Origin of the sequence: Gynuella sp., from assembly GCF_050297175.1 — a bacterium.
Taxonomy (GTDB): Bacteria; Pseudomonadota; Gammaproteobacteria; order Pseudomonadales; family Natronospirillaceae; genus Gynuella.
The window spans coordinates 1-57,671 of record NZ_JBNKSF010000036.1 but is presented as its reverse complement, the minus strand read 5'-3'; the positions used below and the strand labels follow the sequence as shown (position 1 = coordinate 57,671).

The following is a 57,671-nucleotide window of genomic DNA, read 5'->3' as shown; positions in this document are numbered from 1 at the left end:
CCTATTCCGATGGGGTTTGGTGAAGCAAATCAACAGAAACAGGTCGTTGTGATTGAAACGAAATCGAACGATATAGGTATAACGGAAATTTCTGTTCCATGTTTTCAGCCTTTGGTTCGAGTCGTGGGGACGCAGCAGGATATTGTGAATCGCCTTCAGCAGTTGGTAAGAGAAGAGAGTAACGCCTGGTTGGAAATCGAATATACCGGGCAGGAGGTGATTGGGAATTTACGTGAAGTCGTGGATGACATTTTGACCGATTCTCTGATGGAGGTTCGCAGAATTAAAAACCGTCGCATGGTCGACAAGGTTATGCAGACGGTAGCTGAAGAAGAAACGCTAGATGATCTGAATGAAGGAGATGTTTTTGTCCGTTGTCTGGATGCTCATGATGTTCCTGAAGAGCAAAGACCGGTATTAATGACCTGCTATCAGGAAATTGTCCAATCTCTGCACGATGCAGACAAGCAGGCAGAGTAGGGCCGCTGACATGAAAATACTGGAACTCAGATTTCAAAACCTTAACTCCCTTTATGGTGAATGGAGGATCGACTTTACCGATCCGGAATATGTATCCAACGGCATTTTTGCGCTCGTTGGTCCAACCGGTGCTGGAAAGTCCACGATTCTGGATGCCATTTGTCTGGCGTTGTATGGTCGAACTCCCAGGCTTGGCAATATTACCAAGAGTGCCAATGGCATCATGTCGCGACAAACCTCTGAATGTTACGCCGAAGTGGTGTTCGAAACTCAGACCGGGGTGTTTCGTTGTAAATGGACACAGCGCCGGGCACGACGTAAAGCAGATGGTGCATTGCAGACACCGGAGCATCAAATTGCCAATGCCGATAGTGGTCAGTTGTTGGAGACAAAAAAAAGTCAGGTGGCTGCTGTTATTGAAGCCCACACCGGCATGGATTTCGATCGGTTTACCCGCTCCATTCTGTTGGCACAGGGCGGTTTTGATACGTTCCTGAAAGCAGATGTTGAGCAAAAGTCGAAAATTCTGGAACAGATTACCGGCACTGGCATCTATACGGATATTTCCCGCATGACCCATGAACGTCAACGACAGGAACAGGAAAAACTGACGCTCTTACAGGCGGAAACCAAAGGCATTGTCATGTTGGCACCGGAACAGGAAGTAGAGATTCGGCGGGATCTGCATGATCAGCAGCAACAGGTCAGTATCGTAAACCGACAGTTAACTGAAGCCCGTCAGGCTATTGACTGGTGGCAGGGGATCGAAACACTGCGCCAGGAGTTACGGCGCCTGGCAGGTGAACAGCAACAATTAAAGGTGCAGATTGAGACCTTTGTGCCGCAACAGGAGCGACTGAATCGAGCCATAAAGGCTGCTACTTTAGACGGACAATATGCCACTCTGATTGCTGAGCGCAGAAAGCAGGCAGATGATCAGGCGGCCCTATCGAGCCTGCAGAAGCAGATGCCAGAATTGGAAAAGATGGTAAAAAATCGGGAAGAGGCATGGCATGCCGCCGAACAGAATACGGTAGCCGCCAGAACCCGTTTGAACGAAGCAACGCCGTTGCTGAACCAGGTTCGGGCACTGGATCAGAGCCTGAAAGACAAAGCAAATAACCTCGCTGAAGCCGATGAGGCGATCAGGGGAATGCTGGCTGATATCAATGTCCTTGAACAGCAACGTACGGAGTATCAGCAGGGCTACGATCAGACCGTCCAGCAGCAGCAGCGGATTGAGCAATATTGCGCTGACCATCGTCGCGATGAGTCGCTGGTCAATGGGCTGGCCGGCATTGAGATGCAGTTTGCGGATCTGCTCAAGCAGCGAGCAGAATTGCAGCGGCTTCGTGAACAGCAGCAACAGGCCAGGGAGCAAGTGGAAAAATACGGACGGACGCAGGCGCAGTGCCAGCAGCAGGATGACCTCTCGGCTCAGAAGCTGAAAGAAGCACAGGCAGCCTTGCAGACAGGAAAAGAAAAGCGCGATCAGCTTTTGGCCGGACGCCTGCTGCGAGAGCACCGGGCTGAAAGAGACGCATTACAAACGCAATTAATACTACAGAATCGCATTGCCGTTTTGGAAGAGCATCGGCAGTCATTGGAAGATGGTAAACCCTGTCCGCTTTGTGGTGCGACAGCGCATCCTTATGCTAAGGGCAATCTTCCTTTTGGTAACGATACCGAGAAACGTATTGCCGGATTGCAAAACCTAATCACTCAAGTGGAAGCGCACGAAGAGATCCTCGAACAGCTGGATCAGAGGGTGCAGCAGGTCGCTATCGAACGGCGACAGGCTGAGCAGGCTTTGGTGGATGCTCGTCACTATCTATCTTCGGCTGAAAAAAGCCTGGCTGAAATCACCGACCGATTGAGCCGGATGCAGGCCGGATACGATACCCAGAGCCAGATTGTTGTAGCGCCATTGCAGGCTTATGGCGTGACAGAGCTGGGAGACGATGTCGCTGAGCTGTTGCAGTCTCTGCGCCAACGGGCCGAGTACTGGCAGCAGCATATCAAGGAGAAAAACAGACTCGAAAATGTCATGACTGGGTTAAAAGGTGAGCTTAAGTCCATTGATGTTTTGATGGCCTCGCAGCATCAGACCTTGCAAGGGCAGCAACAAAAGCGCGATGCACTTAAACAACAGTCTCACGATATCCAGACTCAGCGCCAGCAGTTGTTCGGCGATAAACAGACCGATGCTGAGCAGATATGCCTGCAACAAGCGATTGATCAGGCCATTGTTGAAGAAAAGAACCTCGGAACTGAGCGGCATGATCTGCAGCGACAGTTGACAGAAGCCAATACCCGTATCAACTCCCTGAGTCAGACGATGGACAAACGAAAGGTGGAAATACAAGAAGCGGAAGCCTCGCTGTTACAGGCATTGCGCGAAGCCGGTTTTATGAATGAGGATGAGCTCGCAGCTGCCCGTTGCAGTATTGACGAGCGAGAGGCATTAACGCAGCAGGCAGAACAGTTGCAAAAACATCAGACTCAGCTGACGGATCGAAAGCAGGACCGGGAAGCGCGACTGGCGGCAGAACAGGCCAAACAATTGACTGAACAGACTCCTGAACAATTGCAGTCCCGGATACAGGAGCTGGATGAAAGTGGGCAACAACTAAACGAGCAATTAGCCTCTCTGACTCACCAGCTTCGCAGTCATGCTGAGGCTCAAGAGCGGTTTAAAGCCGTGCAGGTGGCTATTCAGGCGCAAACAACTGAATGTGAGCGCTGGAATCAATTGCACAACCTTATCGGTTCCGCCGATGGCAAAAAATATCGGAATTTTGCCCAGGGACTGACATTTGAGCTGCTGGTTTCCCATGCCAATCGTCAGCTCGAAAAGATGACCGATCGATATTTATTGCTGCGGGATAGCGAGCAACCGCTGGAGCTTAATGTGCTGGATAATTATCAGGCTGGTGAGGTTCGTTCTACCCGCAATCTTTCCGGGGGTGAAAGTTTTATTGTCAGTTTGGCCCTGGCACTTGGGTTGTCCATGATGGCCAGTCGTAAGGTAAGGGTGGACTCCATGTTTCTGGATGAAGGATTTGGGACACTGGATGAAGATACCCTGGATACGGCACTAGAAACGCTTTCCAGTGTGCAGCAGGGAGGGAAACTTATCGGAGTAATCTCTCACGTTCCGGCGCTGAAAGAACGCATTGGCACCCAAATTCAGGTTTTTCCTTTGTCCGGAGGCAAGAGCGCACTGAATGGCCCAGGGTGTGAACGGTTGCAGCTGTCCCATTGACCAAGCGCGATACCGGGTTGAAGAATTTTTGAATTCAGATAAGACAGCCTTCCCGAGGAAGGCTGTCAAATGCTTTGGCCGGACGGATCAGTCTGGTTCATAACCGAGATTCGGTGCCAGCCAACGTTCGAGTATTTTAACCTCCATACCTTTACGTTCGGCCAAATCACGAACCTGGTCACGATCAATTTTGCCGACTCCGAAATACTTTGATTCCGGATGACTGAAGTACCACCCTGATACCGCTGCAGCCGGTGTCATGGCAAAGCTTCCAGTCAATTCCACACCCGTATGTTCAGTGGCATTGAGCAGACTGAACAGCGCTGCTTTTTCGGTGTGATCCGGACAGGCCGGGTAACCCGGAGCCGGGCGGATGCCCTGATAGCGTTCCTTGATCAGTTCTTCGCTACTGAATTGTTGAGGGTTATAACCCCAATATTCCGTACGTACCCGCTCATGCATCCTTTCCGCAAATGCTTCTGCGAAACGATCAGCCAGTGCTTTGACCATAATGGCGTTGTAGTCATCGTGCTGCTGTTCATATTGCTTCGCCAGAGCTTCGGCACCAATGCCGGCCGTCACAACAAAACCACCAATATAATCGGGTTTGCTGTGGTCCGGAGCGATAAAATCGGCCAGAGAATACGCTGGCTGACCTTCAGCCTTAGTCTGTTGCTGACGCAGATGATGCAAGGTGGTCATAACTTCATCACGTGATTCATCACGATAAATCACCACATCATCGGCGCCGCTGCGATTGGCTGGCCACAGACCAATAACTGCGCGGGCCTTGATCAGTTTCTGTTCCACCAGTTGCTTAAGCATCGCCTGGGCATCATGGAACAACTTGGTTGCCTCTTCGCCGACCACTTTATCGGTCAGAATTTTCGGATATTTGCCGTGTAATTCCCAGGTCATAAAGAACGGGGTCCAGTCGATGTAGTCCACCAGTTCTGCCAATGGATAATCGTCAAACACATGAATCCCGGGCTGATTGGGTACTGGCGGAGTATATTCCTGCCAGTTCAGTGCCAGGGCATTGTCTTTGGCCTGGTTATAGGGCAGTAATGATTTAGCCTTACGATTCTTATTACGTTCCCGCACTGTTTCATATTCTTTGCGGCGTTCATCGAGATAAATCGGCTTGAGCTCAGCACTGGAAAGGGATGTGGCTACAGACACCGCACGTGAGGCATCCGTCACGTATACGACACCGTCATTTTGATATTGCGGCTCAATTTTTACCGCCGTATGGGCCTTGGACGTGGTGGCCCCCCCAATCATCAATGGTACTTTAAAGTCCAGTCGTTGCATCTCTTTGGCAACGTGCACCATTTCGTCGAGAGAGGGTGTAATAAGACCACTGAGACCAATAATGTCGACATTTTTTTCCTTGGCCACCTGCAGGATTTTTTCCGCTGGTACCATGACGCCGAGATCAATGACTTCAAAATTATTGCACTGCAACACTACGCCAACGATATTTTTACCGATGTCGTGAACATCGCCTTTAACCGTTGCCATTAGCACTTTTCCTTTGGCTTTGGCATCGCTGGATTTCTCCGCTTCAATAAACGGAATCAAATGAGCCACTGCCTGTTTCATGACCCGGGCGGATTTCACTACCTGGGGCAGAAACATTTTTCCGGAACCGAATAAATCGCCCACTACGTTCATGCCATCCATTAGAGGTCCTTCAATGACTTCAATCGGATGGTTGACCTGCAGCCGGCATTCTTCTGTATCTTCAAGTATATGGCTGGTAATCCCCTTAACCAGTGCGTGCTCTATACGCTTGGTGACGGGCAGGCTGCGCCATTCCAAGTCTTCTTTTTTGGCAGCGGTGCCATCGCCGCGATACTGTTCTGCGATTTCCAGCAGTCGGTCCGTCGAATCCGGGCGGCGGTTCAGTACTACATCTTCCACACGTTCTTTTAACTCGGCGGGAATATCGTCGTATACCACTAGCTGACCGGCATTGACGATGCCCATATTCATGCCGGCTTTAACCGCGTGGTATAGGAATACTGAGTGAATGGCCTCGCGGACCGGGTTATTACCCCGGAACGAAAACGAGACGTTGGAAACTCCTCCGCTAATGGATGCATGGGGGAGGTTCTGGCGGATATAGCGGGTGGCTTCGATGAAATCAACGGCGTAATTGTTGTGTTCTTCAATACCGGTTGCGACCGCAAAAATGTTTGGGTCGAAGATGATATCTTGTGGAGGGAAACCGATATTGACGAGGGTATTGTAGCTGCGGGTACAGATATCGATTTTGCGTTCGATGGTATCGGCCTGACCCGTTTCATCAAACGCCATAACCACAACGGCCGCGCCATACTTCATACATTCACGGGCATGATGCAGAAATGCTTCTTCGCCTTCCTTTAATGAAATGGAGTTGACGATGGATTTGCCTTGAATGCATTTTAGACCGGCTTCGATCACTTCCCATTTGGATGAGTCCACCATGATGGGCACTTTAGCAATATCCGGCTCGGAGGCGATCAGATTACAGAACTTTTCCATCGCGGCTCTGGAATCGAGCATTCCCTCATCCATATTGATGTCGATGACCTGGGCACCGTTCTCCACCTGATCACGGGCGACATCGAGCGCTTCATCAAACTGTTCTTCCACGATCAGGCGTTTGAATTTGGCAGAACCTGTCACGTTGGTGCGCTCGCCGACGTTCACAAATAATGTCTGCTCGCTGAACTTGAATGGTTCCAGCCCCGATAACTCCAGGGAAATCTCTGGCGTGGCTATGACCCGTGGTGGGAAATCCTGTACTGCTTCAGCAATTGCCTTGATGTGCGCAGGTGTTGTACCACAGCAGCCGCCAACAATATTCAGAAAGCCACTCTGAGCAAATTCACGGATGACTTTAGCCATTTCCTCCGGTGTTTCATCATATTCCCCAAATTCGTTGGGTAACCCTGCATTGGGGTGAGCGGAAACGTGAGTGTTGACGTTGGTGGCCAGGACCTCCACATATGGCCGTAATTCCTGGGCACCTAATGCGCAGTTCAGTCCCACGCTGACTGGATTGGCATGCTGGACTGAATACCAGAACGCCTCGGTCATCTGCCCGGACAGTGTTCTTCCTGAGGCGTCGGTAATGGTTCCCGAAATCATGATTGGCAGTTCAATCTGGCGTTGTTCAAACACTGTCTTGATCGCATAAATCGCTGCTTTGGCGTTCAACGTATCAAAGGAGGTCTCGATCATCAGAAGATCGGCGTCACCATCAATGAGGCCGTTTGTGGCTTCGCTATAGAGTTTGACCATTTCATCGAAACTGGCGTTTCGTGCAGCCGGATTGTTGACATCTGGGGAAATAGACAGAGTCTTGCCGGTAGGCCCCAGAACACCAACTGCCCAGCGCGGCTTTTCGGGAGTTTTATCGGTGTATTCGTCACAGATTGAGCGAGCCAGCAGGGCGCTGGCTTTGTTAAGTTCGTAAGCGTGTTCCTGCATACCATAGTCGCTTTGTGAAGCGGTATTGGCATTGAAGGTATTAGTCTCGATAATATCAGAACCTGCTTCCAGGTAGGCTTTGTAGATACCACGAATAACCTGGGGTTGGGTGATTGAGAGCAGGTCGTTGTTGCCTTTGAGATCGCTGGGGTGGTCGGCGAACCGCTCGCCACGGTAATCTTTCTCTTCCAGGCGGTAACTTTGAATCATGGAGCCCATGGCACCATCCAAAATGAGGATCCGCTGTTTTAGAGCTTGATAAAACTGTTCAATACGCTGCTGGCGTTTGTTTTGACTCATGAGAATGGTGTCTCTTTGATTTATATTGGGCAATAGTGTGAAAGTATATCAAAAAAAATTGATATAGATCCCCCGGTAGTATGAAATTTATTATTTGGCAGCTTGAAATCCTGTCATATAATCCTGATTATTTTAGTCTGTTATTTTGTTGTTCTGAGTTATGTTTTAGAATAACGTCACATTTCAATAAGTGAGTTTTTATGAGTATCGATATCCGAATCAGTGAGGCTGCCCAAGGTTATCTAGCTGAGTTATTGGCCAAGCAGAACGTTGAAGGTATTGCGGTCAGGATGTTTGTCACCCAGCCGGGAACCCGCTATGCGGAGACTTGTCTGGCTTATTGCAAGCCGGGCGAAGAAAAGCCTTCAGACGAGAAACTGGTATTGGAACAAATCTCCGTTTATCTCGATGAGCCCAGCCTGCCATATCTGGAAGAGGCGGTGGTAGACTTTCAGCAGGAGAAAATGGGCGGACAGCTGACGATCAAAGCCCCCAATGCCAAGATGCCGAAAGTGACATCTGACAGTCCCTTAAGTGAGCAGATTAAATACATCCTCTATACCGAAATCAATCCTGGCCTGGCGGCGCATGGTGGTGAGGTCTCACTGGAGGAGCTGACGGAGGATAATGTCGCTATTTTGCGTTTTGGTGGTGGCTGTCAGGGATGTTCGGCGGTGGATATGACCCTCAAAGATGGAGTCGAAAAAACCCTGCTTGAACGTTTACCGGGTTTGAAAGGTGTGCGGGATGTGACCGATCATACCGTCACCGAAAACGCTTACTACCAGTAAATGGTCTGCCAGGCCGTTATTCGCGGCCTTATCCGTTCTTTTTATACAAAGCCTTCAGTGTGTTGTAGGCTTCAAGCACTGGTTTTAGTTTTTCTGCATCTCCGCCTTTATCAGGATGATGCTGATTGGCCAGTGACCGGAATCGCTGTTTAATGTCCTCCCAATTGCATGGATAGCTCAGTCCTAATACCTTGAAGGCATCTTCTCCAGCCCAATGAGCCTTGGCATTGCGCCAGAAGCTTTTAATAAGATCATCGACATTTTCCCGACTGGTTGAGTCAAAGTTACTGAAGTCGAGATAATACTCTTTAGCATGGTTGAAATCTGTTATGTCCTGCTGGTGCAGAGTACCGTTGAAAGGATAAAGGCAGATATTGATTGGGCCGATGATCAGGTGGCCATTCTGATTAAGCCATAAAATGTCCTGTAGCTGATACAGAGCATTAAACAGGATGAAATGGGTTTGAAACAGTACCAGCGAGTCGGCCAGATTTTTTTTTGGAAAAACGCCTTCAAACTCTGTATCCAGATAATTGATCAGTTCAATCTCTTTCATGCCGCCGGGATGAGCGCGTAAAGCGGTTTCGATGGCAACCAGCAGGTTGGGGTGCAATGGGTTTTTAATGGTCTGTGCTGTCATACCGTTTGTCCGTTGTTCTGTTCATCAATGCTTTGTAGCCAGATTTCCGGCACCAGAAATTGACGCTGCCCATTGCGAATGATCATGATCGGATATTCTTTACCGTCTTCGACAGGATAATCCGTTTCCATGGCAATGGGGTCAAGCCAGTGGGATTTATCCAGATAACTCCCACTATATGGCCATTTGGCTGCTAATTCCCAGTTGGCAGTTTGGATAGCCGGGTTTATATAGTCCGGCAGGTGGCATTGCCCTTCATGACCAAACAGCCAGCCTTTAACATGCATGGCACTGGCCAGGTTTTGTGAAATTCCGTAATGATCCAACTGTGTGCGTGCTGCCGGGTGCTCATGAAGTCTCAGTTGATGGTTTTTCAGGCGCAGATATTTTTGCATCAGCGTATCGCGGATATCGGGGCCGTACCATCCCCAGGAAGTCTGAAGATAAAATTTAACTGCGGTCTCTATATGCCAGACTTGGCCGTCTGTCAGGTGCATGACAATAAAATCGAGTTCGCCAACCGTTCTGTTGGTATCTTGGATCTGAATATTTCGACCCAGTAATTGCCACTCAGGGTGATCTATCAGGTAATGTTCAAGCAGTTGCTCAAAACGAAATCCCAGTCGTCGGGGAAAGTCCGGTTCGTCGGATCCCGACTGATCCAGGTTCTGTAGCCACTCTATACTCCAGGCATCCGGGCGAAACGGGGAGGGGTAGTACGCAAAAAGATCAGGGCTGAACAGGGACCACGCCAGTTGTCGTGTCCAGGATTGGTGTAATTGGGGAATCAATTGTCCCACATCTGACTTTACGCATTTCATTACGGTATGATGCCATGAAAGTACACTTGGTTAGAGCTAATTTATGTCTCATTTTTCGTGCGTCGGTATTCTGGGTCGTTTGGGTAATGATAATGTCTTGAATACCCTGAGGAACCTGATTCAATTGCTGAGTGACCGGCAGATTCCCTTTAAAGTTGAAGATTTATTAAAGAACACTCTGAGAAACGAAGATGTGGATTATGCCACCAGAGCAGAACTAGGCGCTTTTGCCGATTTGATTATTGTTGTCGGAGGCGATGGAACGTTACTTGGCGCCGCGCGTGATATGGCGATTTATGATTTGCCGGTGCTCGGGATTAACCGTGGGCGTCTGGGGTTTCTGACGGATATCATGCCGGACCAGATGGAACTGGTGGTCAGTGATGTATTCTCTGGTAATTTTATTGAAGAACAGCGTTTTCTGCTGGAAGTCAAAGTGTGCAGAGATGGTGAGTGGGTGGGTAGCTCTGCCGCCATGAATGACATTGTGCTTCATCCCGGTCAGTCTATCCGTATGATAGAGTTTGAACTCTTGATTGACGGTCAGTTTGTCTATAGTCAGCGCTCCGATGGGCTCATCGTTTCCACTCCAACAGGTTCCACGGCTTATGCTTTGTCCGCTGGTGGTCCGCTCATGCATCCCAAGCTGAATGCTATCGTGCTGGTGCCTATGTTTCCGCATACGTTGACCAGTCGACCACTGGTGGTTGATGGTGATGCCGCAGTATGTGTTCGCATTGGCTATGAAAATGATCTGGCACCGCAGGTCAGTTGCGATGCTCAGAATCATCTGGTGACTCTGCAGGGTGATGAGTTGCATATCAGCAAGATGTCCCATAGCCTCAGACTGTTGCATCCAAAGAACTACGATTACTACGAAATCTGCCGGACCAAGCTGGGATGGGGCAGCCGTTTGGGGAACGATGGCTGATAATCACTTTATCCGGGGTTTATGTTAGCATCGCGCAAAATCAAAACAGGTTAAAACCCCCGATGGATTACAATACTCTCATCAATCAGATGACCCCCGAAATCTACCAAAATCTTAAAAGCAGCCTGGAACTGAGCAAATGGCCAAACGGGCAGCGGATGTCCGAACAGCAGAAAGAAGCCTGCATGGAGGCGATTATTGCTTATGAATACCGGTTTAAGAATGAGCAGGAGCGCACCGGCTATATAGAGAAGGGTAAAAAGGTCACTCCGCAGGGTGTTCAGGAGAGTCCTATCAATTTGATTGATATTCTCCAGGAGGGGTCATGAACGGCGATCTTTTTGTGTCAGAAGAGATGGTCAGTCGTGGAGAGTTCGTGCTCGACAAAATGGAAACCCGACTTGCACAGGATAACCTGGTGCACTATGAGTTGGTATCAGGCGATCGTCGTGTTGCCTTGAGTGATTGCTTGGGAAAATCTGTTGAAATCAATTTTAGTGGCAGGATTTTATGCTGTTACTGTGGCCAGGCAACCAACAAAAGCTTCGGTCAGGGGTATTGTTATAAGCATTTTATGGCGCTGGCACAATGTGATGCCTGTATGATGAGCCCCGAAAAGTGCCATATTGCCCAGGGCACCTGCCGTGAACCGGAATGGGCTGAAAATGTCTGTCTGCAGCCGCATTATGTGTATCTTGCCAATGCCTCTGACCTCAAAGTTGGGATTACCCGGGCAGGTCAGTTGCCGACCCGGTGGATCGATCAGGGAGCGGTACAGGCTACACCGATTGCCCGAGTGTCCAGTCGTTATTTGTCCGGTTTGGTGGAGGTAACTTTTAAACAGAAGGTTGCTGATAAAACCAATTGGCGGGCGATGTTGAAAGGGGACAATGCAAGCATTGATTTGCATGCCCGTCGTGATGAATTGTTTGCTGAATTAAAGCCCCAGCTTGATGAACTTATTCTGCAACATGGCCGACAGCATATTCAATTGATTCATCACAGTGAAGTGCAGGAAATTCGTTATCCGGTACAACGTTATCCGGAAAAGATTAGTAGCTTTAATCTGGATAAGCAGCCTCTGGTTGCTGGTATTCTGCAAGGTATTAAAGGTCAATATCTGATTTTTGATACAGGTGTTATGAATGTCCGCCGGCATACCGGCTATCAGATTGAATTGAGAATTCAGGCCTAAATTGAGGTTGTTTAATGAGCCAAACTGAACCACAAACCATTTATTTGAAAGATTATCAGGTTCCTGACCACCTGGTGGATGAGATATTCATGAATGTGAATATCGAACAGTCCTTTACGATTGTTGAGGCCTCACTGAAAATCAGACGGAATCCTGAATCCGATAATGACAACGCGCCGTTGTGCCTGTATGGCGCTGATCTTGAAACCCTGAAAATAGCCATTGATGGCCGTGAGCTTTCAGCCGCAGAGTATCACATCGAAGAAGAAAAACTGTTGATCAGTGATCTACCTGATTCATTTGAAATCTTGACTCAAGTAAAAATCTATCCTGACAGGAATACCAGTCTGGAAGGCTTTTATTTGTCCGGTAGTATGTTATGTACTCAGTGTGAAGCCGAAGGTTTTCGCAAAATTACCTGGTATCCTGACCGTCCTGATGTGATGGCGGTATTTACGACTCGATTGGAAGCCGACAAGAAACAGTTCCCAGTATTGCTGGCCAATGGTAATCCAACGGAAAAAGGTGATCTTGATAATGGTCGGCACTTTGCCACTTGGCATGATCCGTTCAAAAAGCCCAGCTATCTGTTTGCCATGGTGGCCGGGGACCTGGTGAAGAGCGAGAGTCAGTTTACCACTTGCTCCGGCCGGGTAATCGACATTCATGTGTTTGTTGAACAACACAATGCTGCAAAAACAGATTTTGCCCATGGTGCGCTACATCGTTCCATGCGTTGGGATGAAGAACGTTTCGGTCGTGAATATGATCTGGATCTGTTCATGATCGTGGCTTCTGACTTCTTTAATATGGGCGCCATGGAAAACAAAGGTTTGAATATCTTCAATTCCTCAGCTGTTCTGGCAAATGAAAAAACCACGACAGATGAAGCATTTGAACGCATTGAATCGATTATCGGCCATGAGTATTTCCATAACTGGTCTGGTAATCGGGTGACCTGTCGGGACTGGTTTCAGTTAAGTCTGAAAGAAGGATTCACCGTTTTCCGTGATGCGGAGTTCACTGCCGATCTACACTCCCGCGCCGTCAAGCGGGTAGATGACGTGACGGTATTGAAGACTCTCCAGTTTGCTCAGGATGCTGGTGCCATGGCGCATCCGGTCCGACCTGGCAGTTACATTGAAATTAATAACTTCTATACCCTGACCGTTTATGAGAAAGGCGCCGAAGTCGTTCGCATGATACATACTTTGTTGGGCGCTGAGCTGTTCCGTAAAGGCAGTGATCACTATTTTGAGCACAATGACGGTAAGGCGGCGACTATTGAAGACTTTATTGCCAGTATGCATGCAGTCAGTGGCTTTGATTTTACTCAGTTTATGCTCTGGTATGAACAGGCGGGTACGCCGGTCGTGGAAGTCAGCTCCCAGTATGATGAGGTTTCCCGCACATATGCGTTAACTTTTAAACAGACTGTGCCGGACACTCACGGTCAGACTGGCAAAAAACCAATGCTGATTCCTGTGAAGCTTGGATTGCTGGATGGCCAGGGAAATGATATTGCGCTGGATATAGAGCCCTCTGAACAGTTCAATCCGGTGACTTCGGTGCTGTCTGTGACCCAGGCTGAACAGACATTTGTATGCAAGCAGATCCCAGTACGCCCAGTGCCGTCGCTGTTAAGGGATTTTTCTGCGCCGGTGGAACTGAAGTATGCCTATAGTCGCCAGGAACTGGCTTTCCTGATGGCCAATGACAGCAATGAGTTTAACCGCTGGGATGCTGCGCAACGATTGATGGTTGACGTGTTAATCGAGCAGATCAATGGTTTTGAAGAAGTGGCGAAAGTGTCAGTGGCCGACGAGTTATTGGCGGCCGTGGCTGCAGTATTGTCCGATCAGACCATGGATCTTGCGATTAAAGCCCGTATGCTGGTGTTGCCGGCGGAGCAATATCTGTTTGAACTGATGAATCCAGCTGACGTAGACATCATTCATCAGGTGCGTGAAGCAGTCGCCAATGCCATTGCTCTTCGCTATCAGGCAGAATTCAGAAATCTGTATCAGCAGCTGAATCAAAGCAAACCCTATGCCTTCAATTTTCAGGATGCTTCCGAGCGCAGCCTGAAAAATATTGCTCTGAGCTATTGGATTCGCAGCGCTGACCCGGCAGCGATGGCTGCGGTGGAGACCCAATATCGGGAAAGCAATAACTTTACTGACCGTTCCCGGGCTTTGGGGCTTATAGTGAACTATGCTGCGGTGGAAGTTCGCCAACAATATCTGGATGAGTTCCTGGAGCAGTGGAAGCATGATTCGCTCATGGTCCAATACTGGTTTGGACTGCAGGCTGGCAGCGAAAAAACGGATCTGGCCGCCATTCAAACGCTTGAAAATAACAACTATTTTGATATCAAGAATCCGAATATTGTGCGTCATCTGATTGGTGTCTTTGCCAATCGAAACCTGGTGCAATTCCATAAAACAGACGGCAGTGGATATAGTTATCTGGCTGATAAAATTATTCAGTTGAACAAATCAAATCCACAGATTGCTTCTCGTTTGTGTTCTGTATTCCAGGGCCTGCCACGCCATACTCCTGAACGTCAAAAACTGATGAGAGTGGAGTTGAACCGTATTAAGGATGAGCCAAAGTTGAGTGCAGATGTGTTCGAAATTATTGATCGAATTCTGTCTTGAGTGTTGTTTGTCTGCTCAGAAAAAGAAAAAGCGCCATTAAGGCGCTTTTTCTTTCCAAATCTGATTGAATAGCAGAATTATTGCATGGTGATTTCTGCTATTCGATGAATACCGCGGACTCCGGTGAGACCATCCCAGTTATCCACTCGTCCTTCCCGCCAGCCATTCAGCCATTCCTGATGTTCTGTTGGGTTTACTTTGGGACAACTATCTTTCGACTTTCCTTCAATGCCTGCCATATAGCCTTTTTGAAATGCTCTCTCCATACGATCACGCTTTTGTCTTCTCATAAACTGACCTCTTGTGTCTATTTGGGTATCTTCAGTTTGTGATAAGGGCTTTAAGCCCCGTTGTCACACTAAAACTCAAATCATGTCGGGTCGATGAATTTTTTATTCTAAATATCGTTTTATTAAAAGCTGAAAGAATATTGCAATATTTATATGGTAGGTGAGGCTATATTTCAATGGGTTAGGCTGAAAACAAATTGTTGCTTATCTGTAATGGTTATTTCAAGCAAGGTTGTTATCGAAAATTCATCTGAGGGCTGTAGTGAGGCATTTAATAGTGTTTGACAACCCAGCAGCTCTGATTTTTAGCGCCGAGCCCTGTAATATCAGGGCTGGCGGGGTGGCGTGTATTTTCAGGCGTTCTGTTCTGATGTGTTTTTTGCGACTTCAATCTGAGCCTGATTCATGTGCGGTTGGCGATAAATTTTCCAGTAAGTCAGCCCAACCATGATTCCGCCTCCTATAATATTACCGATTGTAACCGGCAAGAGGTTGCTGAATAAGAAATTGCTGACGGTCAGATCCTGATAGGCTGCCTGTGTCACGTTCGCCATATCCCAGAACTCGGTGGGTGAGAAATGGGCAATGGACATGCCAAGTGGAATCATAAACATATTGGCCACACAGTGTTCAAAACCCCCCGCGACAAACATTGCGACCGGCATCATGACGATCAGGCCCTTTTCGAAGTTATTTTTACAACCATAACTCATCCAGACGGCCAGGCAGACCATCAAATTGCACAATATGCCCAGTGCGACAGCTTGAATAAACGAGTGATGTAACTTGTGTTGGGCGATATTCATGGCGTTTACACCCCATGCACCGTGGTCGGCTGTTTGCTGACCAGCGGCAAAGACAATGGCGACCAATAACAGAGAGCCCACCAGGTTGCCGAAATAAACGACCACCCAGGTTTTTAGCACGGTGATTCCACTGGCTTTTCGGCTGGCCCAGGCCACGGTCGTCAAAACAGTGCTGGTAAACAGTTCTCCGCCACAGGTGACTAGCAACATCAAGCCCAGACTGAAGCACAAGCCACCGATGAGTTTGCTGACCCCCCAGGACATATCGCCTGCGCCGGTGGTGACTGTCGTGTAAAAAACAAACCCGAGACCGATAAACAGTCCGGCAGTGATAGCCAATAAAAATGTGGTCTTTGGATCCTTAAGGGCTTTGTAGGTGAGTTGTTGTTCAGCAATTTCTGTAAGTTCTGCGGGTGAGACCCATTGATTTTGAGACATAGCGTTACACAAAGAATCTGGTTTATGAATGAATTGAACAGGTCATATCTTAGCCAGCTATGCCGGGGGCTTTATTGACTCGTATCATTTGCTGTTAGTTTACCGCCAACTCTAACGATATTTCAGAATTATGAGATATTTTGTGGTCTGACCAGATAAATGAGAGGGTTGTGGCCAGGCATGTTTACCTGGCCGGAAGGTGTCAGTGCTTAATCAATATTGGCGTGTTCAGGCAGGACGTTCTCGAATTTGATGTTTTTTGAATTCTTGATTTGCCAAATACTGTCATAGCCTGAGTTCCAGTTTGTGACCGTGACATTCTTGAAGACAGAGTCTTTTAAATGGTCAATCTTGGTTACCACTGCGTTTTTGATTTTGACATTAGAGAAAGTAATGTTCTCCTGATAGGTTTCAGGGTAAGAGTTGTTTTCGTCGAAGCCGTCATAACCGTCGACTTTTATGACATTTTTGCCGGTATCGGGGGAGACATTATCCAGTGTGACGTTTTCCACCAGAATATCTCGGAACTGTGCTGAAGTCGGGGCATCCTGAAAAACGTTGTCGCCAGCAGAATATTTCATCGTGAACACGAATGGGTTACCAGTTCCTCCACGATTAGAGATTTCATGACCATCCACGGTATTGGTGTTTTTGGTTCCGATATCTTTCATGGCGTTGTCTCTGAAAGTAATGCGACGACCGCCGCCACCCGTTGCTGTTGTTGTTTTCATGCGCAGGCCGTTATCGGTCAGAAACATGACATTCTCTTCTGCCAATATATCTTGTACCCAAGCTCCTGTATGACTGCCAATCGTGACTGCACCATGTCCTTCGCGCATGTAATTATTGAATATCCATGCTTTTTCTGTCGGTTGGACATGTTCACTTCCTTCGGCGTAGTTGGCCCCCTGCCCAGCAGCAAAGTTGATGTTATCGTCACCGCTATCAACAAAGTTTGCAAATATCATGGAGTTTTCGCTGTTGCCAAACTCAACACCATCGGCATTGTTGACATCAAACGTCTGTGTATTGTTGTAGGCAAATACGGTGTTTTCGCCTTCAAGAAACATAACGCCATGGTAAGCCGGGTTGATCAGTTTCAGGCCTGAGAAGTAAAGGTTGGTTACGCCCCTAAATGTGGCGAGACTGGAACGCCGGTTGGAGTATAGATCTTTATTGAGCTGGCCTTTATAGCCGCCGTAGGTATTTTCAATCAGTGCTTTCAATTCGCTATCTGTTGTCCATGTGGTGTCTTTTTCATGCCAGGCCGCGATCATCTGGTGATAGGCGAGTTTTCCCAATGTGTAGACTTTTTCCCGACTACCAGCCTGGAAATAAGCCAGTTGGTTGCCCGTTTCATCCTGGGTATCGGTGTCCGAACGAGTCCAGCCGCTACCATCTATGGTGCCACCGCCAACGATTCGGATATTTTCGTATACATGACGACGATAGTCATAACCCTGGTCTTCAGTAATGGTGCCATTCTGATGATCTTTTGATAGTACATTTAATAATGAAGGTGGACGTCGTGAATCTGTGGGATTGGTTTTATAGCTGTAGAGCTGGTATCCCTGGTTCAGAGGATAGTCATTTGTATCAGTGGAACCTTTGAGCGTGGCACCTGACTGAATTTCCAGCGTCATATTACTTGCCAAAAACAGTGCGCCAGAGACATAGACGCTCCCAGCCTGGTTTTCGGGAATAACGACTTTGCAGCCAAAGGCGCTCTTTGAGCCTTCAGCACAATCGTCAATGGCTTGTTGGATGTTGCTCGTATTCAGCGTGGTGCCATCACCAACTGCGCCATAATCAGTGATGTTTATGACTTTGCTAAAGGTTGGTGAGGTTTTGGCTTTGACTATCTGACTCCGGCCGGATTCGCTACCGTCTTTATAAACAGCACTGACAGCAAATTCATATTCGGTATCCGGGTGTAGGTCGGTGACTCTGAAGTTCAGGAATCTGGTGGATTGATGGAAATGTTCACTATCCGCATCGAAGAATGTTTTGATGTAAGGATAGGCTGGTGAATGTTGTTGGTTGTTGCTACTGGATAGTCCGATGAATTCACCATCCTTATAGATCTTATAATCGACAATATCATCATACTCATCTGTTTTGTGCCAGACCAGTACAACGCTAGTGTCGTCATAAGCCAAAGTTGGGACCTGAGGGGTAATTTCAGAGTTTTCGGATTTGCTAATGTAAGTATCGTTCGTGCCGGATGTCTGGCAGGCTGATATGAGCGCAGCGGTGCTCAGGATTGTGGATGCTAATAGTATGCGTCGCCCAGTTTTCATGTTTGTCTACCTTAATGATGTTGTTGTTTTTGTTTCCTGGCAATAGATGTTGGAAACAAAATAAAGTAAGGATTTATTTTGTCCGCCGATGCCTGATACGGGTTAAGTGTTTGATTCTACTGGTATGATCCTGTTTTATTATGATTTTTATCAAGGTCAATCAACTATATTTAGTATTGCAATTTAAAGTTATATCTAATCTTACATTTCCCGCCGCACTAATCTTATGACTTATTTTCACTGGATCAACAAAAATTTTTTTTGAAACAAGTGTCTTTTGTGTTTTAAAAAAAACGAATTTTCAAAATTATGTTTTTCTAAACTATTGAAACGCAAAATTCTCAGCTTATCAGAGGGTGGAGGAGTTTTGTTGTGTTTCCGAGGGTTTTTGTTTTCTTGTGAGTTTTTTTGTGCATTATTTTTTATTTGTGGCATATATATAAATGTTATTTCATTTTTTAATTATTCTAATGTTTATCAGTATTGTTTATTAATTCTTTAGGGTGTTTCTTTTGTCAGTTTTTGGTATATGTTCTTTATGTATATTAGATTTTTATTTGTTGCTGTCATCATAATTTATGACTCAAATAGAAAGTATAATTATTGGGGCAATTGGTTTTTTAATCGATAAAATATCGTGTTTATATGTGTTCTTAGGATTGTCATAATTCTGAATTATATTCTTATTGCGATAGATCAATTGCTTTGTTATCTTGATGGTGATCTGTAGTGGTTGTGCAGTAAACAGTAAGCCGGAAAGTTGTTTAATTAACTTTCTTGCTTGGCAAAATATGATGTTGGCTGTATTTGCTTTTTCTTGGTGGTTGGGGTGATTCGCTAGTGTGAATTTTTCCAACTTATAAATAATACTCAAAATGAGTTGTAGGAAAGCGTCACTATGAATTTTTGTCAGGAAACTAGACAAAAAAATTCCGTATTCGAATTCGATATGTCAGGTGTAATAGGGTGGGTTCGTTGTAGTCACTTTGTAAGGTCTCATTCAAATGTACGAGTTGATGGAATTTTTTATTTTTTATTAAGTGCTGTATTTTTTTTATTTAACTGTCTTTCTTTGTATTTCTTTTTATCCCGTTATAGCAGAATTTCTCATGATAATAGGATGTCAAAAACTGAAAGTCTGGATTTGACTCTTCATCACTGTGATTCTTATTCGTTATTAAGTTCACCGGCTTTTGTCTATTTATTTCAATCTTTAAATAAGTTGCTGAATTTAAATGTGGTTTTACATTCGGGGAAATACTGTGTTGTTTTTCTTGCGAAAATCGTATTGACCCGTATTTCCATAAAATTCTTTAGGTCCATTCGTGGCAGTCCATACGGGGCTCTTGCTCATATTTGATTAGACGTTCCATTACATTTTAAGTAATGCGAAGTATTCGGTTCGTAGAGACCATCGTCTCTGCGCCATTTCGTCTGCCTGCCAAAAATTCTGTTGCACAGTTTTATATCTCCATTTGTGGGGGTGTTGTTTTATGCCGGTAATGTTGGCTAGGGCAATTTTTATCTCTGATAACTACACAATTAATGAGTCTCTAAAAAAATGATGTAAGTTCTGATGCTGATCAGGTGGTGCTGCCTGGAAATTCGCCGTCGGAATAGCTCTCAGGAAATTAGCTGAATCAGTTGGAGTGCTGAGAAGTTACTACCTTCGAGCGAAGTGGACGATGTTCAGGGCTTAAGAATCATTTTTCGGAGATCTCTCAAGGAATTTAATAAGAGGTCGAACATGTCTTTGGATAATAAAATTGCAATTGTTGGAATTGGATGTCGCTTTCCCGGTCATGCTAATGATTACCAGAGTTTCTGGCAGAACCTGATAGCAGGTAAAGATTGTCTTGAAGCGACACCCAGCAATCGTTACAACGCAGAACACCTTTACAGTCATGACAAGTCGAAGCCTGGGCGGTTAACCGGTGGGCGCGGTGGTTACATTGATGGTTTTGATGAATTCGACCCAGCGTTTTTTGGTATAGGTCCACGCGAAGCGGAATATATGGATCCTCAGCAACGAAAGCTGTTGGAAGTGGCCTGGGAGGCTTTGGAAGATGGCGGACTCAAACCTCGACAGCTAAGTGGCCAAAAAGTGGGGGTCTTCATTGGTGGATTTACTCTGGATTATAAGATCGTTCAGTTTGCCGATCTGAGTTTTAACGGTCTGGCTGCACATACTGCGACCGGTACCATGATGACTATTCTGTCGAACCGAATTTCCTATTGTTTTGACTTTCATGGGCCGAGTATGTCCGTCGATACGGCGTGCAGCTCTTCTTTGGTAACCACCCATCTGGCTTGTCAGAGTCTGCTGAGTGGTGAAAGTGATGTTGCATTGTCAGGCGGTGTGTTACTGCATATGACACCGCAATACACGATCACTGAATCCAAAGGCGGGTTTCTATCTCCAGAAGGGCTTTCGAGAACGTATGATGCAGATGCTAATGGCTACGTTCGTTCAGAAGGTGTGGGTGTGGTGGCGCTAAAAAGGTTGAAGGATGCATTGCGTGATGGCGATCCAATCCATGCTGTCATCATTGGTTCTGGAGTTAATCAGGATGGACGGACCAACGGTATTACCGTACCCAGTGGTGAAGCGCAGGAACGTTTGATTCGCACAGTATGTGATGACGCAGGTATTAATCCCGGTTCCCTGCAGTACATTGAAGCCCACGGTACTTCTACCCCCGTCGGGGATCCGATTGAAGCCAATACCTTAGGGCGGGTGCTGGCGACAAATCGACGACCGCAGGACCAGTGTTACATTGGTTCTGTCAAAACCAATATTGGTCATACAGAAGCTGCTGCCGGTATGGCAGGATTAATCAAAACAGTCTTAGCGCTAAAACACAAAACAATCCCACCTCACATCAATCTGAAAACGGTGAACCCGGCTTTGAATCTTGATGATCAGCCATTCGAAATTCCTTCTGAATCGGTTGCCTGGCCGGAACATGAAGGGCCGGCTCGAGCAGGAGTAAACTCCTTTGGTTTTGGCGGTACTAATGCTCATCTACTGTTGGAAGAGTCGCCTGTTCAACTTCAGGCGGACAAGAATATAACTTTTCCGGCACGGGCATTACTGCCTCTGAGTGCCGACGACGAAGCGGATTTGACTCGCGTGGTCGCCAAAATGCGCGATGCCGTACTGGCCTCCGATGATCCTCAGACTTTTTTGTATCACGCGGGTCATACACTGGCGACCCGGCGTGAGTTATTGCCCAAGCGTGTTACGTTTGCCTACGAGAGTAGTGAAGACCTGCTTGCCACAATGGACAGTTATATTGACGGCCAAAATAATGTAAACGCTGTTGTGGGTAGCCCTATTCCTGAACAGCATCGTCGGCTGGTTTGGGTTTTTACCGGGATGGGGCCGCAGTGGTGGGCAATGGGGCGTCAGCTGTTCCAATCAGAGCCCGTCTATCGGAACATGATCGAGCGTTGTGATGAGTTGATGAGTCAGTATACAGACTGGTCGTTGATCGAGCAGCTGAATGCAAGTGAAGAAGAATCGAATATGGCCGATACGTGGTTGGCTCAGCCTGCTAACTTTGCTTTACAGGTTGCTTTAGCTGCACTCTGGCGATCCTGGGGAGTAACGCCGGAAGCGATTGTTGGCCACAGTGCCGGTGAAGCAGCGGCGTTCTACGAAGCGGGCGTCTATTCTCTGGAAGATGCTGTTAAAGTTATTGTCGAGCGAAGTCGTCTGCAATATTTGCTTGATGGTCATGGCACCATGCTGGCCGTCAGTTTAACGGAAGAAGAGGCGCTGGACCGTATAGCCCCTTATGGTGAACGCATTTCGATTGCGGCAATTAACAGCCCCACCGCAATCACGCTAGCAGGTGATGAAGAGCCGTTGAAGCTGTTAGCTGACGAACTTCATGAGAGTAAGATTTTTGCCAAGTTTCTGGCAGTTAATGTGCCTTATCACAGTGCCAAGATGGAATTGATCGAAGAGGAGTTATTTGCCTCACTGGCAGATATTCAACCTCAACCGGCACAAATACCCGTTTACCTGACGGCCCGCCCGGGAATTGCAAAAGGACCGGAACTGGATGCCGCATACTGGTGGGAAAATGTGCGTTACAGCGTGCGATTCAAAGATGCGATTACACATCTGGCCAAAGATGGCTATCGCCTGTTTCTCGAAATCGGCCCACATCCGGTGTTAGGACATTCTATTAAAGATTGTATGAGTGTATTGCAGATTCCGGTGGATATCTTGTTCTCCATCCGCCGACTGGAAGATGAAGGACAGCGCTTCATGCAGGCGTTGGCAATGCTGCATAATCTTGGTTATCCGGTTGACTGGCAGGCGATGTTTCCCGAAGGTCGCTGGGTCACACTGCCAACTTATCCCTGGAAACAGGATCGTTATTGGGTTGAATCTCCTGCAGTTGCTCAAATTCGTCTCGGTCAAACTCATCACCCTTTGTTGGGCAGAAGATTGGCAACAGCAGAGCCGGGATTTGAAACGATCCTGGATATTGAACAGCAACCTTACCTGGGTGATCACCGTATTCAAGGGAATGTACTGTTTCCTGCAGCCGGTTTTCTTGAAATGGCCATGCAGGCTATTAAAGCGCTTACAGGTAAAGCTAATGGTACGGTTCGGGATCTGCAGTTAAAGAAAGCACTTTATTTGCCGGATGCTGACGTCAAACCCGTTCAGTTTTTGCTCAACAGTGATACGGCCCGTTTCAGTATTGCCACTCTGCCGCAGAATTCTGCATCCAGCGACAGCGCTACACATGCGACGGGGTACTTACAGGTATCCCCGTTACCTCAGTGGCCACAAACGATTGAGCTGGACGATATTCGAGAACGCTGTCAGTTGAAGCTTTCCGGAAATGCCTGTTATGCCACATTGGCAGAAATGGGGTATCACTATGGTCCGGTTTTTCAGCCCATCGATAAAGTCTGGGTTGGTGATAATGAAGCGTTGGCACAACTGCTTCCGCGGCTGGATGGTCAGCAGATGGAACAGCACTCATATCACTTTCATCCAACTTTGTTGGATGCCTGTTTTCAAACCGTACTGACCACAGAAATTCAGCATTTTCAAAATGGTTCTGAACCTGCCATGCGTCTGCCGTTATCCCTCACGCTTTTTGAAAGCCAGGAAGTCGGTATACAGCCGTTGTGGGCCTACAGCAAAGTAACAGCCCGAACCACAGACGAAATAATTTCTGATATTTATGTATACGATCAAAATGGCCAGTGCCTGGCCAGAATGGAAGGGTTTAGAGCAGGTAACGTAGATGCCGTTCCCAGTCAGGCCGCGCTGAGCACTATTGATAGCTGGTTAACGGAAGTACATTGGATCAACAAAGATATTCCTGAAGAGGTCATGTCGGAGCCGTTGACAGCGTCAACAGGAATTGTCCTGGTGGTCGGGGATCGCAGTCATCCACTGGTAATAGAGTGTGTATCCCGATTACGGAATATGCAACAACCATTCTGTATGATTGATCATGATCCGGGCTTTGTATTTGATGCCAACCAGGCCCAGGCGTTATTTGATACGGCCAGCCGGGAAGACTGGCAGAGATTTTTTAGTGTGCTGAAAGACAGTGATTTGCCTGAATGTGACGGTATTTTGGATCTGCGCCAACTCAGTGTTCCAGTGCTTGATACCTGTAGTCCGGAGACGTTGGCGTCGCAGAACAGTTATGCCACCTATCCTTTGATTGCCATGGCACAGGCTTTGTTGTCCAGTCAGATACAGGCGCGATTGCTGATCGTTACTGCCAGAGGTCAGGCAGTGTTGCCAGGTGAAGGACCTAATCCGCTGGCTGCAGCCGCATGGGGCGTTGGCCGGGTGCTATGGTATCAGGAACTGATTAGCAACCGTGGTTCGTTGCTGGATGTTGACTGGCAGTGCGGAGGCGGTGAAGAGCAGTGTGCCGCAGCGGCAGACCACATTCTGACAGAGCTACGGGCAGATCGTTGGCCGGCTTTCAGTCAATCGGGTTCTGGTGTATATGAAGGCGAGGTGGCCTGGCGGCGGGATCAACGTTATACCTGTAGGCTTAGAGCTGCTGAAAACCTTGGCCGGCCATTACCGCTACAACTGAGACCGGATGGTTGTTATCTGGTGACAGGTGCGTTTGGAGCATTGGGAAAACTGCTGTGTCATACCCTGGTAGACCGTGGCGCCAGGCGTTTGATCCTGATGGGACGTACAGCATTACCAGAACGTTCTGAATGGGCGGAGCTGACAGCCGATCATCCTTTATCGAAGCACATTGCCTTTGTTCGTACACTGGAAGCGAAAGGCGTTGATGTTATTACTGCCGCTGTGGATGTCAGTTATGAGGAGAGTCTGAGTGCCTGGCTGCAGGATTTCCGTCGCCGGCAGTTACCACCAATCCGTGGTGTTTTTCATTTGGCCGGACAGGTCCGAGACACACTTTTGGCAGAAATGACTCCCGAAGACTATAACGCCGCTTATGATCCCAAGGTTGTGGGGTCCTATCTGTTACATCAGTATTTACACGATCAACCATTGGATCATTTTGTCATGTTCGCATCGGTGGCTTCTTTGCTGACGACGGCAGGGCAGACCAACTATGCGGCAGGTAACGCTTTTCTGGATGCACTTGCTCATTATCGTCGTTCTCAAGGTTTGCCGGGTCTGGCGCTCGACTGGGGGCCATGGGCAACAGGCATGATAGAAGATCTTGGACTGATTGATCACTATCGCAACAGCCGAGGAATGAACTCTCTGGCACCGGAAGCCGGTATGGACATTGTTGAGCGGGCACTGGGCCAGGATGTTCCACAGTTGATGATCAACACCGTGGTTGACTGGCCGCTGTTTAATGCCTGGTATCAGGAAATGCCGCCCATCATTGCAGAGCTCGCCAGCGCACAACAACAGGCTGCCGGCGATGAAGATAATGGTAGCTTTCTGGAGCGTTATCGTCGGGCTGGTGAGGATGACCGTCAGACTCTGCTGGAAGAACACTTCATTTTCGTGGTCAGTGATGTATTACGAATCAAGGCTGCTGGCATATCCATGACCAGTAACCTGAATGATCTGGGACTCGACTCATTGTTGGCAATCGAAATGCGGGCCCGGATCCAGCGGGATATTAAAGTTTCTCTTCCGGTAGTCACGCTTCTGTCCGGAACGCAAGTGGAAGACCTGATTGCACAGGTTGAAGGTGACCTGGTTTCACAATTGGGACAGGATGGTGATCAAACCGAAACCAGTGATGTTGAAATTTACTCCAACGAAAGCGAATTCCCGCTGTCATGCAATCAGACCGCATTGTGGTTTTTGAAGCATCTGAACCCAGATGGTTTTGCTTACAATATTGGCGGTGCGGTGGAAATTCGCGCTGAGTTGCAACCGGATCAAATGTTTGATGCCGTTCGCACGATGATTCGCAGACATCCTATGTTACGTGCCAATTTTGCTCAGAAAGACGGCCGTGCCATGCAATTCATCAGTGATGAACCGAAAGAGGATATCGGTTTGATAGATATGGAAGGTACCCCTTGGGAGGAGGTGTATAACCATATTATCGCGGAGTACCGTAAACCTTATGATCTGGCTTGTGATCCGTTGATGCGGTTTCGTCTGTATCGCTTGGCAGATGATCGCTGGGTAATGATGAAAGCCGTGCATCATATTATTTCCGATGCGATTTCAACGTTTACGTTTATCGAAGAGCTGCTGGCTGTGTACGAGGGTATGCGTAACGGAGAAAACGTTGTATTGCCACCGGCCAAAGCCCGTTATCTGGATTACGTAAACTGGCAGAATCGTTTTCTGGTCAGTGATCGGGCGCAGAAAATGCAAAACTATTGGCTGGAACATTTGCCTGTTGAAATTCCGGTTCTGAATTTACCGATTGATAAGCCTCGTCCAGCCGTACAAACAAATAACGGTGCTTCAGAATTTTTCATCATTGAAAAAGATATGACTGCTCGTTTGCATCAGTTGGCCCAGAAACAGGGCGTGACTGTATTTATGGTGCTGCTGTCGACTTACTATGCCTTACTGCATCGTTACAGTGGTCAGCAGAACATTATCGTGGGTAGTCCGGTTATGGGCAGAACGGAACCAGAGTTCAACAGTTTGTATGGTTACTTTGTTAATCCTTTGCCATTGCACGTCGATCTGAGCAACAACCCAAATACGCTACAGCTGCTCAGTCAGGTCCAGGATACAGTGTTGAATGGATTGGATAACCAGGAATACCCGTTTGTGATGCTGGTGGATAAACTCGGTCTTAAACATGATCCAAGTCGTTCGGCAGTTTTCCAGGCAATGTTTATTCTGCTGGCCCATAAAGTGGCTACTGAACAATATGGATATCGGCTGGATTACATTGAACTGCCCGAAGAAGAAGGTCAGTTTGATTTGACATTGTCCGCATATGAGGATGAAGCAGAAGGTCGTTTTCATTGTGTATTCAAGTACAACACCGACCTGTTTCTGGCTGAAACAGTACAGCGCTTTGCCGGTCATTTTATTAATTTGCTGGAAGCCATGCTGGAAACTCCAGAGTTAGCTATCAACGAGCTGCCTATGTTGTCAGCGGATGAACAGCAGCAACTATTGACTGATTGGAGCGGGGCGGAGCATAAATCCCCGGCTGAAATGTTAGTCACGGAATTGGTTGATCAGTATCGGGATAAAAACGCACCTGCAGTGATAATGCCTGAGCAGGAAGGCATTCCAGATGCTGATCAGCGAAGGGAAATCAGTTATGCAGAACTGGTCAGAGAGTCGGACAGACTGGCAGTCAATCTTCAGGCTATCGGAATTGGTCGTGGTGATGTGGTGGCATTGAGCCTGATGAAATCGCCTGATATGTTGATTTCCTTGTTGGCTATCTTGAAAACCGGGGCGGCTTATTTGCCGATAGATCCGGATTATCCGGAAGATCGTGTCATCTACATGCTGGATCATGCGAAAGCCCGTATGGTTCTGACCAGCACCCATCTGCTGCCGCGCTTTGAACAATGGCAGGGGCAAGTGCTTACTTCAGATGATCCACAGTTAATAAAATGGTCATCAGACAAACCTGATACCAATATAAATGCTACAGACACCGCCTACGTTATCTTTACCTCAGGCTCTACGGGTAAGCCGAAGGCGGTACAGGTCAGTCATGGTAACCTGGCGGCAGTTTATCAAGGTTGGCATGAATACTATCGGTTATCCGATGCGGTCCGGGTTCATGCGCAAATGGCCAGTTTCTCCTTTGATGTTTTTGCCGGTGACTGGTTAAGGGCATTGTGCTCTGGAGGATCTCTGGTACTCATCGGACGTGACCTGTTGTTTAACACTGTCCGTCTCTATCAAACCTTGAAGCAGGAACGGGTTGATTGCATGGAATGTGTGCCAGCCGTTGCACGCGGGTTGATGCAGTATTGTGAACGCGAAGAAAAACGATTGGATTTTATCCAGTTGTTGATGGTGGGATCTGACGTCTGGAAAGTCGAGGAAATTCAGAAACTGAAAGCACTCTGTACCAACCGGGTAGTCAACTCCTACGGTCTCACCGAAGCCACTATCGACAGCGCTGTGTTTGAAGGCGATACCTCTCAATTGGAATCCGGGCAGATGGTACCGGTGGGGCATCCTTTTGCTAATAGTGAAATATATGTCTTGGATGCACATCAGCAACCATTACCGGTTGGTGTTCCCGGTGAGCTGTGGATCGGTGGCGAAGGCGTGGCGCAGGGGTATCTGGGTGCGCCAGAGATGACTGCGCAACGGTTCGTAAAACTGAATTTAAGTGGACACAGCAGAACCTATTACCGCACTGGCGACCTGGCAAAATGGGACCGTCAGGGTTGTCTGCAGTTATTGGGACGCGCTGATAATCAGGTGAAGGTTCGTGGACACAGAATTGAGGTGGGAGAAATAGAAACCCAGTTGAAAATGCACCCGGACGTGGCACAGGCAATTGTGACTGTTCGTAAAGATGCCAGTGAAGAAACCCAGTTATGCGCTTATTGGGTAGCGAACAACGATTATCCAGATAACGATAACCGTGATCAGTCTGTTGATGCACGACAATTACGTCAACATCTGGGTGAGGTTCTTCCTACATATATGATTCCTGCATGGTTTGTGGAAGTCGACCAGTTGCCGCTTTCTCCAAATGGTAAGGTGGATATCAATGCTTTGCCGGAACCGGTCATAGAAAATACCATTGTTGAGCCCCCGCATACCTTATATGAAGTACGCATGGCGCATCATTGGAAAACCCTGCTCAATCTGGAACAGGTTGGAGTTGAGCAGGATTTCTTTGTGCTGGGCGGAAGTTCCATTAAATTGATTGAACTGATTTATCTGCTGCAACATGAATTCAATGTTGAAGTGGCTGTCAGTCAGTTGTTCAAGACATCAACATTGTATGGTATGGCAAAAACCCTTGAACATATCATTATTGGTCGGGAAACCGGCGCGGGTCCGTATCTGCATTTCAACGATCAACAACAAGATACTGTTTTTTGCTTCCCTCCGGCAGGTGGCCATGGCTTGGTTTATCGACGCCTCGCCGAAGTGATGTCGGATTATCATTTGCTGGCATTTAATTACCTGACTGGTGATCAGAAAATAGAGCGATATACCGATTTGATCAAACAGCAACAACCGCAAGGTCCATATGTGCTGCTGGGGTATTCGTTAGGTGGAAACCTGGCGTTTGAAGTGGCAAAAGAACTGGAACGGAGGGGTGATGAAGTCAGTCATGTAGTCATTATCGACTCTTATCGAATTGCCGAAACGTTTGTTTTGAAAGATGAGCATATCGCGGAATTTGAATTGGAACTTAAAGAACACCTACACAAGCATACTGGGTCAACCAAAGTCGAAGCTGAAACCCTGTTACAGGCAAGGGATTACATAGAATTCAGTAGTCAGACTATCAATGATGGTCACCTGAACAGTGTGATTACGATTCTTGCTGATGAGTCCAAACTGGCTTTCTATGAAGCCGGTCAGGAAGGTAGCTGGTCGGGTTGTGGTGAAACCGTCAACCTATACCAGGGTTCCGGTTTGCATGCTGACATGCTTGATGATGACCACATCCTGGCCAACGCATCTTTGATAATGGCGGATATTTCATCCGACATTGAGACGGTGGCTACCGGTGTTTCTGCTGAGATGGAGGTGTAAAAGTATGACGACTGCAAACAAAACAACATCTGACACCAACGGTACAAACGAGATTCTGATTATTGGCGCGGGTGTGGCCGGTCTTGCGGCTGGGTGCTATCTGCAGATGAACGGTTTTCAAACCCGGATACTGGAGCGGCATACCCTACCGGGAGGCTGTTGTACCGCCTGGACCAGGGAAGGTTATGTCTTTGACTACTGCATTGAGTGGCTAAATGGTACAGACCCTAACAGTTCTCCCTATAAGGTGTGGCATGAATTGGGTGCCTTGAATGGCAAGTCGATAAAGACATTTGAACAGTTTAACCGGGTTATCGATGCCGATGGTCAGACGGTTAACTTTTATACCGACCCTGATCGTCTGGAGCAGCATCTGCTCAGTATTTCCCCTGAGGATGAACGACTCATCAAAAACTTCTGCCGTTATATGCGGCGCTTTCAGAAGCTGGATCTGTGTCCTCCACTGGCACCAATCCCGTTGATGGGCTGGAAACAGAAGTTGTCTATGGCGGCCGAAATTCTGCCACAACTGGGGTTGTTCTGGCGTACCGGTGGTACTCAGATGGATGATTTTTGCGATCAACTAACACATCCTTTGCTGAAAAAAACCTTTCCTCTGATATTGATGCAGGACCATGGTAACTTTTCGTTGATTCCATATCTGTACACGATGGCTGCTGCTGGAAGCGGTAATGCCGGTTTTCCGGAAGGAGGGTCTCTGGGATTATCGCAATCCATCGCCAGGCGCTATCTCGATCTGGGGGGAAAGATCGATTACAAGATTAAAGTAGATCGTATATTGCTCGAAAAAGATGGCGATGAGCAGAGAGCTGTTGGGGTGAAGTTGAAGAATGGCAGGGAGATACCTGCTTCGAAGGTTATTTCAACGATTGATGGGCATACGACGTTGTTCCATTTGTTGGAGGGAAAATATATGACCCCAACCCTGGATAAACTGTATCACGATATTTTGCCGCAGGAGGGCAATACTTATCCAGGACTGATTACGGTATTTGTTGGTTGTCGAAAAAAAGTCGGTGAAGGAGAACCGCACAGTACCACTTATATTCTGAATGAACAGGAAGCTGAGCTGCTACCCGAATGTATGCAGGGTAGCATCCTGTTGCAGCATCGCAGCCGGATGGCCGATGGTTTTACACCGCAGGAAGGATCCGTTATTCGTCTGGCATATTTCACCTATTTTGATCGATGGGACCGTTGGCGCAATGAGGATAAACCTCATTATCGTCGCCGCAAAGAAGAGATCATTACCTTTATTCGCAGTTTTCTGGAGAAACATTATCCAGGCATTAATGAGACCATTGATGTGATAGAGGTGGCCACCCCGGTCACTATGAAACGTTACACCGGCAACACGGGTGGAGCGATACTGGGGTGGAAATCAGAAGAGGCGGATAACCTGCTGGACCGTTTGATCAATAAAGACAAAATGCAGCTTCCCGGTTTGAAAAACTTTTATATGGCCGGGCATTGGGTTGCCGGGGGGAGTTTGATTAAGGCAGCTGTTTCCGGCCGCTATGTTGCTCAGTTTCTCTGTAAGAACATGAACCGACCATTTGATAGTGGGTTTAGCAATTATCAGGGGGGCTGGCATCCGGATGAATGGGGACTACACCTTGAACGTTCGGTATCCACGGCTGATCAAGAAACCAGTGCTGATGCACTTGAAACAATCACTGCAAACACATAATCAGCATAAAGGAGAAACGATATGTCGTCTCACACTGAGCCACAAACTGAGCGCAAAACGATGTTGATTATCGGAGGAGGTCTGGGCGGACTTTCGACTGGTTGTTATGCGCAGATGAATGGTTATGATGCTCATATTCTGGAAATGCATGAGATTCCCGGTGGTTGTTGTACTGCCTGGGAAAAAGGGGATTTTTGGTTTGACTGGTGCGTCAGTTGGCTGCTGGGTAGTGGACCGGGCAACGAAATGTATCAGATTTGGCGGGAAATTGGGGGGCTGGATGGAAAGGAAATCCGGCATCCTGAAATTTTCAACATTGTCACGACTGTTAACGGTGATGAAGTCCGGTTTTACTCAGATCCGGATAAACTGGAACAGCATCTGCTTGATATATCGCCTAGTGATACAAAAATGATTAAGCAGTTTTGCGATGGCTTGCGAAAGTTCATTCGGTGCCTGAAAGTTTATCCGTTTTTGCAACCGGTGGGGCTAATGAGCTTCTGGCAGCGCACCAAAATGATGGCGTCATTTGTGCCATACTTTAATTTGATCCGTAAAACCATTACTGAGCTTATGGTTGATTATTCGGCTAAGTTCACTAGCCCGGTTCTGCAACAGGCATTCAATTTCATTCTTTATGAAAAACACCCTAATTTTCCGGTATTGCCATTTTATTTTCAGTTAGCATCCCATGCAATGCACTCGGCAGGGGTACCTCAGGGAGGCTCTCTGGCTCTCGCCAACTCAATTGCCGGTAGATATGAGCGATTGGGTGGCCAAGTCACTTATAATGCCAAAGTTGAGGAGATTCTGGTCGAAAATGACACCGCTGTCGGGGTGCGTCTGAGTGACGGTCGAGAATATCGTGCAGATATAATCGTGTCTGCTTCTGATGGCTATAACACGCTGATGAAATTGCTGAAGGGTCAATATATGAGTGACACCTTTCGTCGACTGTATACCGAGACCATTAAAAAACCGGAGATGGTGTTTCCGGGTTATCTGACTGTGTTTTTGGGGCTGGATCGGGAACTGCCTGACATGGAGTACTGTACGACCTATTTGTTGCCACCAGAGCTTGCAGCGAAGTTGCCCGGCATACGTCATGCGAGTATCAATGTGCAACTGCGCAGTGGCTTGTATCCCGAGCTGGCACCAGAAGGACAGACAATGCTGTATGTCAGCTATTTTTGTGATATCGCACCCTGGCGCGAGTTGACCGATGGTACCGAGCAGGTCTCACGGACTAAAAATGGTGAGGAGATTCATACATTACCACTGCGGCGTGGCAGAGCTTATTTGTCCGCCAAGAAACAGGTTATGAATAACCTGATAGATTTCCTGGAAGACTATATTCCAGGGCTGAGAGACTCTGTTGTGGTACGTGATATTGCCACTCCTATGACACAGGTTCGCTATACCAAGAACTACGATGGTTCTGTGTTGGGTTGGCAACCTTTTGTGGATGGTGGCGAAACACTTGAGGAAGAGGTGAAGCGTAATGGTCCGGGAATACCCGGGTTGAAAAACTTCTATTTTTCCGGAGTCTGGATCACCACGGGCGGTCTGATTCGGGCAGCAGCCTCTGGCCGGCATGTCATGCAGTTTATTTGTAAGGACGATGATAAAGTGTTTCAGGCTCACATCGAAGAGGAAGCCAAGGCACCCACCCATGTTGTCTATCCACCGCGGACAGAGTGGCAGCGAAATCGGATCAGGAATACCGCTGCAGATGCAACAAGCAGGGAACCTCATCATGATTCTGCTGAGGTAGAAAAAGTTTTGAGTGCAGTGGAAAACTAAGGTCTATCGATCTTATGATGGTGAGGCAAAAAGTTTCTGCCTCACCAGATGAGCGGTGGATTATATCGGCATAGTCATCATATGCCGTTTTAAGCGCTTATAAATGATGTCGACAATATCCCGGGTATAGTCATGAATGAAGAAGTGTCCGCCATCGAACACATGGCATTCCGGGGTCTTATGAAAGTGCTTCTGCCAGCTTAAGTGTTGCACTTCGGTGTCGGGAAAGTCCGATTTTCCAAATAACAGGGATGCGTGAATATCCAGTGGCACAGGATCGGCAGGAGGGCAGGTTTCAATCATCTTAAAGTCTGCTTTTAGTGCAGGCAGCAACAGCTCCATCAATTCTTTGTTATGAAGTGCAGCTTCATCCGTTCCTCCAAGCTCTGCCATTTTTTCCAGAAACTCTGCATCCGGAAGTTGGTGAAGGTTGTCCCGATTTCGTGGCAGGTTTGGAGATCTGACCGCCGAGACAAACAGATGCTCGGGCATTTTTTTTCGTCGCAGTTTCAGTTCTCGGGTTAATTGATAAGCGATTCTGGCACCTAGGCTGTGGCCGAAGAAAGCATAGGGAGTGGAGTCCTGCAGAGGTAATTCACTGATCAGAATATCGATTAACTCATCGATACTCTCCAATGGTTTTTCATTGAGACGCTCCGCCCGACCCGGCATTTGAAGTGCGCTGACCTCGATATCAATATCTGCCGGAAGCAAATGTTTCCATTGACTGAAGATTCGCGCATTGCCGCCCGCATACGGAAAAAGGAAGAGCCTGATCGATGGATTATGTGACTGCCTAATGGGTATAAACCATTTCATATTGTGCCCTTTTGCAAATACCACAGTGTGGATATGGTTATATGGCTGTTTAGAGATTAAAAAAACATTAATGGGTTGTTCGGATCTATTGTGTGATGCTGTCAGAGATCAGTCCAGTCTCTAAACGTCTTATTTCATCAGGTTCGTTGGAGGATCGGTCTAAAGAATGAGGTGCATGACAACAAACTGGGTGTTGCTGCCGGCATTTCAGATCCAGAATAGCATAATCATTTTCTGGTAATACACGGTTAATAATCGAGTTCTATACCGATATATACTGCGATATGGCTTCCAGACACATTGGTTCCTTTGCTACTTTGGTAGTTTATCCATTGGGCTTTAATGCCAGCGGTATAAAATGTTTCCAAGGGGTCGTAAGACAAATCAGCAACGATCCCAAAAGCTGGATCGAAGGACTCACGGACCGAACCAACCGATGGCAGGTCTGCCTGGTATTTGGTATCAAAATCAAACGTTGGACCGATGCCCCAACGCAATGAGTGATGGTCACGATAAAATGGTATGACAGATACGCGATAACGGCTGAACTGAACATCTCCATCATTTTCATCGTAGTGGTGCCAGTGTCGGCCCAGGTCGATTATCATGCCGCCGCGAGGATTGATATTAACGGCGACTCGTGCCATCCAGAAATGAAGATTGCCGCTTCTGACGGACATTTTGTTGGTCAGTCCATTACCGGTGACGGTGACACTTGGGCCAATTTCCTCGCCACCGTAGCTGACTCCATAAATGCCTCCAAGTTGCACTGGGCTCAAATGAGAACCGTCATAGGTGGCTGCATGAACCTGTGCTGAAGATAGCGTGCCTGCGACCAATACGAAGGTTAAAAAAGGTTTCATGAGATTAAAGCCGGTATGAGTCGGGCGTTTGCATCTGTCCGGCACATGCCGAGAATCAGGGCATGGAGTTCCATCCAGGTATCGGATTTTTCCAATCCTTTGATCGTGCTGTCGACCCGCCCGGCCTGGGTGAGTAATTTGTTAATGAGCATTATGGAATAGCGTGACATCGCTGCTTCATAACTTGCTTCGCGATTTTTCCAAACGCCGTTCTGTTGGAAAACCTGACGCTTGGGTTGCCCCGCATTCAGTCGGGTGAGTACTGTGCTCAGGGTTCGCAGTTCCCGGCTTAAGGCCCATAAAATAATCGGGGCTTCTGTACCTTCGGCTTTCAGACCGTTCAGGATTTTAATCGCTCTGGGTAACTCGCCAGAGAGGCAGGCGTTGGTGAGATCAAATACGTCATAACGGGAACTGTCACCGACTGCCTGGATAACCAGCTCCGCAGTGATTACTGGGCTTTCCGTCAATAACAACAGCTTCTCGATTTCCTGATGGGCAGCCAGCAGGTTGCCATCCACTCTGTCGGCGAGAATTTCCAGCGCTTCCGGTTCAATCGTATGGTCATGTGTGGCAAATTGCTGTCTGATCCATGGGGCAAAGTCTTTGTTTTCGAGAGGCCAGATTTGAATGAAGCCAATCTGCTTTTCCATTTGCTGAAACCACTTTGACTTGGTGGTACTGCTTTCCAGTTTACCGGTCACCACGATAAATAAGTTATCTTCATTTGGACGTTCGGCCAGTTCCAGCAGTGTTTTCCGGGCAGGGTCCGTCAGTTTGCCCGGGATGCGTACTTCAATGGTTTTACGGCTTGAGAACAAAGACATTTCATTAGCCGACTGAAACAGTTCATTCCAGTCAAAACCCGATTCCACCTGAAATCGTTCGCGTTCGCTATAGCCGGAAGCTTTGGCTTTTTCCCTGATCTGATCGCTGGCATTCTGTACCAGGAGCGGCTCGTCGCCGCTGATCAGATAAAATGGCTGTAAATGACCGGAAAGATGCTGTGTCAGTTGATTGAGGTTGATTTTCATGGTCAGTAACTATCCAGATTTTGGCTGGTCAGAAAATCATAAATGTCTTTGGCAATTGCTGAAAACAACTGAGTACGCTGACTATCAATCATCAGTCGTTTGTTTTTGTCGTCATTGCCATTGAACTGGACAGTCGCTTCTTTCACAAAGGATTGAGGAAAGACAATGAGTTTGCCATCTGAATTATTGACCTGAACAGTAATTTCTACCGTTAAGGCCATACTGCTGTTGCCGACATAACGGTCATATTGCTGCTGTTTTTTAACGACCAAAGCCAGTGGTAGATCTGTATTGCCATTAACCAAGTCGGTGTCTTGATATTTGAAAGTTTGCTGCAGAATCTTTTCGAATTCATCTGCTTGCTGAGTCACCAGTGCCATTTGGGAGGGTAGGTGGCTTTCAACGGGTTTATCCAGAGTGAAACCGCAGGCTGTTAACAGCAAAGGAAAGAGAATGACTAAAAATCTGTGCATAAGCATGTCTCTGGCGGCAGAATGAGAGGGGCCTATTGGTGATAAGCCCCTGGGTGCTGATCGGTATGTCTTATTTGGCGACAATATTGATCAGTTTGTTCGGCACTACAATGACCTTACGAACAGTCACGCCTTCAAGGAATCGCTTAACGTGTTCCTGTTCCAATGCTTCAGCTTCAATTTCCTGCTTTGATGCATTTGCTGGAAATTCCAGTCGGGCACGAACTTTACCATTGACCTGGACCACATATAGCACGGTGTCTTTGGTCAATGCTTCATCATCCACCTCTGGCCAGCTGGTATCGAGGATCAGGCCATTTTTATGCATGGATGACCACAACTCGTGACAAATATGAGGCGAGATGGGTGACAGCATTTTGATCATGGCTTCGAGTGCCTCGTAAACGACTGCCTGGTCCTGCCCGTTTTCCATTTCAAATTTGTTAGCGGCATTAAACAACTCCATGATTTTGGCTATCGCGGTGTTGTAGGTGAACCGTTGTTCAAAATCGTGCGTTACACCCTTAATGGTTTCATGGGTTTTACGACGCAGATCTTTTTGCACGTCTGTTAAAGCTGTTTTGTCGATAGCCGGTATTGATGCTTTGTCGCTGAACGAATGCGCCAGACGCCACAATCGTTGTAGGAACTTCTGAGCTCCCTGAACGCCGGATTCGGTCCATTCCAGTGTTTGTTCCGGTGGTGCCGCAAACATGGAATACAATCTGACGGTATCTGCGCCGTATTGATCAATGGCTTCCTGCGGATCGATACCATTCAGTTTTGATTTGGACATTTTGGCCATGCCACCGTAAATGACCGGTGAGTCATCGCTGATGCGCTTGCCACCAATGATTTTTCCTTTGTCATCGGTTTCGGGCTGAACGTCGTTGATCGGGACCCACTCTTTGGCACCATGATTCGGCTCCTGGTACCAGGTGTCAGCCAGTACCATTCCCTGGCACAGTAGATTGGTAAAGGGCTCGTCGGTTTTGATGATGCCTTCATCGCGCAATGCCTTGTAGTAAAAACGGGCATAAATCAGGTGCATGGTGGCGTGTTCGATACCACCGACATATTGGTCTGCCGGTAACCAGTAGTTGGCTTCTTCCGGTTCAAGCATTTGATCCGCATGAGGAGTGCAGTAACGGGCATAGTACCAGCTGGACTCCATGAAAGTGTCGAATGTGTCTGTTTCCCGTTTGGCAGGCTTGCCCTGATGCTCGACGTTTTCAAAATCGGGGTTGTTTTTGATCGGCGAATTGATACCGTCAAATGTCACGTCAATGGGCAACTCGACCGGAAATTGTTCAGCTGGTTTCAACTCACCATCCACATATACCATCGGAATTGGGGCACCCCAATAACGCTGGCGACTGACACCCCAATCCCGCAGACGGTAGTTAGTGGTTTTCTTACCCTGATCCATTGTCGTCAGTTTATCAGTGATTCGGTCAAACGCTTCGGCACTGGAGAGACCATCAAATTCACCTGAGTTGACCAGAATACCTTTGTCGGTAAATGCGGCTGTTTCAAGATCACAGGCTTCGTCATTAGCTGGGGCAATGACCTGTTTAATGGGCAGGCCATATTTTTTGGCAAACTCCCAGTCGCGCTGATCATGTCCCGGTACGCTCATAACGGCACCAGAACCGTAATCCATCAGTACGAAGTTAGCACTCCAGACAGGTAATTCATCACCGGTTAACGGATGAATCACCGTCAGTCCGGTGGCGACCCCTTTTTTCTCCATCGTCGCCATGTCTGCTTCAGAGGTTGTCATTTGCCGGCAGTCTTCGATAAAGCGGGCCAGAGTCTCATTGGTGTCAGCCATCTGGCGGGACAATGGGTGATCAGCTGCAATGGCCACATAAGTTGCCCCCATCAGCGTATCTGGGCGAGTGGTGTAGACCTGCAGAGAGGTATCGGAATCTTTCAGTTTAAAGACAATTTCAGCGCCGAAGGATTTACCGATCCAATTGCGCTGCATTTCCTTGACCTGTTCCGGCCAGCCCGGCAGATTGTCAAGGCCACTGAGCAGTTCATCGGCATAGGCCGTGGTTTTGATAAACCACTGATCCATTTCTTTGCGCTCGACGGGGGTGTCGCAACGCCAGCAGCAGCCATCATGAACCTGTTCATTTGCCAGAACGGTCATGTCATTGGGGCACCAGTTGACATGCGATGTTTTGCGATAAGCCAGGCCTTTCTCGACCAGTCGGGTGAAAAACCATTGTTCCCATTTGTAGTAGTCCGGGCTGCACGTGGTGACTTCGCGACTCCAGTCATAGGCAAAACCAAGACTTTTAAGCTGGGTTTTCATGTCTGCGATGTTTTCATAAGTCCACTTGGCTGGTGCAACACCGTTTTTGATCGCTGCGTTTTCGGCGGGCATGCCGAACGCGTCCCAACCGATTGGTTGTAGTACGTTTTTACCTTTCATGCGCTGGTAACGACACATGACATCGCCAATGGTGTAATTTCTGACATGGCCCATGTGTAGTCGGCCACTGGGATATGGAAGCATGGACAGGCAATAGTATTTTTCTTTATTGGCATCCATGACAGCTTTAAAGACTTCATTTTCTTCCCAAAGGGATTGAACCTTGGCTTCGATAGCCTTGGGTGAATAACTGGCTTCCATATTGGTTTAGGACTCTCTTTAAACGAAACTGGATAGAAAAATGCTGCACAGGGTACAGTGAGGAACGGATTTTAGCGGAGTTATGGCTGCTCTGAAACAGCTCTATCTCAGTTTTGTCATAACACTGAAAAATGCTGCAAATTTTGGAACCTGAGCTATAGTCATATTACAGACAATAGTTGATGTGATATGAGAGATGTCGGAAAAAACCACCAAGACCCAGTGGACTGAAAATGAAGTCTCTTTGGCTGAAATTTCCCCGGTATTGGATTTTACCCTAGCGGATGCCCTTATGAGTGATGTCATGCGAACAGGAGAGGCACAAAAGGAGTTGGACTGGATGGATCAGATGTATCGTCTGCGGGATCAGTTTGGGCTTTTTCATGCCGGAGAACTGGCTCCGGCAGCGATACTGTATTGTGAAATATGTGGTGAGCCGCACCCGGTTTTTGTGGCTCAGAAACTAGCGCCATGCTCTAACTGCGGTCACTCTGTCTTCTTGTACCAGGATAACCAGAAACACTAGCCGCAGAGTCTACAGTGACTCTGCGATATGCTTGTTCCTACGTTTGAAAAACCAACCCGATAACGCCTGAAATACCACGACGAGCAGCCACAGACTGATAATCCAAGTGTAACCAAACTTCATGTACGGTGTTTCCCCGGTTACCGGGGAGAGTTCATGTGTAAGGGCAGTACGAACATATTTCGGTGCGCTGGTCAGAATTTTGCCATGATAATCGATGATCGCGCTGATTCCATCCTGAGTGGCCCGCACCATGGGACGTTGCGTTTCCATTGCACGCATGCGAACAATCTGTAAGTGCTGATATGGACCGAGAGAGTCTCCAAACCAGGCATCATTGCTGACAATGACCATTAAATTACTGACTTCGGCGGTGTTCATGACCAATCCGGGGTAGGTCACTTCGGAACAAATGATTTGACCCAGTTGTAAAGTTCCCATCTTGAGCGTCGCGGTTTTGTTATGTCCCGGTGTCAGAGAAGACATAGGGATATCCAGAATTCTGAGCACACCACGCAGTGCGTGCGAAAAGGGAATATATTCTCCAAAAGGTACCAGCTTGGTTTTGTTGTATCGACCACTGGCCAGTCCCAGTCCTACGACGCTGTTATAAAACACTGGTCCATCGTTATTCATGCCGTCGGCAATTAACCCGGCGATAATCCCGGTGTGACTGGACATGCCAAGCTGATCAAGTTCAGCGAGTATACCGCCTGCTTCGGATAGCAATTGGGTAATCGATGATTCTGGCCAGACAATCAGGTCTGCATCGAGATGTTGTTCTGTCATATCCCAATAAGTCTGATAATTATAAAGCTGCTGGCCACTTTCCCATTTGATGCGCTGATCGATATTTCCCTGTAGTGCGACGACTTTGATAGGCTGGTTTATGACCTGAACCCAGGTTTTGCCATCAAGCGTATAGCCTCCGGCCAGAACCGAGACGGTCAGCAGAAGTAGAACAATCAGTTGTTTTTGGTGCTGGCGAATGGCCAGGGCTGCGCACCAGATAGCAAAGGCTGTGGTGAGGCTGGATATTCCAAAGATTCCAATGATAGGGGCATAACCGGCAAGCCAGGTATCCGTCATGCTGTATCCGGAATATAACCAGGGTAATCCTGTCAGGAACCATGTACGCAGCCACTCAAAGACAACCCACAAAGCTACGAACAGCAGTGCATCCCGGTTCAGTCGGTGTGCTCGCAGATGTTTAAATATCCAGATCTGGCACCAGAACAACAGTGCCAGCGCCATACAAAAAAACAACGTCATCAGTGCTGCGGCCGGAAGTGACGTGCCTACCGTGCGAATACTTTCATAGACCCAACTGAAGCCAACACCAAAAAAGCCAAAGCCGTAGAGCCAGCCACTCCAGGGACTGAAAGACGGGTTCCGCAGAGCTAGGAACCCCAGCCACGCTTGACTTAATAACCCGAGCGGCCATAGCTGAAGAGGTGCCATAGACAGTGGAAACAGGGCTCCAGCTACCAGTGCCGATATATTGATAAACCAAGCCTGATCCAACCAGGTCTTAACTGAACTCATAATTGATACAACTCAATAATCTGTGCAAAGTCATTATTCTCGATTGATGTGTGCCCAAGAATCAATCAGAACGCCCAAAAATAAATCACTGCGTTGGTATTTTGAACGCCAACCGGCCCGTAGAATCAAGCCTTTAGGGGGCTGGCACTTGTTTTGCTAACAACTATGAAAGTTTTAAGTCTCCAGGTAGAAGCTAAATCTGCTGCGGGTTTTGCTTGTGCTGTGTCTGCGGCCTCAATATTGAGGCCTTTTTTTTTGGATTTGCTGTTTATCCCCAAGTCGAGGCAAAATGCGCGCCTTCACCTAGAGGGGTATTAATGAATAAATTTGACTCAATCCGACCATATTGTGATGCAGACCTGCAAGAAGTCTTAACCAAGTTTAAGCACAATCCTGAGCTGATTGATATTATTGTGACTTATCGCTTCGCCCATTGGCATCGGTTAGCACGTCCCTTTCTGAAGATGCTTACCCGCTGGGTTATCAGTCATCATCTCTCCAAAGTTAAAACGGTTCGTGAGTTTCAGCTGTTGATTGAACCGTATATGCAGCAAATGATCGATACGACTACTTCGAAGTTTACAACTTCCGGATTGGATGACATTGATCTGAGTAAACCGTGCCTGTTTATCAGTAACCATCGTGATATCGCTATGGATCCGGCCTTTGTGAACTGGGCGCTCCATACTAGCGGGGAAGATACCGTCCGGATTGCCATCGGCGATAATTTGCTGACCAAAGATTGGGTATCCGATCTGATGCGCCTGAACAAAAGCTTCATTGTTAACCGCTCTGCAGAGGGCAAACGTGAGAAACTTGCGGCCTCAAAATTGTTGAGCGAGTACATATATTTTTCATTAACCAAAGAAAAACAACATATCTGGATCGCTCAAAGAGAGGGGCGGGCAAAGGACGGAAATGATCTGACCAATCCGGCACTCATCTCAATGATTGCTCTGAATCGACCCAAGGATCAATCGTTTTCCGACTATATTCGTGAGTTACGAATAGTTCCGGTGGCTATCGCCTATGAATATGACCCTTGTGATCAGACCAAAGCGCAGGAGCTTCATCAGAAAGAGTCCTCCGGTACTTATGAAAAACAGGATCACGAAGATATCATGAGTATTTCTCGAGGAATCGTTGGTTACAAAGGCAGGGTGCATCTGAACTTTGGGCAGCCAATTACCCAGGACTTTGACAGTGCCAAAGAAGTGGCTGAATATTTAGACCGGGCCATTATTTCAGGCTACCGGTGCTTTGCCACGAATGTTCTGGCAGCCCAGAAAACGGGGTTGGGTGATGCAGAGGCCTTGGTGGCACAATGTACTGATGAGGAGCTTGCCCGTGCGGAACGATATTTTTCTGAGCGTACGGCTGGGTTGGATGGTCCGGTCACGAACAAGTTGTTGGCGATGTATGCAGCTGTTATTGTGAATCAGCAAAATATTCAACGCATAAGTGGTCAGACCTACGCGCCATGAGACAACGTCAGGGCAATCATCGAAGATACTTTTATCGTCGGTCAACACTTACCCGGGTGCTACCATTGGTATGGTTATTACTCGCTTTACAGTGGAGCGCACCGATTTCGATCGCAGATAATGCGTTCATCTACCGTATATGTGGTTTTTCCCAACTTATTTTGGATAAGGACTCTGATAACGGATCAACCACGTTTTGTTCAGCATGTGTGGTGCAATGTGAAGCTGGGCACGGCTTTGTATTTCTGTCTGACCATTCATTGCAGGATGTATTGTCTGATGAACATAGTGATGTCCGGATCAGTGTTCAGATCTCTCCGTATTTTAATAATCACCGGTGGGCCCGGGCGCCGCCAGAACTCCGTATGTAGTTGATCCATAAAACATATTAAAAAAAAACAATTCGGAGTGAATTATGAAATATTTGGTAGGAATATTCCTTACAATGGTAGTGAGTTTTGCGATAGCGGCGGATAAGTTGAGTTTGGCTAATGCCTGGGTGCGGGAAGTTCCGCCGGTGATGAAAAACTCGGCAATATTCTTTACTGTCAAAAATGATAGTGATGAGGACAGAATTATTGTTTCAGCATCCACTGAGGTTGCCTCGTTAACTCAGGTTCATGAGCACACGATGGCGGATGGCATGATGAAAATGCGTGAAGTTAAAGCAGGAGTGAAGATTCCTGCACATTCATCGGTTATGTTCAAGCCTGGTGGTTATCATGTTATGTTAATTAAGTTGAATAAGCCTTTGCCGGTAGGGGCTGAAGTCGAACTGACGCTAACATTTGATGACGGATCTACATTGGTACAGAACGTACAGGTTCGACCAGATAACCAATTACATACTAACGACAGTAACTGATTTCATAAGGTTATATATGTCCAAACGTTCCTCTAAGTCACATGGTTTTTCGTCCTTGGGCGGTTTGGTTTTTAGCACAGAAAAAGGCCGGGTATGTCCTGCCTGTGAGCATGCTCTCGACCAGTGCGTCTGCGGTACTGAAGAAGAGATACTGGGTTCAGGAAATGTGCGGATTTGGTTAGAAACCAAAGGGCGTAATGGTAAAGGGGTAACAGTGGTCAAAGAGCTGCCCTTAACTCATTCCGAGCTGGAAAAGCTTTCCAAAGAACTCAAGAAAAATTGTGGAACTGGTGGAGCGGTCAAAGGAAGCAACATCGAAATTCAGGGTGATCAACGGCAAAAACTGCTAGCTGAGCTGAATAAGCGAGGGTTTTCAGTTAAGCTGGCTGGCGGTTGACTGCGTCAGGTTTTGATCATCCGGATATTATGGTTGTTCTTATCTGGACAGTTCATAGCCATACCAATCAACTGACTAATGGTTGACTGGTTGAAGCTAATAACACAAGGTTTGTGTGCTGGATCATGAGAAGAAGGTTGTTGCATTATCATTGCATCGACCATTTTTTCCCATGATCTGGCGTTTTTCCCTGCTATCAATAACAGATCAAACCCTTCCTGAACCAGTTTTACGAGTAAAGGCTTATCGGGAGATGAGTACTCGTGACTGGTGAGTAAAATTATCTTCTGATTTATGCTCATATCCACACTGCCTCTGCACATCGGAATGAACTGAAAATATCGCTGAATTAAGTTAGACCTCTGGGCATGAATAGTGGCTGAATCTGGATAAAGCAGTTGTTTAGCTTGAACTGGTACACGTTACGTACAGTGTCTGGTTCACCAAAATCACAACTTCGCTGGAGGTGTTGATCAATCGGATTTAAAGTGAGTGGCATCTAAATGGAGTTGCTCATGAGTAAATTAGTTCTGAAAGTTATCCGCCTCAATATTGTGATTATTGCCAGCAATCAGTCTTCTGATGTTTATCGGCTCTTAAAGACAATTGCTGGTCTGGTTCGACCTGAGCAGATGAAGCTGGGTATTACTGTGGTGGATGACGGGTCTGGAAATACAGAACGGGACCGTTTGGCTGTGTTAAAAAGCAAAGGTGTGGAAATTCTTCGCAACGAACACTCCCGTGGTTGGGTATTTTCAGTCAACCGAGCCATTGGTACTAGCAACGCAGACTGGTGTTGGATTATTGCTGCTGACACCGTTGTGGAAGACAAAAACTCATTAAAATATATTGATGCGATGACCCGACAAGGGCCTGCGTTGATATTGGGGCATTGTCGTTATCGGGATGAATCTCCATTAGCCCGGGTCTTTAATCATAAAATCAGCCGAGCAGATAAATTGTTGCCTGATGCTGCCGTTACCCCAGACTGCTTTGTAATAAATCGTGAGGCAGCAATGAGTTTTTCAGGATTTCGTTCAGAATTTTCCTTACCCGAACTTGCCATGATAGGCATGATGGAAGAACTCAATCAGAAGTGGCGATCTGGAAAAATCGCAGTATCCAGCGGATTGTTGGTTTCCCGTGTGAAGGCGCCCGAGCTAGGGCATTGGTTGGGCTCATGTCAGGAGTTCGGTCGAATTGCCAGTTATTCTCTGATGCCTGAATATCCTTTGTACTATATGCGCCGTCGCTTTCATTGGCTGGATCAGCAATATTCTGACCGTTTCTGGTTGGCTCCGTGGAAAGCCATGCTGCAATTTGGATATAACCGCAAGGAATGGTTTATCAAATTGACCCAGTACCCAAAAATGCCGTTATTTGGGCAATGGCTCATTCACAAGATATTGTGGGCACTGGCGTTCTCTGCGGGCACACGACATGAGCAAAGTGTGGTATCTGATACCAAGCAGCGGGTCAAAGCGAGCTCTTAAGCTATTGCTTCAGTCTGGTAATCGGCTTTGGATATTTCTCAGCACACCGCGAAGCAGACTGATTTCCCGCTTCTCGAGCCTGGCACGACGAAACAGTCGCCGAAAACGCTCCATGGTATTACCCGGATGACTTTTTCGAATCACTTCCAGTTGTTGAAGCACTTGCTCCAGGTGATCGTAAAAGTGTTCAATTTCTCGATGCAGCGGATATTCGGCTTCTTCATATGTGTTGGTGTGCCCGATCTCTTGGGATTGCTGGAAGAGTTCGTAACTTAAGATTTGTATTGCCTGGGCAATGTTGAGTACTGGGTATTCCGGGTTGGCAGGAATATTAACCTGAAAATGGCATTGTTGAATTTCATCATTATGCAGCCCCATTCTTTCCCGCCCAAAGACCAATGCAACTGGATATTTCTGTGCCTCAGCAATCATCTGACGGGCGCAGTTTCCCGGTAGCAGTGACGGCAAATTGAAAGAGCGTTCACGGGCGCTGGTGCCAACGACCATCCCACAATTCTCAATAGCATCAGCCAGGCAGGAAACGACCTGCGCAGACCCCAGGATATCTTCAGCATTTGCTGCCATCGCAGTCGCCTGTTCGCTGGGGAAATCGACTGGATTGACCAGCCACAGATTTTTCAGTCCCATATTTTTCATAGCCCTAGCGGCGGAACCTATGTTTCCCGGATGATAAGTTTGAACAAGAATGATACGGATGTTGTCTAGCATGTAAAAAACAATGAGGTTAAAAAACGGACGCGAAGTGTAATGTAAACAGGCGGGGTGTCCAACCCGCCTGTCTTGAATGTCTTCAGCTACTCGCGAATACCGGGCCAATACCAAGTGCCCAGATAATGACAGTCAGTGCCAATATGCCAACCAGCATGACCAGTCCCACCGTCACAACCGAACTCGCGAATAAAAAGCCACGCTCAGAGGGAATTTTCATCAGGATTGGAAGGCCCTCATACAATAGAAAAACCGTATAAGCAATCGCTGCCATGACTACCAGCATGTTGACCCATAAAACCGGAAAAAGTGCTATCAACCCGACCATAAACAGTGGTGTTGAAGTGTAACTTGCCAATGCCAGCCCCCGTGGGGTGTGATCATCCTGTTCGCTCTGATAGGTAATGGACAGGAAATCTATGAATTTACCCAGAATGAAGACACCGGCGATCATGGCAAAGTAAAACAAAATACAGAGTTGCAATGCACTTTCCGATGTTAGCCGATAGATTGTGTCGTCCTTTCCAATAGTCCAGCCGATATGGGTGGATCCCAGATATCCGCAAACGGCGGGAACCGTCGCCAAAATGATGGTGTGAGCCAGATAATGACGGGAAAGTGTGTTGGGTTCAGAGCGAATAGACTCCCATTCTCTGTCAGGATGGGAAAACAGCCCCCATAGATGGTTCAAAATCATAGTACCTTCTCCTACATGTTATTGTTTTTGTCTTTTCGACTCATAAGGTCGATCACATCGGAAAAAACTACATTCTGAAAGAGTATAGTAATTGTCTAAAAAATGTGCAGCATGTTCTTTTGGGGGACGAGAAGGATGCTGCTGCTGTGATAGCAGCAGCAGGGGGGACTATTTCAATTTCCGGACTCTGGCCGCGATGACTTGATTGTCTTTAATTTGCAGGATTTCAATCGAATAGTCGCCAACGCGAATACTGACGTTGGCTTCTGGTATTTCTTCCAGTTGCTCGATGATTAGCCCGTTGAGAGTTTTCGGCCCTATAGTGGGTAATGACCAGTCCAGAGCTTTGTTGATGTCCCGAATACTGGTACTGCCGTCGATAACATAGGTCCCATCTCTTTGTGGGTGAATGTCCTTGGTATCACCGGGTATGTCGGTGGTGAACTCACCAACAATTTCTTCCAGAATATCGGCTAGTGTGACCAGCCCCTGGATATCGCCATACTCATCTACGACAAGACCAATATTGACTTTGTCTTTCTGAAAATTGAACAGCTGGTTATATAGTGAGGTATTCTCAGGCACAAAAACAGGATCCTGAGCTTTTTTGCTCAGCATCACTTTGCTTGGCTTGTCTGCATACAGAAATTCAGCTGCATCACGAATGTGTAAAATACCCACAACCTTGTCTAGATCATCTTTATAGATCGGCAGTCTGGTGTAATCGGTTTGGCGAAGCTGTTCAGCAATGGACTCAATGTCATCGTCCAGGTCAATACCAGCGACTTCACTGCGTGGCACCATGATGTCATTCACCCGAACATTTTCCAGGTCCAGGATGCCGATGAGCATATTCTGGCGTTCCTGACTCAATTGATGTCCGCTTTCATTCACTAGAGTTTTCAGCTCATCTTTGGTCAATGCGTCGTGAGCGACCTCTGGTTTTCGGATTCGGAAAATCCACAAAAGGATATTGACACTCTGATTGATAGACCATACCAAAGGGTAGAGTAGCTTGAGCAATGGAATCAATACGTGAGATGCAGGGAAAGCAATACGTTCAGGATGCATCTGAGCCAGTGTTTTTGGGGTTACCTCAGCAAATAATAGAACGGCCAAGGTTAATAAAATTCCCCCCAAAGCAATCGCCACTTCCTGACTGGCAGGAGCCAGTTTGATTGCAATGAGTGTTGTCAGCTGGGCAGCGGCGATGTTGACCAGGTTGTTGCCAATCAGAATGACACCAATAAGCCGGTCAGGTACATCAAGCAGGGAGCGTGCTCTTTTTGCCCCCTTATGCCCCTTATTTGCAAGGTGTTTCAGACGATATCGATTTAACGACATCATCCCGGTTTCTGAGCTGGAAAAAAACGCTGATAGGAGTAGTAGGGTGGCCAGTGCTGCAAACAGCACCGCTATGGGCAAATCTTCCAAACGGGGAATCCGTATAATTCAATTAGGGTGTGTTTTAAAGTGTGACTTGGGGTTCTGTCAAGAATTCAGCGGAAAAACTTCTCACTTTTCGAGATTCCGACAGCATTATTCGCGATGCAATATCAGCTCCAGTACAAATTTTGTTCCAAAAAAAGCAATAATCAAGAAGAAAAACGCTGTCAACGACCATCTGGCAGCGGTTTGTCCACGCCAGCCTTTCACAAAGTGCCCATACAGTAAAATGGAGTAGAGGATCCAGGCTATGATGGTCAATACGGTTTTGTGAATCAGGTGTTGGGCAAACATGTCCTCCACAAATAGAAGCCCGGACAATATGGAAGCGGTCAAAGCCACCATACCCAGAACTGTGATCTCAAACAGCAGGCGCTCCAAGGTTTGCAAGGGAGGTAATCCCCAGATCATTCTACGCGGATGGTGCGATTTCAAACGTTTATGCTGGTAAAGCAGGATACCGGCATTAGCGGCACCAATAGTCAGGATGGAGTATGCCAGGATTGAGACTAATATATGAGCCAGGATACCCGGATCAAAATCTTGCCTGGGTATGTATGCTGACGGCATGAATCCCGCCAGCAATACAGACAACATGCTGATGGGTAGCAATGCGATCAACAGATTATCAAGAGATTTTTTGACTGAGCTGAACGTCAGTAAAATGGTAAACATCCAGGCAATCAGCGATGCCACATTGAAAAAGCCTAAATCAATCCCTTTATCGGTGATGATTTCCTGCGTTGCAGCAACCAAGTGCAAAGCACTGGCGATGCCTGTCACCATCAGGATGACACTTTTTGAATAATCTGATTTTCTGAAGAGTTTGAGTGACTGCAAACAAAATGCAAGCAGATAGCCGGTACCTGCTAGTAAAGCCGGAATCATCAATAATATGCCTTTCCAGATAGATGGTTTCGAACAGCTAACATTCTCTCACAATGTCCGGAGCAACGGAAATGACATCCCGGGTGGTAGGATTAAAAATATGGCAACTGGTGTTAACCGCTGCCTGTCCAGCGTATAATCGCAGCTTTTATACTTTTGGGTTCAAGCAAAGCGATAGATTATGTTCAAGAATCTGACCGAACGCCTCAATCAAACATTAAAAGCCATTAAGGGCCAAGCCAAGCTCACCGAAGACAACATCAAGGATACGTTGCGTGAAGTACGCATGGCGTTGTTGGAAGCCGATGTTGCTTTGCCTGTGGTTAAAGATTTTATAAACAGGGTTAAAGACCGGTCTCTGGGGGCGGAAGTATCCCAGGCACTGAACCCTGGCCAGCAGTTTATCAAGATTGTTCATTCTGAACTGGTTCATGTGATGGGAGATGAAAATGTTTCCCTTGATATGGCATCGCAACCGCCAGTGGTTCTGCTGATGGCAGGTCTGCAGGGGGCTGGTAAAACCACCTCAACTGCCAAACTGGCTCGTTTTTTGAGTGAGCGAGAAAAAAAGAAAGTGATGGTTGTATCCGCCGACGTATACCGGCCGGCGGCGATCAAGCAATTGGAAACTCTGGCAGCGGAAGTCGGGGCGCTATTTTTCCCCAGTAGTGCTGACCAAAAACCTATTGATATTGCCAACGCGGCGATAGAGGCTGCCCGAAAACAATATGTTGATGTGCTGATTCTGGATACAGCCGGACGGCTGGCGGTCGATCAGGCAATGATGGCTGAGATCAAGGATCTGCATCAGGCGGTAGAGCCAAAAGAAACCCTGTTTGTAGTGGATGCCATGACAGGTCAGGATGCTGCCAACACTGCCAAAGCGTTTGCAGATGCGCTGCCTTTAACTGGGGTGATTCTGACCAAAGCCGACGGTGATGCCCGTGGTGGTGCGGCCTTATCGGTCAGGCAAATTACCGGTAAGCCCATCAAGTTTACTGGTATTGGCGAAAAAACTGATGCACTGGAGCCATTTTATCCTGATCGAATGGCATCCCGAATTCTCGACATGGGTGATATTCTTTCTCTGATTGAGGAAGTCGAGCGTAAGGTCGATAAGCAACAAGCCGAAAAACTGGCCAAAAAGATTCAGAAAGGCAAGGGTTTTGACCTGCAGGATTTTCGTGATCAGCTGTCGCAAATGAATAATATGGGCGGACTGATGGGGATGATGGATAAGCTGCCTGGCATGGGAAATGCTGGGCAGATGGCCAACCAGATGGTCGGTGCTGAAAAACAAATGTCGCAAATGGCGGCAATTATTGATTCCATGACACCTGTGGAGCGGCACTGGCCCGATAAGATCAACGGTTCTAGAAAACGTCGTATTGCTTTGGGGTCCGGTACCCAGATACAGGATGTAAACAGAGTTCTAAAGCAGCATAAGCAAATGCAGAAGATGATGAAGAAAGTGGGCAGCAAAGGTGGTATGGCAAAAATGATGCGTGGAATGAAAGGAATGATGCCAGGTGGAGGTGGATTGCCGCCTGGTGGGATGCCTCCATTTGGACGCTAATCTACCCTGAATAAGCCTTAGTCTGCGAAAGCCGGTAGCCTACAGGTGTTACTGGCTTTCAACGCAGGTGTTTATGTATATTCCAGACTGTCCTTGACTGCTTCCATGACAACAAAGGTACTGGTTTGTTTGACATGGGGCAGGGAGGATATTTCTTCTCCCAATACCCTTCGATAAGACTCCATGTCTGTAGTGCGGACTTTCAACAGATAGTCGAAATTCCCAGCGATCATATGGCATTGCTCTATGACCGATGACTTTCTTACCCGTTCATTAAATGCCCGTAGAGCTTCACTACTGGTGTCATTCATAGTGACTTGTACAAAGGCAATATAATTACAGCCCAGTTTGGCCTGATTGATGTGAGCATTATAGCTAAGGATGTAACCTTGTTCTTCCAGACGCCTCATACGGATTTGGCAGGGAGTTTTTGACAAGCCTACTTTGGAAGCAAGCTCTGTCACGGTCATACGAGCATTGCCTTGCAACTCAGCAAGGATGGCCCGATCAAATTTATCGAGTTTCAAATCGATTTCCTGTTTTTAGGCTAATAGATTGATTGGCTACACTTTATTAGGATTTTGCTTCTTATATCCAGTAAATAATAATGAAATGATCTGGTTTTTATCAATTATTTGGTGAAGTTGATATTGGCAATAAGGCTATGATCTTTAGCCATAATTCCAACTATCGGGGATGTGAGAACCATGGGTGCTACCAATATGTCGAACTCAGCAACGCTGGATCTACTGCGCGATGAGATACGTCGACACTATCTGGCGGATGAATCTGAAGTCGTAGAAAAATTGAAACATGAAGCTGAATTATCGGAAGAAGGGTGTCGGTCTGTTGTTCAGCGGGCTGTTACCATGATTGGCTCGGTCAGAAAAAACTCAAAGCCTACCATGATGGAGCAGTTTCTGGCGGAATATGGCTTGGGGACATCTGAAGGTGTTGCTTTGATGAGTCTTGCGGAAGCGCTATTACGGGTTCCTGATGCTTCAACTGCCCGGCAATTGATCATCGATAAACTGGTCCCGGGCCGCTGGAAAGACCATGTGGGCCAGTCATCCTTTCTGTTGGTCAATTTAACCACTCGGATGCTTCAGTTTACCGCAGCATTATTATCGATTTCCTCTAATGGACTAATGGCCAGATTGGTCCGGATGATTGTTCAACCTGTGGTGTTGTTTTTTACTATCCAGGTTATGAAAGAGTTGGGGCGTCAGTTTGTATTGGGACGTAATATTCAGGAGGCCTTGAGACGATCCGCTGGCCGCCAATCGCAAGGTTACCGGTACTCCTTTGATATGCTTGGCGAAGCTGCACGGACAGAGCGTGATGCGGTACGTTATCTTGATAAATATAAAGATGCGATAGCGGTACTAAAATCACAAAGCAGTCATACGGATGTGCGTGAGAATCCGGGTATCTCAGTCAAACTGTCCGCTTTGTTTTCCCGCTATGAATATTCTCAGAAAGAACGGGTAATGACGGTACTGGTTCCTCGTGTCCTTGAATTGGCACAACAGGCCAGAGCCGCGAATATGAGTTTCAATATCGATGCTGAAGAAATGGACCGGTTGGAGTTGTCGCTGGATATTATTGAAACTGTACTAGAAGATGAAAGTCTTGCCGGGTGGGATGGTTTTGGTGTGGTGGTTCAGGCCTATGGACCTCGCGCATCCTATGTAATTGACTGGTTGTATGCTCTGGCAAAAACGTTGGATCGACGCATCATGGTTCGCCTAGTCAAAGGCGCCTATTGGGATGCAGAGATTAAACGTGCTCAGGTTCTTGGTCTTTCTGGGTTCCCGGTTTTTACCCGAAAAGCACATAGCGATATTTCCTATATTGCTTGTGCCCGTAAATTGTTTGGTATGACGGACCGTATTTATCCGCAGTTCGCCACTCATAATGCTCATACGGTTGCAGCTGTACAGCATCTCGCCGATGGTCAGAATAATTTTGAGTTTCAGCGTCTGCATGGCATGGGTGAGTCTCTTTATGATGCGGTCATGAGGCAGTCGGGCTACCGTTGCCGGATTTACGCACCGGTTGGTGCGCATGAAGACTTGCTCGCTTATCTGGTACGACGTCTGTTGGAGAATGGCGCTAATAGCTCCTTTGTGCATCAGATTGCTGATGCAGGAATGTCAGCTGAACAGATTGCTCAGGATCCATTTAACCTTAAATCCTTTGCTCCAAGTAGCAGAATTACCCGTCCCGAAAACTTATTTGCGCCGACTAGAAAAAATGCACTGGGCTGGGATTTGACTGATCCAGAGGCCGTTACTGCTCTGCTGCAGTCACGAGACATATTTAGGGAGCACACTTGGCAAGGGGTTCCAATGATCTCAGGAGAGTCGCGTGAAGGTGAAAAACTTGATGTTGTGAACCCGGCAAATCCCGCAGATATTGTCGGACAAATTCAAATGTCTACTCAGCAGGATATCGAGCAAGCGATCCTTGCTTCTCAGGAAGGTGCCAGGACTTGGTCAGTGAGCAATGCGAGTGACCGGACTGTGGTGCTAAATCGGATTGCAGAACTATTTGAAAGTCATGCCAGTGAATTGTTTGCATTAGTTTGTCGTGAGGCAGGTAAAACATTGCCCGATGCTATCGCAGAAGTCAGGGAAGCCGTGGATTTTGCTCGTTTTTATGCGTCAGAAGCTCAGCGTGTTGGAGAAAGTGGCCGTTGTCGGGGAACGGTTGTTTGTATTTCGCCTTGGAACTTCCCACTGGCCATTTTTAGTGGTCAAGTGCTCGCCGCCATTGCAGCGGGTAATAGTGTTATTGCCAAACCGGCAGAGCAAACGATACTGACTGCTGTGCGGGCAGTTGAACTGATGTACGAGGCGGGGGTGCCTCGTGATGTATTGCAGTTGCTGCCTGGAACCGGGGAGAGTGTTGGTGCTGCATTGACGGCAGACCCCAGAATGTCTGCTGTTTGCTTTACAGGTTCGACCTCCACTGCCCAATTGATCAATCGTGCTATGGCAAATCATATGGCACCGGATGTTCCTTTGATCGCAGAAACCGGCGGTCTGAATGCGATGATTGTGGATTCGAGTGCGTTGTTGGAACAAGTGGTTCGTGATGTGCTGGCCTCTTCTTTTCAAAGTGCAGGGCAACGCTGTTCTGCGTTAAGAATACTCTATGTACAACAGGATATTGCGGATGCCTTGGTAATGATGCTGTCCGGTGCCATGGATGAACTGAATATTTCTGACCCATGGCACCTTGAGACAGATATTGGACCGGTCATTGATCAGGAAGCCAGGGAAAAAATACTGGCCTATTGTGATTATCATCGACGCCAGGGGCACTTAATTAAAGCACTTGAAGTGCCTAAGTCGGGTTTGTATGTTCCCCCGGCGATGATTCGAGTGACAGGTATTGAACAGTTGGAGGAGGAAATCTTTGGCCCAGTGCTGCATGTTGCGACGTTCGCGTCTTCCGAATTGAATGATGTAATCAACGCAATTAATGCTAAAGGCTATGGTTTGACATTTGGCTTGCATACTCGACTGGAAACCCGCCAACGCGATATTGCTTCACGAATGAAAGTTGGCAACATATATATTAACCGCAATCAGATCGGTGCGGTGGTTGGTTCTCAACCTTTTGGTGGTGAGGGTTTATCAGGAACCGGACCAAAAGCGGGGGGGCCTTATTATGTTCAGCGTTTTCGTAGTGCGGTGGCTGTTGATGAATTTCCCGTGAGTGAACAATCAGCTGATTTGATTGATCCCGACAGGTTGGCTCAAGCCATTCGAGAATTGAAACATCTGGATGCAGCACCGCTGGTGTTGGATCTGGCAGATATTAAACCTGTGTTCCCAACGCTATCCAGTTGGCCACAAAAGCTCAATAAAACAGTGGAGACTATGCCGGGGCCCGTCGGCGAAAAAAACACCCTGATCTGTCATGGTCGGGGAGTCGTCTTATGTTTGGGGCCAACGCCTATGGCAGCTAAGAGGCAGATATTATCCGCCTTATGGCAGGGAAATAGGGTGATTGCTGTTGCAGCTGGTATTGCCGATTTCGTAGAGATTTTGCGTAGCCATGGATATCCCGTAATGTCGATAGAGGGCAAACTTGCTAGTGAAGCGTTGCGTGAGGCTTCTGGTTTTCAGGCGGTACTCAGTTCTGCTTCACAGAGTGTGCTGACTCGTTATCGACAGGAATTGGCCTCCCGAGGGGGAGAGCTAATTCCTTTGATTACGGACTTTTCTCAGCCGGAAAGATTGATTCACGAACGTCATATCTGTGTGGATACAACAGCAGCCGGAGGTAATGCCAGTCTGATTGCTATGAGCGAATAGCAAGACGCTGTATTTTCCCCGGTCTAATTAAGTAGTTGCTGTAATGTTTCTGTGTATGAAAGCCATTGTCTGGCGATGATCATGTGTCCGGCGGGGGTGGGATGGACCCCGTCCCACAACACATGGTTTGCCCCTAGTTTGTCAGCGCTTTGGTCTAGTGCTTCCTGAGTGGGTACCCAGATGCACTGGTATTTGTTGGCCAGTTCTTTTTCATAGTGCTGGAGCGGTTTGAGGAATGTAAACCATTCCGTGCTCACCTCTTTAGATAATTGTGCAAAAGGTTCCATCAGTATAATCCTAATATTTGGGTTATATGTGTGGAGCAGCTGTAGATATTGATCGAGACCATCAGCGATATCTTCGGGTACTGGTCTTTTCGACATGGCTAACGTGTGCCAGATATCATTGATGCCGATGAGCAAGGACAACCAGTCAGCACGGATTTCTGCCATGACTTTTGCTCCACGGCATAGAACGTCCGCTACTTTATTGCCTGATATGGCCCGGTTAAAAATCTTCAGATTGTTTGTCTGTGTTAGTAAGTGGCTGGCTAGCAGTGTGCTATATCCACACCCCAATACTTCGCTTCTGTTGGCCTGTTTATCAAGCCTGTTCCGTGACGAATCAGTAATAGAGTCGCCTTCAAATATCAGTTTTATACTCATAATGTATTATTTGTTATATTTTTATAGCTTTTTGGTATTAAATGACCAGCGTCTGGTATTAAGCATATACTGAGAAGCGGTCTACAGTTAAAGATAATCAGAAATGTTTTACATGGATGTTCCATGTGAATGTGTGTATGACAGCGTGGTGGAATGCATAGTGACGCAAAAAAGCGATACAAATTCAAAACAAAAGATCCTGATTGTCGATGGTGATCATTCGTTTTCCAAACCACTGAGCGAATATTTGCAGGGTAGTGGATATTTGGTCGAGGTTATTAGCGATGGCGCACAGGCATTGAGTAGAATTCAAACCCAACAACCGCAGTTGGTGATGCTGGAGCTGAATATTCCGGGGGAAAATGGATTGACAGTATGCAAGTTATCCCGGCGTCATTATACCGGCCCCGTTATTATGTTGAGTGGGCGCAGCGATGAGCTTGATGAAGTTTTGTGCCTGGATATGGGGGCGGATGACTATATATGTAAACCAGTGTCACATAGGGTTATGCTGGCAAGAATTCAGGCGCATCTGCGGAGAACGAATAAAACGATCACTGTCGAAGAAGAAGACGGTAAAGAGCGGCTTAATTTTGGTGATCTGGTCATTGATAACACAATGAGAGAGGCCTGGTTGAACAATGCGCCGATTGAACTGACCAGTGCTGAGTTTGATTTGTTATGGTTATTATCAAGTCATGCAGGCCAGATTATGACCAGAGAGGAGATTTTTAATAAGCTTCGTGGAATTGAATACGATGGACAAGACCGCTCGGTGGATGTTCGTGTCAGCCGAATTCGACCAAAAGTTGGCGATGATCCGGTACATCCCCGTAGAATTAAAACAGTGAGAAGTAAGGGCTATTTGTTTGTTGGCGACTTGGCTGGCAGACAGGCTGATACACGAATACTGAACTAGTTAATGGTTTGAGCCGTAGAGGCGATATATTCCGTTCTGGGGCATATTTTGTATGCCCCTCGGTGAAAGTGTGTAAGGAAATAACGATTATTTAGCTTAATTGACCGGTGAGCCGGGCTCTTTTACCCATCGAATCATCAGCCTGCCAAGATCAGTGGCATCAGTTGGACTGGACAAGCTGGCTACGCTGGACTGGTAAAGTGTTTTTTCAAATCTTTCCTCTCTTAATTCCAATAGTCGCCGAGCGTATAACTCATTGAACTCCGGGTGCCCCTGGAAAGTTATCACCTGATTGTCTATGCGAAACCCGGCTACCGGGCAAAAGTCGTCACCCGCAATAATTGAGGCTTTTGCCGGAAGCTCGATTACCTGATCCTGATGTACATATATAAGGCTGATAGTTTTTTTGTCATAGTTTTCCCAGGTGATGGAGTTGTAAGTGGGTACCGTCCGTACTCCCAGTCCCCAGCCTTTGTTGCTTTTTTCGACTTTGCCTCCCAGTGCTTGTGCCAGTATCTGGTGTCCAAAACAGATACCAATAAATCGTCCACCTGCTTCATAGGCTTTGGTTACCCAGGAAATAAGCTCTTTTATCCAAGTGTCATCTTCATAGGCCCCATACTTGGAACCGGTTAGAAGGTATACATCTTGTGGGGTAACGGTTTTGGGCAGTTGGCGCTTGATGGCAGAAAAATGCTGAAAAGTGATTTCAGAATCTAATGAGCCAAGATACTGTTCGAACATCCTCCCGTAGCCGCAGTAGTCTTTGGTCAGGTCAGGATGTAACTCGTCACACTCGATAATATTCAGTTTCATAAAATTTGCTCATTCCTGGCGATATAGCAACCTCAGTATTTGGGTTTTTATATCATCGAGATCATTAAAGAACCAGAGAGTTTAAAGCGGAAGTGAGTCAGTTTTCCTCTAGTGCTTTGATTTTTAAAGAAAAAGCTTGCGCTCGGATAATTCGCTGTTATTATACGCACCACTTTCAACGGCCATGTTGAAAACGAAGCGTCCCCTTCGTCTAGTGGCCTAGGACACCGCCCTTTCACGGCGGTAACAGGGGTTCGAGTCCCCTAGGGGACGCCATTTCCATTTCCATTTCCATTTCCATTTCCATTTCCATTTCCATTTCCATTTCCATTTCCATTTCCATTTCCATTTCCATTTCCATTTCCATTTCCATTTCCATTTCCATTTCC

At 47.2% G+C, this 57,671-nt stretch carries 38 protein-coding genes and 1 tRNA gene (1 of these 39 running past the window's edge); 19 read left to right on the top strand and 20 right to left on the bottom strand.

What is annotated here, in order from left to right; genetic code table 11:
* Together ACQY6I_RS15690 and ACQY6I_RS15685 are read left to right on the top strand one after the other, a co-directional pair.
* Positions 1-480, top strand: the 3' end of a protein-coding gene (locus ACQY6I_RS15690) for an exonuclease SbcCD subunit D C-terminal domain-containing protein (RefSeq protein ID WP_428242443.1). The gene continues 750 nt to the left of window position 1, outside the view; the window shows 480 of its 1,230 coding nt (coding positions 751-1,230); its start codon lies off the left edge, out of view; its stop codon occupies positions 478-480.
* 10 nt (positions 481-490) lie between these two features.
* Positions 491-3,745: an AAA family ATPase gene (locus tag ACQY6I_RS15685; protein ID WP_428242442.1), complete on the top strand. Its 3,255-nt coding sequence runs from the start codon at positions 491-493 to the stop codon at positions 3,743-3,745.
* 87 nt (positions 3,746-3,832) lie between these two features.
* On the opposite strand, the gene metH is transcribed toward ACQY6I_RS15685, so the two are convergent.
* Positions 3,833-7,528, bottom strand: a complete 3,696-nt coding sequence (gene metH, locus ACQY6I_RS15680) for a methionine synthase (RefSeq protein WP_428242441.1) — start codon at positions 7,526-7,528, stop codon at positions 3,833-3,835.
* A gap of 200 nt (positions 7,529-7,728) precedes the next feature.
* On the opposite strand from metH, the gene nfuA reads away from it, so the two are divergent.
* A complete protein-coding gene (gene nfuA / locus ACQY6I_RS15675; RefSeq protein ID WP_428242440.1) occupies positions 7,729-8,319 on the top strand; it encodes a Fe-S biogenesis protein NfuA in 591 nt (196 codons plus the stop codon).
* Between the two features lie 28 nt (positions 8,320-8,347).
* Here nfuA and ACQY6I_RS15670 read toward each other — a convergent pair whose 3' ends face one another.
* On the bottom strand, positions 8,348-8,959 hold the full coding sequence (locus ACQY6I_RS15670; protein ID WP_428242439.1) for a DNA-J related domain-containing protein: 612 nt from the start codon (positions 8,957-8,959) through the stop codon (positions 8,348-8,350).
* Positions 8,956-9,780: a DUF1853 family protein gene (locus ACQY6I_RS15665; RefSeq protein ID WP_428242438.1), complete on the bottom strand. Its 825-nt coding sequence runs from the start codon at positions 9,778-9,780 to the stop codon at positions 8,956-8,958. The genes ACQY6I_RS15670 and ACQY6I_RS15665 overlap by 4 nt, the downstream gene beginning before the upstream one ends.
* 43 nt (positions 9,781-9,823) lie before the next feature.
* Between ACQY6I_RS15665 and ACQY6I_RS15660 the strand changes: the two genes are divergently transcribed.
* From ACQY6I_RS15660 to pepN, 4 genes are all read left to right on the top strand, one after another.
* Positions 9,824-10,711, top strand: a complete 888-nt coding sequence (locus ACQY6I_RS15660) for an NAD(+) kinase (protein ID WP_428242437.1) — start codon at positions 9,824-9,826, stop codon at positions 10,709-10,711.
* A 62-nt stretch (positions 10,712-10,773) separates the two neighbouring features.
* Positions 10,774-11,040: a YeaC family protein gene (locus ACQY6I_RS15655; protein WP_428242436.1), complete on the top strand. Its 267-nt coding sequence runs from the start codon at positions 10,774-10,776 to the stop codon at positions 11,038-11,040.
* Complete coding sequence (locus ACQY6I_RS15650; RefSeq protein ID WP_428242435.1) at positions 11,037-11,906, top strand: DUF2797 domain-containing protein; 870 nt, start codon at positions 11,037-11,039, stop codon at positions 11,904-11,906. The genes ACQY6I_RS15655 and ACQY6I_RS15650 overlap by 4 nt, the downstream gene beginning before the upstream one ends.
* Before the next feature lie 14 nt (positions 11,907-11,920).
* A complete protein-coding gene (gene pepN / locus ACQY6I_RS15645; RefSeq protein ID WP_428242434.1) occupies positions 11,921-14,566 on the top strand; it encodes an aminopeptidase N in 2,646 nt (881 codons plus the stop codon).
* Between the two features lie 77 nt (positions 14,567-14,643).
* Here the strand turns inward: pepN and rmf are convergent, their stop codons facing one another.
* The 3 genes from rmf to ACQY6I_RS15630 form a co-directional block, all read right to left on the bottom strand.
* A complete protein-coding gene (rmf, locus tag ACQY6I_RS15640) occupies positions 14,644-14,856 on the bottom strand; it encodes a ribosome modulation factor (RefSeq protein WP_428242433.1) in 213 nt (70 codons plus the stop codon).
* Positions 14,857-15,209: 353 nt separating this feature from the next.
* Positions 15,210-16,100, bottom strand: coding sequence for a formate transporter FocA (gene focA, locus ACQY6I_RS15635; protein ID WP_428242432.1), 891 nt, complete (start codon positions 16,098-16,100; stop codon positions 15,210-15,212).
* Positions 16,101-16,309: 209 nt separating this feature from the next.
* Positions 16,310-18,400, bottom strand: coding sequence for a glycosyl hydrolase family 28 protein (locus ACQY6I_RS15630; protein WP_428242431.1), 2,091 nt, complete (start codon positions 18,398-18,400; stop codon positions 16,310-16,312).
* A 1,747-nt stretch (positions 18,401-20,147) separates the two neighbouring features.
* On the opposite strand from ACQY6I_RS15630, the gene ACQY6I_RS15625 reads away from it, so the two are divergent.
* From ACQY6I_RS15625 to ACQY6I_RS15615, 3 genes are read left to right on the top strand one after another with little or no spacing between them, the layout of a single operon-like run.
* Positions 20,148-29,561: an amino acid adenylation domain-containing protein gene (locus tag ACQY6I_RS15625; RefSeq protein ID WP_428242430.1), complete on the top strand. Its 9,414-nt coding sequence runs from the start codon at positions 20,148-20,150 to the stop codon at positions 29,559-29,561.
* A gap of 4 nt (positions 29,562-29,565) precedes the next feature.
* Positions 29,566-31,272: a phytoene desaturase family protein gene (locus tag ACQY6I_RS15620; RefSeq protein WP_428242429.1), complete on the top strand. Its 1,707-nt coding sequence runs from the start codon at positions 29,566-29,568 to the stop codon at positions 31,270-31,272.
* A 21-nt stretch (positions 31,273-31,293) separates the two neighbouring features.
* A complete protein-coding gene (locus ACQY6I_RS15615) occupies positions 31,294-33,075 on the top strand; it encodes a phytoene desaturase family protein (protein WP_428242428.1) in 1,782 nt (593 codons plus the stop codon).
* 60 nt (positions 33,076-33,135) lie between these two features.
* Here the strand turns inward: ACQY6I_RS15615 and ACQY6I_RS15610 are convergent, their stop codons facing one another.
* The 5 genes from ACQY6I_RS15610 to leuS form a co-directional block, all read right to left on the bottom strand.
* Positions 33,136-33,894 carry a thioesterase II family protein gene (locus ACQY6I_RS15610; protein WP_428242427.1) on the bottom strand — a complete coding sequence of 253 codons (759 nt, stop codon included), beginning with the start codon at positions 33,892-33,894 and terminating at the stop codon, positions 33,136-33,138.
* Between the two features lie 248 nt (positions 33,895-34,142).
* Positions 34,143-34,757, bottom strand: a complete 615-nt coding sequence (locus ACQY6I_RS15605) for a hypothetical protein (protein WP_428242426.1) — start codon at positions 34,755-34,757, stop codon at positions 34,143-34,145.
* Positions 34,754-35,791: a DNA polymerase III subunit delta gene (gene holA, locus ACQY6I_RS15600; protein WP_428242425.1), complete on the bottom strand. Its 1,038-nt coding sequence runs from the start codon at positions 35,789-35,791 to the stop codon at positions 34,754-34,756. Before holA ends, ACQY6I_RS15605 begins: the two co-directional genes overlap by 4 nt.
* Positions 35,792-35,793: 2 nt before the next feature.
* Positions 35,794-36,264 carry a hypothetical protein gene (locus ACQY6I_RS15595; protein WP_428242424.1) on the bottom strand — a complete coding sequence of 157 codons (471 nt, stop codon included), beginning with the start codon at positions 36,262-36,264 and terminating at the stop codon, positions 35,794-35,796.
* A gap of 70 nt (positions 36,265-36,334) precedes the next feature.
* Positions 36,335-38,908: a leucine--tRNA ligase gene (gene leuS / locus ACQY6I_RS15590; protein WP_428242423.1), complete on the bottom strand. Its 2,574-nt coding sequence runs from the start codon at positions 38,906-38,908 to the stop codon at positions 36,335-36,337.
* A gap of 196 nt (positions 38,909-39,104) precedes the next feature.
* Here leuS and ACQY6I_RS15585 point away from each other — a divergent pair, with 196 nt between their 5' ends.
* A complete protein-coding gene (locus ACQY6I_RS15585; protein ID WP_428242422.1) occupies positions 39,105-39,434 on the top strand; it encodes a zinc ribbon-containing protein in 330 nt (109 codons plus the stop codon).
* 9 nt (positions 39,435-39,443) lie between these two features.
* Here the strand turns inward: ACQY6I_RS15585 and lnt are convergent, their stop codons facing one another.
* Positions 39,444-40,979, bottom strand: coding sequence for an apolipoprotein N-acyltransferase (gene lnt, locus ACQY6I_RS15580; protein ID WP_428242421.1), 1,536 nt, complete (start codon positions 40,977-40,979; stop codon positions 39,444-39,446).
* A 317-nt stretch (positions 40,980-41,296) separates the two neighbouring features.
* Here lnt and ACQY6I_RS15575 point away from each other — a divergent pair, with 317 nt between their 5' ends.
* The 3 genes from ACQY6I_RS15575 to ACQY6I_RS15565 all read left to right on the top strand — a co-directional run bounded on the left by ACQY6I_RS15575 (position 41,297) and on the right by ACQY6I_RS15565 (position 43,725).
* Positions 41,297-42,463 carry a 1-acyl-sn-glycerol-3-phosphate acyltransferase gene (locus tag ACQY6I_RS15575; protein ID WP_428242420.1) on the top strand — a complete coding sequence of 389 codons (1,167 nt, stop codon included), beginning with the start codon at positions 41,297-41,299 and terminating at the stop codon, positions 42,461-42,463.
* Positions 42,464-42,878: 415 nt separating this feature from the next.
* Positions 42,879-43,328 (top strand): copper chaperone PCu(A)C, encoded by a 450-nt coding sequence (locus tag ACQY6I_RS15570; protein WP_428242419.1) that lies wholly within the window; start codon positions 42,879-42,881, stop codon positions 43,326-43,328.
* Positions 43,329-43,344: 16 nt separating this feature from the next.
* Positions 43,345-43,725, top strand: a complete 381-nt coding sequence (locus tag ACQY6I_RS15565; RefSeq protein ID WP_428242418.1) for a hypothetical protein — start codon at positions 43,345-43,347, stop codon at positions 43,723-43,725.
* A 5-nt stretch (positions 43,726-43,730) separates the two neighbouring features.
* On the opposite strand, the gene ACQY6I_RS15560 is transcribed toward ACQY6I_RS15565, so the two are convergent.
* Positions 43,731-44,027 carry a hypothetical protein gene (locus tag ACQY6I_RS15560; protein WP_428242417.1) on the bottom strand — a complete coding sequence of 99 codons (297 nt, stop codon included), beginning with the start codon at positions 44,025-44,027 and terminating at the stop codon, positions 43,731-43,733.
* Positions 44,028-44,240: 213 nt separating this feature from the next.
* Between ACQY6I_RS15560 and ACQY6I_RS15555 the strand changes: the two genes are divergently transcribed.
* Positions 44,241-45,218 (top strand): glycosyltransferase family 2 protein, encoded by a 978-nt coding sequence (locus tag ACQY6I_RS15555; RefSeq protein ID WP_428242416.1) that lies wholly within the window; start codon positions 44,241-44,243, stop codon positions 45,216-45,218.
* 9 nt (positions 45,219-45,227) lie between these two features.
* Here the strand turns inward: ACQY6I_RS15555 and trmJ are convergent, their stop codons facing one another.
* The 4 genes from trmJ to ACQY6I_RS15535 form a co-directional block, all read right to left on the bottom strand.
* On the bottom strand, positions 45,228-45,947 hold the full coding sequence (gene trmJ, locus ACQY6I_RS15550; protein WP_428242415.1) for a tRNA (cytosine(32)/uridine(32)-2'-O)-methyltransferase TrmJ: 720 nt from the start codon (positions 45,945-45,947) through the stop codon (positions 45,228-45,230).
* A gap of 82 nt (positions 45,948-46,029) precedes the next feature.
* Positions 46,030-46,644, bottom strand: a complete 615-nt coding sequence (locus ACQY6I_RS15545) for a Yip1 family protein (protein WP_428242414.1) — start codon at positions 46,642-46,644, stop codon at positions 46,030-46,032.
* A gap of 168 nt (positions 46,645-46,812) precedes the next feature.
* Entirely contained in the window at positions 46,813-48,078 is a 1,266-nt protein-coding gene (locus ACQY6I_RS15540) for an HlyC/CorC family transporter (RefSeq protein WP_428242413.1), read from the bottom strand.
* A gap of 105 nt (positions 48,079-48,183) precedes the next feature.
* Positions 48,184-48,978, bottom strand: coding sequence for a cytochrome C assembly family protein (locus ACQY6I_RS15535; RefSeq protein WP_428242412.1), 795 nt, complete (start codon positions 48,976-48,978; stop codon positions 48,184-48,186).
* 181 nt (positions 48,979-49,159) lie between these two features.
* Here ACQY6I_RS15535 and ffh point away from each other — a divergent pair, with 181 nt between their 5' ends.
* A complete protein-coding gene (ffh, locus tag ACQY6I_RS15530) occupies positions 49,160-50,554 on the top strand; it encodes a signal recognition particle protein (protein ID WP_428242411.1) in 1,395 nt (464 codons plus the stop codon).
* Between the two features lie 71 nt (positions 50,555-50,625).
* On the opposite strand, the gene ACQY6I_RS15525 is transcribed toward ffh, so the two are convergent.
* Positions 50,626-51,081: an Lrp/AsnC family transcriptional regulator gene (locus ACQY6I_RS15525; RefSeq protein WP_428242410.1), complete on the bottom strand. Its 456-nt coding sequence runs from the start codon at positions 51,079-51,081 to the stop codon at positions 50,626-50,628.
* A 195-nt stretch (positions 51,082-51,276) separates the two neighbouring features.
* Between ACQY6I_RS15525 and putA the strand changes: the two genes are divergently transcribed.
* Positions 51,277-54,882, top strand: coding sequence for a bifunctional proline dehydrogenase/L-glutamate gamma-semialdehyde dehydrogenase PutA (gene putA / locus ACQY6I_RS15520; RefSeq protein WP_428242409.1), 3,606 nt, complete (start codon positions 51,277-51,279; stop codon positions 54,880-54,882).
* A gap of 23 nt (positions 54,883-54,905) precedes the next feature.
* Here the strand turns inward: putA and ACQY6I_RS15515 are convergent, their stop codons facing one another.
* Positions 54,906-55,547: a GDSL-type esterase/lipase family protein gene (locus ACQY6I_RS15515; protein ID WP_428242408.1), complete on the bottom strand. Its 642-nt coding sequence runs from the start codon at positions 55,545-55,547 to the stop codon at positions 54,906-54,908.
* Positions 55,548-55,707: 160 nt separating this feature from the next.
* Between ACQY6I_RS15515 and ACQY6I_RS15510 the strand changes: the two genes are divergently transcribed.
* Positions 55,708-56,466, top strand: coding sequence for a winged helix-turn-helix domain-containing protein (locus ACQY6I_RS15510; RefSeq protein WP_428242407.1), 759 nt, complete (start codon positions 55,708-55,710; stop codon positions 56,464-56,466).
* 96 nt (positions 56,467-56,562) lie between these two features.
* On the opposite strand, the gene ACQY6I_RS15505 is transcribed toward ACQY6I_RS15510, so the two are convergent.
* Positions 56,563-57,282 (bottom strand): glutamine amidotransferase-related protein, encoded by a 720-nt coding sequence (locus ACQY6I_RS15505; RefSeq protein ID WP_428242406.1) that lies wholly within the window; start codon positions 57,280-57,282, stop codon positions 56,563-56,565.
* Positions 57,283-57,482: 200 nt separating this feature from the next.
* On the opposite strand from ACQY6I_RS15505, the gene ACQY6I_RS15500 reads away from it, so the two are divergent.
* A tRNA-Glu gene (locus ACQY6I_RS15500) sits at positions 57,483-57,558 on the top strand.
* Positions 57,559-57,671 lie beyond the last annotated feature (113 nt).

Bases quoted from the DNA above. Each gene is read 5' to 3' on its own strand.
- ACQY6I_RS15685 (WP_428242442.1), top strand. From the start codon at position 491: ATGAAAATACTGGAACTCAGATTTCAAAACCTTAACTCCCTTTATGGT.
- metH (WP_428242441.1), bottom strand. From the start codon at position 7,528: ATGAGTCAAAACAAACGCCAGCAGCGTATTGAACAGTTTTATCAAGCT.
- nfuA (WP_428242440.1), top strand. From the start codon at position 7,729: ATGAGTATCGATATCCGAATCAGTGAGGCTGCCCAAGGTTATCTAGCT.
- ACQY6I_RS15670 (WP_428242439.1), bottom strand. From the start codon at position 8,959: ATGACAGCACAGACCATTAAAAACCCATTGCACCCCAACCTGCTGGTT.
- ACQY6I_RS15665 (WP_428242438.1), bottom strand. From the start codon at position 9,780: ATGAAATGCGTAAAGTCAGATGTGGGACAATTGATTCCCCAATTACAC.
- ACQY6I_RS15660 (WP_428242437.1), top strand. From the start codon at position 9,824: ATGTCTCATTTTTCGTGCGTCGGTATTCTGGGTCGTTTGGGTAATGAT.
- ACQY6I_RS15655 (WP_428242436.1), top strand. From the start codon at position 10,774: ATGGATTACAATACTCTCATCAATCAGATGACCCCCGAAATCTACCAA.
- ACQY6I_RS15650 (WP_428242435.1), top strand. From the start codon at position 11,037: ATGAACGGCGATCTTTTTGTGTCAGAAGAGATGGTCAGTCGTGGAGAG.
- pepN (WP_428242434.1), top strand. From the start codon at position 11,921: ATGAGCCAAACTGAACCACAAACCATTTATTTGAAAGATTATCAGGTT.
- rmf (WP_428242433.1), bottom strand. From the start codon at position 14,856: ATGAGAAGACAAAAGCGTGATCGTATGGAGAGAGCATTTCAAAAAGGC.
- focA (WP_428242432.1), bottom strand. From the start codon at position 16,100: ATGTCTCAAAATCAATGGGTCTCACCCGCAGAACTTACAGAAATTGCT.
- ACQY6I_RS15630 (WP_428242431.1), bottom strand. From the start codon at position 18,400: ATGAAAACTGGGCGACGCATACTATTAGCATCCACAATCCTGAGCACC.
- ACQY6I_RS15625 (WP_428242430.1), top strand. From the start codon at position 20,148: ATGTCTTTGGATAATAAAATTGCAATTGTTGGAATTGGATGTCGCTTT.
- ACQY6I_RS15620 (WP_428242429.1), top strand. From the start codon at position 29,566: ATGACGACTGCAAACAAAACAACATCTGACACCAACGGTACAAACGAG.
- ACQY6I_RS15615 (WP_428242428.1), top strand. From the start codon at position 31,294: ATGTCGTCTCACACTGAGCCACAAACTGAGCGCAAAACGATGTTGATT.
- ACQY6I_RS15610 (WP_428242427.1), bottom strand. From the start codon at position 33,894: ATGAAATGGTTTATACCCATTAGGCAGTCACATAATCCATCGATCAGG.
- ACQY6I_RS15605 (WP_428242426.1), bottom strand. From the start codon at position 34,757: ATGAAACCTTTTTTAACCTTCGTATTGGTCGCAGGCACGCTATCTTCA.
- holA (WP_428242425.1), bottom strand. From the start codon at position 35,791: ATGAAAATCAACCTCAATCAACTGACACAGCATCTTTCCGGTCATTTA.
- ACQY6I_RS15595 (WP_428242424.1), bottom strand. From the start codon at position 36,264: ATGCACAGATTTTTAGTCATTCTCTTTCCTTTGCTGTTAACAGCCTGC.
- leuS (WP_428242423.1), bottom strand. From the start codon at position 38,908: ATGGAAGCCAGTTATTCACCCAAGGCTATCGAAGCCAAGGTTCAATCC.
- ACQY6I_RS15585 (WP_428242422.1), top strand. From the start codon at position 39,105: ATGTCGGAAAAAACCACCAAGACCCAGTGGACTGAAAATGAAGTCTCT.
- lnt (WP_428242421.1), bottom strand. From the start codon at position 40,979: ATGAGTTCAGTTAAGACCTGGTTGGATCAGGCTTGGTTTATCAATATA.
- ACQY6I_RS15575 (WP_428242420.1), top strand. From the start codon at position 41,297: ATGAATAAATTTGACTCAATCCGACCATATTGTGATGCAGACCTGCAA.
- ACQY6I_RS15570 (WP_428242419.1), top strand. From the start codon at position 42,879: ATGAAATATTTGGTAGGAATATTCCTTACAATGGTAGTGAGTTTTGCG.
- ACQY6I_RS15565 (WP_428242418.1), top strand. From the start codon at position 43,345: ATGTCCAAACGTTCCTCTAAGTCACATGGTTTTTCGTCCTTGGGCGGT.
- ACQY6I_RS15560 (WP_428242417.1), bottom strand. From the start codon at position 44,027: ATGAGCATAAATCAGAAGATAATTTTACTCACCAGTCACGAGTACTCA.
- ACQY6I_RS15555 (WP_428242416.1), top strand. From the start codon at position 44,241: ATGAGTAAATTAGTTCTGAAAGTTATCCGCCTCAATATTGTGATTATT.
- trmJ (WP_428242415.1), bottom strand. From the start codon at position 45,947: ATGCTAGACAACATCCGTATCATTCTTGTTCAAACTTATCATCCGGGA.
- ACQY6I_RS15545 (WP_428242414.1), bottom strand. From the start codon at position 46,644: ATGATTTTGAACCATCTATGGGGGCTGTTTTCCCATCCTGACAGAGAA.
- ACQY6I_RS15535 (WP_428242412.1), bottom strand. From the start codon at position 48,978: ATGATTCCGGCTTTACTAGCAGGTACCGGCTATCTGCTTGCATTTTGT.
- ffh (WP_428242411.1), top strand. From the start codon at position 49,160: ATGTTCAAGAATCTGACCGAACGCCTCAATCAAACATTAAAAGCCATT.
- putA (WP_428242409.1), top strand. From the start codon at position 51,277: ATGTCGAACTCAGCAACGCTGGATCTACTGCGCGATGAGATACGTCGA.
- ACQY6I_RS15515 (WP_428242408.1), bottom strand. From the start codon at position 55,547: ATGAGTATAAAACTGATATTTGAAGGCGACTCTATTACTGATTCGTCA.
- ACQY6I_RS15505 (WP_428242406.1), bottom strand. From the start codon at position 57,282: ATGAAACTGAATATTATCGAGTGTGACGAGTTACATCCTGACCTGACC.